This is a genomic window from Variovorax sp. E3, assembly GCF_016082275.1.
Taxonomy (GTDB): Bacteria; Pseudomonadota; Gammaproteobacteria; order Burkholderiales; family Burkholderiaceae_C; genus Variovorax.
The window spans coordinates 1-56,719 of record NZ_MOWM01000008.1 but is presented as its reverse complement, the minus strand read 5'-3'; the positions used below and the strand labels follow the sequence as shown (position 1 = coordinate 56,719).

General features: G+C 68.2%; 41 protein-coding genes and 10 pseudogenes (1 of these 51 cut by a window edge). 20 read left to right on the top strand and 31 right to left on the bottom strand.

From position 1 onward, the window contains the following. The 3 genes and pseudogenes from ccsB to BMG07_RS04945 form a co-directional block, all read right to left on the bottom strand. A pseudogene (gene ccsB / locus BMG07_RS04955) lies at positions 1-80 on the bottom strand (c-type cytochrome biogenesis protein CcsB); it reaches 1,236 nt to the left of the window's first position. Then, entirely contained in the window at positions 77-2,263 is a 2,187-nt protein-coding gene (locus tag BMG07_RS04950; protein ID WP_198083614.1) for a cytochrome c biogenesis protein ResB, read from the bottom strand. Before BMG07_RS04950 ends, ccsB begins: the two are co-directional and overlap by 4 nt. Before the next feature lie 131 nt (positions 2,264-2,394). Next, the gene (locus tag BMG07_RS04945) at positions 2,395-3,075 is read right to left on the bottom strand and encodes a cytochrome c (RefSeq protein WP_198083659.1); all 681 of its coding nucleotides are present in this window, start codon (positions 3,073-3,075) and stop codon (positions 2,395-2,397) included. Positions 3,076-3,231: 156 nt separating this feature from the next. Between BMG07_RS04945 and yihA the strand changes: the two genes are divergently transcribed. Continuing rightward, positions 3,232-3,888, top strand: a complete 657-nt coding sequence (yihA, locus tag BMG07_RS04940; protein WP_198083613.1) for a ribosome biogenesis GTP-binding protein YihA/YsxC — start codon at positions 3,232-3,234, stop codon at positions 3,886-3,888. An 88-nt stretch (positions 3,889-3,976) separates the two neighbouring features. Then, on the top strand, positions 3,977-4,891 hold the full coding sequence (locus tag BMG07_RS04935) for an alpha/beta fold hydrolase (protein ID WP_198083612.1): 915 nt from the start codon (positions 3,977-3,979) through the stop codon (positions 4,889-4,891). Here the strand turns inward: BMG07_RS04935 and BMG07_RS04930 are convergent. Together BMG07_RS04930 and BMG07_RS04925 are read right to left on the bottom strand one after the other, a co-directional pair. Next, on the bottom strand, positions 4,885-5,769 hold the full coding sequence (locus BMG07_RS04930) for a lipid A biosynthesis acyltransferase (protein WP_198083611.1): 885 nt from the start codon (positions 5,767-5,769) through the stop codon (positions 4,885-4,887). The two genes, BMG07_RS04935 and BMG07_RS04930, sit on opposite strands and share 7 nt — an antisense overlap. Next, positions 5,766-6,656, bottom strand: a complete 891-nt coding sequence (locus tag BMG07_RS04925) for a lysophospholipid acyltransferase family protein (RefSeq protein ID WP_198083610.1) — start codon at positions 6,654-6,656, stop codon at positions 5,766-5,768. Before BMG07_RS04925 ends, BMG07_RS04930 begins: the two co-directional genes overlap by 4 nt. Before the next feature lie 221 nt (positions 6,657-6,877). Between BMG07_RS04925 and metK the strand changes: the two genes are divergently transcribed. Further along, positions 6,878-8,059: a methionine adenosyltransferase gene (gene metK, locus BMG07_RS04920; RefSeq protein WP_198083609.1), complete on the top strand. Its 1,182-nt coding sequence runs from the start codon at positions 6,878-6,880 to the stop codon at positions 8,057-8,059. Here metK and BMG07_RS04915 read toward each other — a convergent pair. After that, positions 7,972-9,507, bottom strand: a complete 1,536-nt coding sequence (locus BMG07_RS04915; protein WP_198083608.1) for a sensor histidine kinase — start codon at positions 9,505-9,507, stop codon at positions 7,972-7,974. The two genes, metK and BMG07_RS04915, sit on opposite strands and share 88 nt — an antisense overlap. A 10-nt stretch (positions 9,508-9,517) precedes the next feature. After that, positions 9,518-10,192 (bottom strand): response regulator transcription factor, encoded by a 675-nt coding sequence (locus BMG07_RS04910; RefSeq protein ID WP_198083607.1) that lies wholly within the window; start codon positions 10,190-10,192, stop codon positions 9,518-9,520. A gap of 184 nt (positions 10,193-10,376) precedes the next feature. Between BMG07_RS04910 and BMG07_RS04905 the strand changes: the two genes are divergently transcribed. Genes BMG07_RS04905 through BMG07_RS04895 form a run of 3 tightly spaced genes read left to right on the top strand, consistent with a single transcriptional unit; the run spans position 10,377 to position 13,137 of the window. After that, the gene (locus BMG07_RS04905) at positions 10,377-11,396 is read left to right on the top strand and encodes an ABC transporter substrate-binding protein (RefSeq protein WP_198083606.1); all 1,020 of its coding nucleotides are present in this window, start codon (positions 10,377-10,379) and stop codon (positions 11,394-11,396) included. An 8-nt stretch (positions 11,397-11,404) separates the two neighbouring features. Next, a complete protein-coding gene (locus tag BMG07_RS04900) occupies positions 11,405-12,217 on the top strand; it encodes an ABC transporter ATP-binding protein (protein ID WP_198083658.1) in 813 nt (270 codons plus the stop codon). 44 nt (positions 12,218-12,261) lie between these two features. After that, on the top strand, positions 12,262-13,137 hold the full coding sequence (locus BMG07_RS04895) for an ABC transporter permease (protein WP_056509421.1): 876 nt from the start codon (positions 12,262-12,264) through the stop codon (positions 13,135-13,137). 105 nt (positions 13,138-13,242) lie between these two features. Here the strand turns inward: BMG07_RS04895 and BMG07_RS04890 are convergent, their stop codons facing one another. The 4 genes and pseudogenes from BMG07_RS04890 to BMG07_RS04875 form a co-directional block, all read right to left on the bottom strand. After that, a complete protein-coding gene (locus tag BMG07_RS04890; RefSeq protein ID WP_198083605.1) occupies positions 13,243-15,369 on the bottom strand; it encodes a TonB-dependent receptor in 2,127 nt (708 codons plus the stop codon). Between the two features lie 156 nt (positions 15,370-15,525). After that, complete coding sequence (locus BMG07_RS04885) at positions 15,526-15,714, bottom strand: hypothetical protein (RefSeq protein WP_198083604.1); 189 nt, start codon at positions 15,712-15,714, stop codon at positions 15,526-15,528. Continuing rightward, positions 15,711-16,858 (bottom strand): annotated as a pseudogene (locus BMG07_RS04880) (PepSY-associated TM helix domain-containing protein). Before BMG07_RS04880 ends, BMG07_RS04885 begins: the two are co-directional and overlap by 4 nt. A gap of 37 nt (positions 16,859-16,895) precedes the next feature. Continuing rightward, a complete protein-coding gene (locus BMG07_RS04875; protein WP_198083603.1) occupies positions 16,896-18,992 on the bottom strand; it encodes a TonB-dependent siderophore receptor in 2,097 nt (698 codons plus the stop codon). Positions 18,993-19,174: 182 nt separating this feature from the next. Here BMG07_RS04875 and BMG07_RS04870 point away from each other — a divergent pair, with 182 nt between their 5' ends. After that, on the top strand, positions 19,175-20,764 hold the full coding sequence (locus BMG07_RS04870; protein ID WP_198083602.1) for a phospholipase D family protein: 1,590 nt from the start codon (positions 19,175-19,177) through the stop codon (positions 20,762-20,764). 12 nt (positions 20,765-20,776) lie between these two features. On the opposite strand, the pseudogene BMG07_RS04865 reads toward BMG07_RS04870, so the two are convergent. Next, a pseudogene (locus tag BMG07_RS04865) lies at positions 20,777-22,032 on the bottom strand (Zn-dependent hydrolase). Between the two features lie 117 nt (positions 22,033-22,149). On the opposite strand from BMG07_RS04865, the gene BMG07_RS04860 reads away from it, so the two are divergent. Further along, entirely contained in the window at positions 22,150-22,527 is a 378-nt protein-coding gene (locus BMG07_RS04860; RefSeq protein WP_198083601.1) for a hypothetical protein, read from the top strand. Between the two features lie 52 nt (positions 22,528-22,579). On the opposite strand, the gene BMG07_RS04855 is transcribed toward BMG07_RS04860, so the two are convergent. Then, positions 22,580-22,996, bottom strand: coding sequence for a VOC family protein (locus tag BMG07_RS04855; protein ID WP_198083600.1), 417 nt, complete (start codon positions 22,994-22,996; stop codon positions 22,580-22,582). Continuing rightward, the gene (locus BMG07_RS04850; RefSeq protein WP_198083599.1) at positions 22,993-23,526 is read right to left on the bottom strand and encodes a helix-turn-helix domain-containing protein; all 534 of its coding nucleotides are present in this window, start codon (positions 23,524-23,526) and stop codon (positions 22,993-22,995) included. The genes BMG07_RS04855 and BMG07_RS04850 overlap by 4 nt, the downstream gene beginning before the upstream one ends. Before the next feature lie 122 nt (positions 23,527-23,648). Between BMG07_RS04850 and BMG07_RS04845 the strand changes: the two genes are divergently transcribed. Next, complete coding sequence (locus BMG07_RS04845) at positions 23,649-25,034, top strand: MDR family MFS transporter (protein WP_198083598.1); 1,386 nt, start codon at positions 23,649-23,651, stop codon at positions 25,032-25,034. Between the two features lie 19 nt (positions 25,035-25,053). Here BMG07_RS04845 and BMG07_RS04840 read toward each other — a convergent pair whose 3' ends face one another. Then, the gene (locus BMG07_RS04840; RefSeq protein ID WP_198083597.1) at positions 25,054-25,314 is read right to left on the bottom strand and encodes a helix-turn-helix transcriptional regulator; all 261 of its coding nucleotides are present in this window, start codon (positions 25,312-25,314) and stop codon (positions 25,054-25,056) included. Positions 25,315-25,388: 74 nt separating this feature from the next. Here BMG07_RS04840 and BMG07_RS04835 point away from each other — a divergent pair. Then, positions 25,389-26,410: pseudogene (locus BMG07_RS04835) on the top strand (RNA methyltransferase). 42 nt (positions 26,411-26,452) lie between these two features. On the opposite strand, the gene BMG07_RS04830 reads toward BMG07_RS04835, so the two are convergent. Beyond that, the gene (locus tag BMG07_RS04830) at positions 26,453-27,223 is read right to left on the bottom strand and encodes an alpha/beta fold hydrolase (protein ID WP_198083596.1); all 771 of its coding nucleotides are present in this window, start codon (positions 27,221-27,223) and stop codon (positions 26,453-26,455) included. A 209-nt stretch (positions 27,224-27,432) separates the two neighbouring features. On the opposite strand from BMG07_RS04830, the gene BMG07_RS04825 reads away from it, so the two are divergent. Together BMG07_RS04825 and BMG07_RS04820 are read left to right on the top strand one after the other, a co-directional pair. Beyond that, entirely contained in the window at positions 27,433-27,936 is a 504-nt protein-coding gene (locus tag BMG07_RS04825) for a hypothetical protein (RefSeq protein WP_198083595.1), read from the top strand. 15 nt (positions 27,937-27,951) lie between these two features. Beyond that, entirely contained in the window at positions 27,952-28,509 is a 558-nt protein-coding gene (locus tag BMG07_RS04820; RefSeq protein WP_198083594.1) for a hypothetical protein, read from the top strand. A 27-nt stretch (positions 28,510-28,536) separates the two neighbouring features. Here the strand turns inward: BMG07_RS04820 and BMG07_RS04815 are convergent, their stop codons facing one another. Continuing rightward, entirely contained in the window at positions 28,537-29,961 is a 1,425-nt protein-coding gene (locus tag BMG07_RS04815; protein ID WP_198083593.1) for a short-chain fatty acyl-CoA regulator family protein, read from the bottom strand. Positions 29,962-30,099: 138 nt separating this feature from the next. Here BMG07_RS04815 and BMG07_RS04810 point away from each other — a divergent pair, with 138 nt between their 5' ends. From BMG07_RS04810 to BMG07_RS04785, 6 genes and pseudogenes are all read left to right on the top strand, one after another. Beyond that, positions 30,100-30,501 (top strand): acyl-CoA thioesterase, encoded by a 402-nt coding sequence (locus BMG07_RS04810; RefSeq protein WP_198083592.1) that lies wholly within the window; start codon positions 30,100-30,102, stop codon positions 30,499-30,501. Further along, complete coding sequence (gene prpC / locus BMG07_RS04805) at positions 30,498-31,679, top strand: 2-methylcitrate synthase (protein ID WP_198083591.1); 1,182 nt, start codon at positions 30,498-30,500, stop codon at positions 31,677-31,679. The genes BMG07_RS04810 and prpC overlap by 4 nt, the downstream gene beginning before the upstream one ends. Before the next feature lie 70 nt (positions 31,680-31,749). Next, positions 31,750-34,341: pseudogene (gene acnD / locus BMG07_RS04800) on the top strand (Fe/S-dependent 2-methylisocitrate dehydratase AcnD). Between the two features lie 18 nt (positions 34,342-34,359). Next, complete coding sequence (gene prpF, locus BMG07_RS04795; RefSeq protein ID WP_198083590.1) at positions 34,360-35,550, top strand: 2-methylaconitate cis-trans isomerase PrpF; 1,191 nt, start codon at positions 34,360-34,362, stop codon at positions 35,548-35,550. Positions 35,551-35,590: 40 nt separating this feature from the next. After that, positions 35,591-36,453, top strand: a pseudogene (locus tag BMG07_RS04790) (oxaloacetate decarboxylase). A gap of 86 nt (positions 36,454-36,539) precedes the next feature. Then, complete coding sequence (locus BMG07_RS04785; protein WP_198083589.1) at positions 36,540-37,394, top strand: patatin-like phospholipase family protein; 855 nt, start codon at positions 36,540-36,542, stop codon at positions 37,392-37,394. A gap of 22 nt (positions 37,395-37,416) precedes the next feature. On the opposite strand, the gene BMG07_RS04780 is transcribed toward BMG07_RS04785, so the two are convergent. The 5 genes and pseudogenes from BMG07_RS04780 to BMG07_RS04765 all read right to left on the bottom strand — a co-directional run bounded on the left by BMG07_RS04780 (position 37,417) and on the right by BMG07_RS04765 (position 44,951). Then, positions 37,417-40,038, bottom strand: a complete 2,622-nt coding sequence (locus BMG07_RS04780; RefSeq protein ID WP_198083588.1) for a sulfite reductase flavoprotein subunit alpha — start codon at positions 40,036-40,038, stop codon at positions 37,417-37,419. Positions 40,039-40,812: 774 nt separating this feature from the next. Continuing rightward, positions 40,813-43,307 (bottom strand): annotated as a pseudogene (locus BMG07_RS04775) (TonB-dependent siderophore receptor); the annotation flags it as partial. Positions 43,308-43,408: 101 nt separating this feature from the next. Beyond that, the gene (locus BMG07_RS04770; RefSeq protein WP_269758658.1) at positions 43,409-44,236 is read right to left on the bottom strand and encodes a FecR domain-containing protein; all 828 of its coding nucleotides are present in this window, start codon (positions 44,234-44,236) and stop codon (positions 43,409-43,411) included. An 18-nt stretch (positions 44,237-44,254) separates the two neighbouring features. After that, a pseudogene (locus BMG07_RS41495) lies at positions 44,255-44,353 on the bottom strand (DUF4880 domain-containing protein); the annotation flags it as partial. 91 nt (positions 44,354-44,444) lie between these two features. After that, positions 44,445-44,951, bottom strand: coding sequence for a sigma-70 family RNA polymerase sigma factor (locus BMG07_RS04765; RefSeq protein WP_198083587.1), 507 nt, complete (start codon positions 44,949-44,951; stop codon positions 44,445-44,447). A gap of 257 nt (positions 44,952-45,208) precedes the next feature. Between BMG07_RS04765 and BMG07_RS04760 the strand changes: the two genes are divergently transcribed. Further along, positions 45,209-45,499: a co-chaperone GroES gene (locus BMG07_RS04760; protein ID WP_007835162.1), complete on the top strand. Its 291-nt coding sequence runs from the start codon at positions 45,209-45,211 to the stop codon at positions 45,497-45,499. 30 nt (positions 45,500-45,529) lie between these two features. Next, a complete protein-coding gene (groL, locus tag BMG07_RS04755) occupies positions 45,530-47,182 on the top strand; it encodes a chaperonin GroEL (protein WP_198083586.1) in 1,653 nt (550 codons plus the stop codon). A 163-nt stretch (positions 47,183-47,345) separates the two neighbouring features. Here the strand turns inward: groL and xylB are convergent, their stop codons facing one another. The 9 genes and pseudogenes from xylB to BMG07_RS04710 all read right to left on the bottom strand — a co-directional run bounded on the left by xylB (position 47,346) and on the right by BMG07_RS04710 (position 56,630). Then, positions 47,346-48,812 (bottom strand): xylulokinase, encoded by a 1,467-nt coding sequence (gene xylB / locus BMG07_RS04750; RefSeq protein WP_198083585.1) that lies wholly within the window; start codon positions 48,810-48,812, stop codon positions 47,346-47,348. Between the two features lie 22 nt (positions 48,813-48,834). Further along, positions 48,835-49,791, bottom strand: coding sequence for an AraC family transcriptional regulator (locus BMG07_RS04745; protein ID WP_198083584.1), 957 nt, complete (start codon positions 49,789-49,791; stop codon positions 48,835-48,837). Positions 49,792-49,802: 11 nt separating this feature from the next. Continuing rightward, positions 49,803-50,771: a carbohydrate kinase gene (locus BMG07_RS04740; protein ID WP_198083583.1), complete on the bottom strand. Its 969-nt coding sequence runs from the start codon at positions 50,769-50,771 to the stop codon at positions 49,803-49,805. A gap of 25 nt (positions 50,772-50,796) precedes the next feature. Next, positions 50,797-51,468 carry a transaldolase family protein gene (locus BMG07_RS04735; protein ID WP_198083582.1) on the bottom strand — a complete coding sequence of 224 codons (672 nt, stop codon included), beginning with the start codon at positions 51,466-51,468 and terminating at the stop codon, positions 50,797-50,799. A 137-nt stretch (positions 51,469-51,605) separates the two neighbouring features. Continuing rightward, a complete protein-coding gene (locus BMG07_RS04730; RefSeq protein ID WP_198083581.1) occupies positions 51,606-52,394 on the bottom strand; it encodes an L-iditol 2-dehydrogenase in 789 nt (262 codons plus the stop codon). Further along, positions 52,391-53,784: pseudogene (gene dalD / locus BMG07_RS04725) on the bottom strand (D-arabinitol 4-dehydrogenase). The gene BMG07_RS04730 and the pseudogene dalD overlap by 4 nt, the downstream one beginning before the upstream one ends. Before the next feature lie 79 nt (positions 53,785-53,863). Continuing rightward, entirely contained in the window at positions 53,864-54,904 is a 1,041-nt protein-coding gene (locus BMG07_RS04720; RefSeq protein ID WP_198083580.1) for an ABC transporter ATP-binding protein, read from the bottom strand. Positions 54,905-54,921: 17 nt separating this feature from the next. Next, positions 54,922-55,758, bottom strand: coding sequence for a carbohydrate ABC transporter permease (locus BMG07_RS04715; protein ID WP_198083579.1), 837 nt, complete (start codon positions 55,756-55,758; stop codon positions 54,922-54,924). Positions 55,759-55,773: 15 nt separating this feature from the next. After that, positions 55,774-56,630: pseudogene (locus BMG07_RS04710) on the bottom strand (carbohydrate ABC transporter permease). Positions 56,631-56,719 lie beyond the last annotated feature (89 nt).

Genomic DNA, 56,719 nt, shown 5'->3' with positions numbered 1-56,719 from the left:
ACCAGCGCCGCGAACACCCAGTCGAACAGGTTGCGGCGCGAGAACCAGCTTTCATTGAGCGTGAGGGTCGTGGTGTTCATGGTGTCTCGGGTTCCGTCTTGTTCATGGCGAGCAGCTTGTGCTTGAGATGCTCGAATTCGCGGTCGCTGTCGATGGTCTTGCGATTGACCGAGAACGCCATCGTGGCGGTCGTGGCGTTGTCGGTGGCATGGCCGGTTGCGTTGCCGTCGGGCGTGAGCCACACCCACAGGCGGCGCTCGCGCACGTACAGCATGGCAAAAATCCCGATGATCAGCAACAGGCAGCCCAGGTAGACAACGCTCTTGCCAGGGGCACGCGCCACCTGGAACACGCTGGCCTGCACCTGCGTGAAGTCGGTCATCATCATCGCGACCGGCGCGGGGTAGAAGTGCGCGTCGCTGATGGCCAGCACGGCCTGCGTGAGGTAGGCCTGCGACTTTTCGTCGTTCGGCAGCGCGGCCAGGCCGGCGCCTTCACGGCTCAGGTTGAGCACCTCGAACAGCACGTCGTTCAGGATGCGCACCAGCACGCCGCCGGCGCGCTCGCGCTCGGCCTCGGGCACGTTGACTTCCATGAACTCGGCAATCGCCTGCCAGCCGCCCACCGTGGTGGCGTCGGACTTGGCGCGCTCGCTGCCCGAGAACAGCGCCAGCGCGCGCGTGGCTGACACGCGCAGCTGCTCGGCCATTTCGGGGCGCTTGGGGTCGGTCGCCTTGGCGATGTAGCGCTCGATGGCGCGCGCGCGGGTGTCGGGGTCGCCGAGCGCGGTGCGCATGCGCACGAAGCCGTCCATGGAGCCTTGCTCGTCGGCCGGCACGCGCAGGTAGCGGAACGGGTCTTCGGGTTTCTCGCGCATGCCCAGCAGGAACACCGGCTGGCCGTCGCCGGTGTCGACCGGCACCATGTAGTTCTGGTACTCGCGCGCCTGGCCCGAGGCGTCGCGCAGCTTGTAGCCGATGCTCGGGCCGATGTTGCGCAGCACCTTCGGCTTGTTGACCTTGTTGGCCGCGCCCAGGCGCGATTCGATGTCGTGGCGCAGGTCGACCTTGCGCACGTCGGCGCCGCTGGTCATGGCGCCGGCATCGGCGAAGTTCTCGACGTTGATCACGCGCAGCGCGGCGTACTCGAGCGTGAGCTTGTCCTTGCCGTTGGTGATCTCGGTGCTCGGGCCGCCGATGATGCCTTCCACCTCGAAGGGCTTGGCCGCGGCCGCCATCGGCACCGCCTTGAGCTTCACCTTGGAGCCGCCGTCGTCGAAGCTCGACTGGTAGATCTCCACGCCCTTGTAGCTGGCCGGGTGGTTGACCTCGATGCGCGCGGGCACCTGCTCGCCGGTCTCGCGGTCGTGCAGCACCACTTCGCTGGCGAACAGCTTGGGCATGCCGGTCGAGTAGTAGTCGACGATGAACTTCTTCAGCTCGATGGAAAACGGCAGCTCCTGCAGCAGCACGCCGTCGGCCTGGTTCAGGATGGCCACGCTGCCCTGCCCGCCCTCGGGCACGAGGATGTTGCCGCGAAATGTCGGGTTGCTGGCCGACAGCCGGTGCTCGGGTGCCACGTCGGCGATCATGCCGCCGCCGGTGAACACGCTCTTGCCGTTGAACCAGGTCTGCGCGCGCACCACGAGGTCGCCGTCGAGCAGGCCGCCGATGCACACCAGCACGATGGCGCTGTGCGCCGCGATGTAGCCCAGCTTGTGCGCGCCGCCGGCACGCGCCGCGACCATCCAGCCCGCGCCGGTCGGGCGACTGCCGCCGGCCGTGGCCTCGCGCTGCTGCAGCTTGACCTTCCAGCCGCCGCTCACCAGCAATTGCCCGATGCGGTTGGCCGCGGCTTCGGGCGTTTCGCCCAGGCGCGTTTCGGCGCGCTGGCCGAAGGCCTTCAGGCTCTGCGCGCGGATGTCTTCCTTGAAGGTCTTGAGGTCGACCAGGATGCGCGGCGTGTTGCGCGCGACGCACAGCGAGGTGCTGACCACCAGGAACAGCAGGATCAACATGAACCACCAGGCGCTGTAGACCGCGTCGAGCCCGGCCGCGCGGAACAGCTCGGCCCAGAACGGCCCGAACTGGTTGATGTAGTTGTTGATCGGCTCGTGCTGCTTGAGCACGGTGCCGATGATCGACGCGATGCAGATGACGGTGAGCAGCGCGATCGCGAAGCGCATCGACGAAAACAGCTCCACCGCAGCGCGAAGCATCTGCGGGCCGCGATGAACGCGAAGGCCATGGGTGGAGACGGACATCGGGCGGAGGAAATGAAAGAGAGTGGGGGAAAAACAAAAGGGCGGGCCATCCTTCTGGATGGGCCCGCCCTTTGTTTGGGGTTGTTATCGGCGGTTAGTTCACGCTCGTCGCGCGTGATAGCCCGGGGTCGTCAGCGCAGACCGGCGATGTAGTCGGCCACGGCCTTGATTTCGCGGTCGTTCAGCTTGGCGGCGACACCGGTCATGGGTGCGCTGTTCAGGCGCACGTTGTCGCGGAAGGCCGTGAGCTGGGCCACGGTGTACTCCGAATTCTGGCCGCCCAGGCGCGGGTACTGGGCCGGAAGGCCGGCGCCGTTCGGGCTGTGGCAGCCGGCGCAGGCCGGGATCTGGCGGTCGCCGATGCCGCCGCGGTAGATCTTCTCGCCCAGCGCGACGGTGTCCTTGTCCTTGGAGAAGCCCGGCTTGACCTTCTTCGAACCGACGAACCAGGCGATGTTGCGCATGTCTTCCTCGGACAGCGCGGAAGCCAGCGGCTTCATGATCGCGCTCTTGCGCTTGCCGGACTTGAAGTCCTGCAGCTGCTTGAGGATGTATTCGGGATGCTGCTGCGCCAGCTTCGGATTCGCCGCAATGGCGGAGTTGCCGTCGGCGTTGTGGCACGACGCGCAGCTCTGGCTGTTGGCCGGCGTCGCGTTGAACACCGTATCGCCCTTGGCAGGGTCGGGCTTCGCGGGTTTGGCAGGCGCCGCGGACGCCTCTGCCTTGGCAGCCGCGTGTTCATCGGCTGCAAAACTCACGCTGGATGCGAGGCCCACGAGGGCTGCAAGCAGAATATTGGCAAACAACTTCATATCGGGGGCTTCGAATTTATTGGCGCAAAACCTCACGATTCTACAATGTGGGTCTAGTTTCGAAAGTCCGTAGATGCCCTCCCCGCGCGCCAAGCCCGCTGCCTATCCTCCCCGCGCGCGCCCGCCGCGGACCCCCAGGTCGCCGAACGCGAACGCGTGGCACTGGGCTGGTTGCACACCGCCCACTTCCTGACCAGCGCTCCGCAGCTGGAACACCTGCCCCCCGTCGACCTGCCCGAGATCGCCTTCGTCGGCCGCTCGAACGCAGGCAAATCGACCGCCATCAACACCCTGACGCAGCAGACGCGCCTGGCTTTCGCCTCCAAGACGCCGGGCCGCACGCAGCACATCAACCTGTTCGGCATCGGCAAGCAGAAGGTCGACGACGCAGTGCTGGCCGACCTGCCCGGCTACGGCTACGCCGCCGTGCCCAAGGAAGCCAAGCTGCGCTGGCAGCGCGTGATGGGCAACTACCTCATGACGCGCGAAAGCCTGCGCGGGGTGGTGCTGATGTGCGATCCGCGCCACGGCCTGACCGAGCTCGACGAGATCCTGCTCGACGTGATCCGCCCGCGCGTGGAGCAGGGCCTGAAATTCCTGGTGCTGCTGACCAAGTCCGACAAGCTCACGCGCACCGAAGCCGCCAAGGTGCTGTCGATTACGCGACTGAATGCCGGCGGCGGCGAGGTGAAACTGTTCTCCGCCCTGAAGAAGCAGGGCGTCGGCGAGGCGGCCGAGCTGCTGTGGCGCTGGGTGCATCCGGAAGGCGCCGCGGCTCCTGCCGACCCGACGGAGCCGCCCGAACAGGTCTGAGAGCCCTCCATCAGGCTGCAGAGGCTGTCCAGCGTGCGTAGTTCACTATCAAAACAATAGCGACAGTCAACCCAAGGAGACAACGAGCATGATCGAGACCTTCCAACGCAGCCTGCCCAACGGCACCACCCTGAGCTGCCGCGCCGCCGGCAAGCCGGGCCAGCCGCTGATGGTGTTCCTCCACGGCTTCCCCGAGGCCGCGTTCATCTGGGACGACCTGCTCGACTACTTCTCGGACCCCGCCCACGGCGGCTACCGCTGCGTGGCACCCAACCTGCGCGGCTTCGAGAAGTCGAGCGCGCCGACCGACGTGGCGGCCTACAAGCCGCACCTGCTGATCCAGGACATCCAGCAGCTCGTGGCCACCGAAAGCGCCGACGGCACCATGGCCGCGCTGGTCGCGCACGACTGGGGCGGCGCCTTCGGCTGGGGCTATGCCAACGCGTTCCCGGCGCAGGTCGGCAAGCTGGTCATCATCAATTCGCCGCACCCCGGCACCTTCACGCGCGAGCTGCGCAACAGCGCGGCGCAGCAGCAGGCCAGCGCGTACATGCATTTCCTTGCGCGGCCCGATGCCGAGGCCCTGCTCGCGGCCGACGACTTCAAGCGCATGTGGCCCTTCTTCACGCTGATGAAGGCCGGCCCGGACGGCTTCGGCTGGCTGACCGAAGAAGTGAAGCAGCAGTACCGCGACGTGTGGGGCGCGGGCCTCACCGGCGCCTGCAATCTTTACCGCGTGACGCCGATGAAGCCGCCGCTGCCCGGCCAGCCCATCGACAGCATTCCCGTGCTGCCGCGCGAGCGGCTCACGGTCGACGTGCCGACCTTCGTGTTCTGGGCGCTCGACGACGCGGCGCTGCTGCCCGGCCTGCTCGAAGGCCTCGAAGACTACGTGCCGAAGCTCGAGGTCAAGAAGGTGCCCAACGCAACCCACTGGATCGTTCACGAGCAGCCGCAGCTGGTCGCCCGCGAGATCGAGGGCTTCCTGCAGCGCGCTCAGTAAATGGGCGGCTCGCCTTCGGGGCGGGTCTTGAAGCGCCGGTGCACCCAGTAGTACTGGGACGGCATCGTGTCGATGTAGCCCTTCAGGCGCTCGTTCATGAGCGCCGTGTCGGCTTCGACGTCGTCGGTGGGAAAGTTCTGCCACTGCGGCAGCACCTGGATCTCGTAGCCGCCCGGCGTGAGCTTGGAGACCACCGGCACCACCTTGGCCTTGCCCAGCCGCGCGAAGCGCGAGAGCGAAGGCACGGTGGCCGCCTGCACGCCGTAGAACGGCACGAAGATGGTCTGGTCGCGGCCGAAGTCCATGTCGGGCAGCAGGTACAGCAGGCCGCCTTTGCGCAGGCCCTGCAGCACCGGCTTGATGCCGTCCACCCGGTTGAGCGCCGCCACGTCGCCGAAGCGCGTGCGGCCTTCGCGGATCCAGGCATCGACCATCGGGTCGCGCTGGGTCGTGTAGATGGTGGCCGAGGGGCGCGCCGTGTGCATGGTCAGCGCGGTGGCCGCGGCGTCCAGGCCGTAGAAGTGCGGCGCGAACAGGATCATCGGCGCGTCGCCCTCGGCGATCTCGCGGATTTCAGGCGCGGCGCCCACCACCTTGAGCCGGCTCGCCACCACTTTCTCGGGCGCGTGCCAGAGCCAGCCGCGGTCGAGCCACGACTGCGCGACGAAGACGAAGGTCTCGCGCGCGATGGCACGGCGCTCGGCCTCGGACTTCTCGGGAAAGCAGACGGCCAGGTTGGTGTCGACCACGCGCCGGCGCGGCACGGCGACGGTGTGCAGGATGCGGCCCAGGAACTTGCCGAAACCGCGCACCAGCGGCAGCGGCAGCGGCGCGATCGCGCGCATGAAGCCGATGCCGAGTCGGGAACCGAAGCTCATGCGGCCTCCCCAGCGGCGGCCACCACGCGCTCGGCGCGCGGTTCCTTGTAGCGGGCGTAGTCCCACACGTACTGGCCCGGCAGGCTGTGGATCAGCCGGCCGATGCCGTCGTTCATGGCGGCGGCGGCGTCCTCGATGGAAGCCGACGGGTCGGTCAGCGCGGTGCCGACGATGGGCTCGAAACGGATCACGTAGCCGGCGCCCTTGGGCAAGCGCTCGCAGACGCTCAGGAAGCAGGCCGCGCCGGTTTGTTGCGCGAGACGGGGAAGCAAGGTCATGGTGTAGGCGGGGCGGCCGAGGAAAGGCGCCCAGACGCCCTGCCCCAGCGGTGGCACCTGGTCGGGCAGGATGCCGGTGTAGCCGCCGCCGCGCAGCGTGCGGATCAGGCCGCGCACGCCGCTGTTGTTGGTCGGCAATGTCTGCAGGCCGGGCCGGTCGCGCGAACCCGCGGCGATCAGGTCGGCCATCCATTTCTTGCGGGCCGGGCGGAACAGCGCGGTGATCGGCCCGTAGGAGGCCAGGAAGCGCTCGCCGATGGCCTGGCCGCACATTTCCCAGCTGCCCAGGTGCGGCGCGACCAGGATCACGCCTTTTTTGGCCTGCATGGCGGCCTCGAAGGCCTCGACGCCTTCCCAGCGCACCACGCGGTCCAGCACGGTCTGGCCATGGGGGCGCAGCCACAGCCAGGGCAGCTCGGAGGCCATCTTGCCGGCGGCGGCAATGGCCGGGCGGTATTGATCGGGGGCGAAACCCGCGCTTTCGGCATTGGCCTTGAAGCGGCGGCGATAGCCCGGCGCGCTCCACCAGACCAGCCAGCCCAGCAACGCGCCGAGCCGATGCATCAACGGCATCGGCAAGCGGGCAAGCAGGCGAAACAGGGTGATCATTGAAGAAAACGGGAGGGGGTCAAAAAGCGGACGCGCGCGCATGGTATTGCGCGGCTCGAATAGAATGCAAATTGTCGCCGAGTTACGGAACAACTTGCAGGGCGACAAACACAAGCGCGAAAGCGATTGTGCCCCGCCGATTCATCGGCATCTGCTAAAGCGTTCGCCAGGGCTCCGCAGAGTTGGCAACGCGCCAAGTCACATCAAGGAGTTTTGTACAAATGGCGAACGATTTCCTCTTCACTTCCGAATCCGTCTCCGAAGGCCACCCCGACAAGGTCGCCGACCAGATCTCCGACGCGATCCTGGACGCGATCTTCGAGCAGGACCCGCGCAGCCGCGTGGCCGCCGAGACGCTGACCAACACCGGCCTCGTGGTGCTCGCCGGTGAAATCACCACCAACGCGCACGTCGACTACATCCAGGTCGCGCGCGACACCATCAAGCGCATCGGCTACGACAACACCGACTACGGCATCGACTACAAGGGTTGCGCCGTGATGGTCTGCTACGACAAGCAGTCCAACGACATCGCCCAGGGCGTGGACCACGCCTCCGACGACCACCTGAACACCGGCGCCGGCGACCAGGGCCTGATGTTCGGCTACGCCTGCGACGAGACGCCCGAGCTGATGCCCGCGCCCATCTACTACGCGCACCGCCTCGTCGAGCGCCAGGCCCAGCTGCGCAAGGACGGCCGCCTGCCCTTCCTGCGTCCCGACGCCAAGAGCCAGGTCACGATGCGCTACGTGGACGGCAAGCCGCACAGCATCGACACCGTGGTGCTCTCGACCCAGCACAGCCCCGACCAGAGCGAAACCTCGACCAAGATGAAGGCCTCGTTCAACGAAGCCATCATCGAGGAGATCATCAAGCCCGTGCTGCCGAAGGAATGGCTCAAGGACACGCGCTACCTGATCAACCCGACCGGCCGCTTCGTCATCGGCGGCCCGCAGGGCGACTGCGGCCTGACCGGCCGCAAGATCATCGTCGACACCTACGGCGGCGCCTGCCCGCACGGCGGCGGCGCGTTCTCGGGCAAGGACCCCTCGAAGGTCGACCGCTCGGCCGCCTACGCCGCGCGCTACGTGGCCAAGAACATCGTGGCCGCCGGCATCGCGCGCCAGTGCCAGATCCAGGTCGCCTACGCGATCGGCGTGGCCGAGCCGATGAACATCACGGTCTACACCGAAGGCACCGGCGTGATCTCCGACGAGAAGATCGCCGCCCTGGTGCGCGAGCACTTCGACCTGCGTCCGAAGGGCATCATCCAGATGCTCGACCTGCTGCGCCCGATCTACCAGAAGACCGCCGCCTACGGCCACTTCGGCCGCGAAGAGCCCGAGTTCACCTGGGAAGCGACCAACCAGGCCGCCGCCCTGCGCGCAGCCGCCGGCCTGTAAGGCCTACCCCGCGTTGTCCGCCGGCCCCGGCCCGGCCACCGGCGGAAAACGCACCGTGACCAGCAGCCCGCTCGCCTCGCGCGGGTTGGCTGCCAGGTCCACGTTCGCATCGAGGCCCGCGCGATCTCGCGCACGATGGCCAGACCCAGGCCCGTTCCCTCGGTGTCCTGGGCCACGCGATAGAAGCGCTCGAAGACACGCTCGCGCGCCTCGGCCGCAATGCCGGGGCCGTTGTCTTCCACGGTCAGCACGACCGCCCCTTGCGCCTTGCGCACCCCCACCGTCACGCGACCGCCTTCCTGCGTGTAGCGCAGCGCGTTGTCCAGCAGGTTCGTCGCGAGCGCGTCGAGCAGCGCGGGCTGTGCGCGCACCATGGCGCCCTCGGGCCCTGCTTCCGACTCCAGCCCCAGGTCGATGCCGCGCCGGTCCGCCAGCGCCGCGAGTTGCTCGACGCAACGCAGCGCCACCCCGGCCAGGTCGACCGGCTCCTGCCCCGTGTGCGCATCGCCATGCTCGGCCTGCGCCAGCAGCAGCAGCTTGTTCGTCACGTCGACCAGGCGCCGGTTGCTGGTCTGCATCGCCTGCCACATGGCGTCCATGTCGGCGCGGCGCGTGTCCCATTCGCCGCGGTGTTGCCGCGTGTAGCGCGCGAACTCGATCTGCGAAGCCTGCATGGCCAGCGGCGTGCGCAGCTGGTGCGCCGCGTCGGCAATGAAGCGGCGCTGCGCCTCGGAGTGCGCCTTCAGTTGCCCCACGAAGCGGTTGATGGTGTCGGCCACCGGCCGCAGCTCGGTATGCAGCGCGCCCGGGTCCACCACCAGGTCCAGGTGCAGCGGGTCGCGTTGCGCCAGCTGCTGGCTCAGCCGCACGATGGGCCGCAGCTCCAGCGTCAGCGCCGCCACGGCCAGCGCAATGGCCAGCACCAGCGCGATCAGCAGGTATTGCATCGACGGCCACCACAGCGTGCGCAGCATGTGGTCGCGGCTGCCTTCGGTCTTGCCCACGGCGATGGTGATGTCGCGCGCGCCACCGACTTCATACATCGAGCGCGTGGTGACGACGGCCCGCAGCGGCACGCCGGCAAAGTGCGTGTCGTACCACTGCGCGCGGTCCACGCCTTCGGGCTTGCGCACGGCTGGCAGCGGAAAGTCCGCCGAGCCGGCCAACACCTCGCCGTTGGAGCCCGTCACGCTGAGGAACACGCGGTCGCGCTCGGGCGACACGAACAGGCTCAGCGCGGAAGGCGGCACGCTGGCCTGCACGTCGTCGCCTTCCCAGATCAAGCGGTCGGACAACACCTTGGCGGACGACAGCAGGTCGTGGTCCTGAACGTAGTCGGCCACTTCGGCCGCGTTGCGCCAGTTGAGGTAGCCGCAGATCGCCACGAACACCGACAGCGGCAACAGCAGCCACAGCGCGAGGCGCAGGCGGAGGCTGGCGCGCTTCATCGCCCGCGACCTAGTCTTCCTGGCGCGTGCGCAGCAGGTAGCCCACGCCGCGCAGCGTGATGATCGTCGCCTGGCTCGCCTCGAGCTTCTTGCGCAGGCGGTGGATGTAGATGTCGACCGCGTCCGCGCTGGGCTCGTCGTCCAGTCCAAAGATCGCGTCGATCAACGCCTGCTTGGACACCGTGCTGCCCGCCTTCAGCATCAACGTCTCCAGCAACGTGCGCTCGCGCGGCGGCAACGCCAGCTCTTCACCGGCCAGCGTGAACTGCCGCGTGCGCAGGTCGTAGCGCAAGTCGCCGCAGGCAATGTCGTTGGCCTTGCCCGGCATCTGCCGGCGCACCAGCACCTTGATGCGCGCCACCAGCTCGCGGATCTCGAAGGGCTTCACCAGGTAGTCGTCCGCGCCGATCTCCAGGCACAGCACCTTCTGGTCGAGCGACGCCGTGGCCGTGAGGATGATCACCGGCACCGTGTCGCCGCGCTCGCGCAGCCGGCGCAGCACCGCCTTGCCCGACAGCTGCGGAATGTTCAGGTCCAGCAGCACCACGTCGTAGGCCGTCTGCGTCAGCAGGCGGTCGGCCGCGTCGCCGTTGTCCACGTGGTCGACCACGAAGTCCTGCTCGCGCAGCAGGCTGGAGAGCCAGTGCGCGAGTTGCGGGTTGTCTTCGATGAGCAGCAGCTTCATGGGGTCGGGGGTGGTGGCCGTGGATTCTAGGAAGCATCGACCGCCCCTAGGGATAACCATGACAAATCATGCGGGCCGCCGAAAGCTGGCCGAAAGACGCCGCTTCCTAGACTGGCCCCGTCCCGCGGCAGATCGGCAGATATGCGCGGACTTCCAATTCAATTCCAACACGGAGAGACACACCATGTCCGCTACCCGCCGCACCCTGCTGGCCGCCGCCCTGTGCACCGCCTTCGCCGCCGCCGCGCCGCTCGCGCAGGCCGCCGATGCGCCCATCACCATCATGGTGGGCGGCATCAACAAGATCATCTACCTGCCGGCCAAGCTCACCGAGGCGCTGGGCTACTTCAAGGACGAAGGCCTGAACGTCGAGCTGCAATCGCAACCGGCCGGCGTGGACGCCGAGAACCAGCTGATCGCCGGCGCCGTGCAAGGCGTGGTGGGCTTCTACGACCACACCATCGACCTGCAGAGCAAGGGCAAGGAGATCCAGGCCATCGCCGTGTTCTGCAAGGTGCCGGGCGAGGTGGAACTGGTGTCGACCAAGGCCGCGGCCGCCGGCTTCAAGAGCATGGCCGACGCCAAGGGCGGCAAGACGCTGGGCGTGACGGGCCTGGGCTCGTCCACCGACTTCCTCACGCGCTACCTGGCCGACCGCGCCGGCGTGGCCTCCAAGGACTACTCGCTGCTGCCCGTGGGCGCCGGCAACACCTTCATCGCGGCCATGAAGCAGGACCGCATCCAGGCCGGCATGACCACCGAGCCCACCGTGTCGCAGATGCTCAAGACCGGCGACGCCAAGGTGCTGGTCGACCTGCGCACCGAGCCCGACACCATCAAGGCGCTGGGCGGCCTGTACCCCGCGGCCAGCCTGTACGTGCAGAACACCTGGGCCGAGTCGCACAAGGCCGAGGCCACCAAGCTGGCCCACGCCTTCGCGCGCACCATGGAATACATCCACACCCACAGCGCCGAGGAAATCGCCGAGAAGGTGCCGCGCGACTACTACGGCAGCGACAAGGCGCTGTACGTCGAGGCGCTGAAGGCGTCGCTGCCGATGTTCACCACCGACGCGAAGATGCCCGCCGGCGGCCCCGAGACCGTGCTGAAGGTGCTGGCCACCTACAAGCCGCTGGTGAAGAGCAAGAACATCGACCTGTCCAAGACCTACACCAACGCCTACCTGGCAGCGGCGGCGAAGTGACCACCACCATGCGCAACGGAACACCCCCCGGCAGCGGCAGCGCCGTGACCTCGGCCATCGACTTCAACGACGTCTCGCTGCGCTTCATCTCGCAGGACGGCAACGCCACCGTGGCGCTGCGCAACTTCAGCATGTCGGTGGCGCGCGGCGAGTTCGTCGCCATCGTCGGTCCCACGGGCTGCGGCAAGTCGACCACGCTGAACATGATCACCGGCTTGCTCAAGCCCACCGTGGGCGACGTGAAGGTCATGGGCCAGCCCGTGAACGGCGTCGACCCGCGCATCGGCTTCGTGTTCCAGGCCGACGCGGTGTTTCCGTGGCGCAGCGTGGAAGACAACGTGGCCGCCGGCCCGGTGTTCCGCGGCAAGCCGAAGAAAGAGGCGATGGAGCTCGCGCAGGAGTGGATCCACCGCGTGGGCCTGTCGAAGTTCGGCAAGCACTACCCGCACCAGCTCTCGGGCGGCATGCGCAAGCGCGTGGCGCTGGCGCAGACCTTCATCAACAACCCCGAGATCCTGCTGATGGACGAGCCCTTCTCGGCGCTGGACATGCAGACGCGCACGCTGATGCAGGACGAGCTGCTGCAGCTGTGGTCGGGCAACGGCGGCAGCGTGGTGTTCGTCACGCACGACCTGGAAGAAGCGATTGCGCTGGCCGACCGCGTGTTCGTGCTGTCGGCGCGCCCCGCCACGCTCAAGCGCGTGTACGAGATCGACCTGCCGCGCCCGCGCGTGATGTCCGAGGTGCGCTACGACAAGCAGTTCATCGAACTGTCGAAGCACATCTGGGACGACCTGCGCGAAGAAGTGGTGATCCAGTGATGAGCAGCACCGCAACGACGACAACGAACACGGCCACGAGAACCATGACGCCCTCCACCACCACCCCCACGGCAGCCGTGCTGCCCTCGTCGCTCAGCGACGCCGCGCTCGCGCGCGAATCCGAGGTCGCGCAGGCGGCCATTCGCGGCCGCCGCCGCATGATCATCGCGCTGCGGCTGATCGTGCTGGTGGTCGCGCTCGGCGGCTGGGAAATCGCGGCGCGCCTGAAGTGGATCGACCCGTTCTTCTATTCGATGCCCTCGATGATCTACGACCAGCTGGTGGAGTGGATGCGCGACGGCACCTCGCAGGGCTCGCTGTGGATGCAGGTCGCGGTGACGCTGGAGGAAACGGTGATCGGCTTCCTGATCGGCTCGATCGCCGGCGTGCTGTGCGGCATCATCCTGGGCCGCAACAAGCTGCTGTCGGATGTGTTCAGCCTGTACATCCAGATCGCCAACTCGATCCCGCGCGTGGTGCTGGGCTCGATCTTCGTGATCGCGCTGGGCCTGGGCATGGCCTCGAAGGTGGCGCTGGCGGTGGTCATGGTGTTCTTCGTGGTCTTCGGCAACGCGTTCCAGGGCGTGCGGGAGGCCGACAAGTACATGATCGCGAACGCACAGATCCTGGGCGCTTCGCCGCGGCAGGTGACGATGTCGGTGGTGATTCCGTCGGCAATGTCGTGGATCCTGGCCAGCCTGCACGTGAGCTTCGGCTTCGCGCTGGTCGGTGCGGTGGTGGGCGAGTTCCTCGGCGCCAAGGAAGGCATCGGCCTGCTGATCTCGACGGCCCAAGGCGCCTTCAACGCCAGCGGCGTGTTCGCGGCAATGATCGTCCTGGCTGTCGTGGCGCTGGCTGCCGACTTCCTGTTGAGCTCGCTGGAGAAGCGGTTGCTGAAGTGGCGGCCTGCCGCGTTCTGACATCGACTCTGCGCAATACAAGACGGCGGGCATTTTGCTCGCCGTTTTGCTTTTGGGGAGTGCGTTCGGGGCGCATGCACAGGACAGCGTCGGCGTGGGCGCACCTCAGAACCGGTAAGCCCCACTCACCCCCGCAGTCCAGTTCCGCCCCGGCGCCGGCTCGTAGTAACGGCCATTGCCTTCGTTGACGATGACCGACCCCACATAGCGCCGGTCGAACAGGTTGTCGATGCGCGCGAAAGCGTTGAACTCCCAACGCTCCCACTTCTTCAGATAGCCGGCATAGATCGCCGCGACCGCATAGCCCGAGGCCGTCGCCGTGTTGACGTCGTTGGCCTGGATGCGGCCCAGCGCGCGCATCTCGACACCGGTGCGCCAGCCTTCGGGCGGCACCCAACCCAGCGACGCGAACAGCGACTGCCGTGCTATGCCCGGAATGCGGTTGCCCGCGGCCACGGTGTTCGCGGCTGCGCAGGGCGACGGGGAACAGAAGGCGTCGCGGTAGGTCGCGTCCAGCCATGTGTAGGCCACTTGCGTGCGCCAATGGTTGGCCGTCTCGTGCTGCCAGCCCAGCTCGAAGCCGTTGCGCTTCGTTCGGCCGGCGTTCTGGAAGGTGGCGCGGCCGCCCACGTTGGTGTCGGTCACGATCTCGTCGCGCGTGCGGGTCTGGAACAGCGCCGCCGTCAGCAGGCCGCCCGCGAGCCGTGCCTTGGCGCCGACTTCGACGCTGTCGTTCACCGACGGCCGCAACGCGAAGTTCAGGCCGCTGGCGCCGTTCGCGCGGTACGACAGCTCGTTGAGGGTCGGCGTCTCGAAACCGCGGCCGACGGAGCCGTACAGCGCGAGGTCCGGCGTGGCCTGGTAGCGCAGGGAAGCCACGGGCAAAGTCCTGCTGTAGCGCGCGCTGCCGCTGTCATCGCGGTTGGCGCCGATGATGTAGCGGTCCTGCGAATCGAAGTGAACGCTGCTGCGGCGCACGCCGGCTTCGAGGGTCCATCGGTCGGCGAAGCGCCAGCTGGCCTGCGCGTAGGGGTCGAGGTTCCAGACCGTGTTGAGTTCGTTGCGGCGCAGGCGACCCTGCACGCCGAGGATCGGGTTGGCGACCGGCCCCAGATAGTTCTCGTAGCCGCGCCGCTTTTCGCGCAGGTTGTCGTAGCCCAGGCCCGCGACCACGTCGAGCGGGCGGTCGGCCAGTTGCAGCGCGGCGGTCCAGCGCAGGTCGAGGCCGCTGTACTGCCGCTTCAGGTCGATCACGCCGCCGGCATGCAGCGGGTTGAGCTGCGCCGAGGGCGGAATCGACTGGTACTGCGTGGTCGTGCGCTCGCCGCCGTAGATCATGAGCCGCAGGCCCTGCGTGGCGTCGATGCGCCGCTCGTAGATCAGGCCCGCCTGTGTCTGCGCGACGGTCTTGCGCGTGTCGTACTGGGTGGCGAGCGGCGCGTTGCGCGGAGCCAGCCTGTACTGGTCGGCGGTGAGGCCGAGCGGGTCTTGTGCATCGATGCGCACACTGTTCATGATGAGCGTGAGCTTGTCGCCGTTGTCCAGCGCAATGCCCAGCTTGCCGTTGGCGATGTCGCGCTGCGCGGCGCTGTGCTCGCGCCAGCCGTCGGTGTGGAAGCGGCTGGCGTCCAGCAAATAGTCGACCGCGCCCTGCGCGCCGCTCAGTTGCAGCGACTGCCGCCACGTGCCGAAGCTGCCGCCCGCGAGCGAATACGACAGCTTTGGCGCCCCCTCGCCCGAGGCGGTGAAGGCCTGCACCACGCCGCCCGAGGAATTGCCGTAGAGCGCGGAGAACGGGCCGCGCAAGACCTCGACGCGGTCGAGCGAACCGATGTCGATGTTCGAGGTCTGGCCCTGCCCGTCGGGCAAGGTCGCGGGAATGCCGTCGACGTACAGCCGCACGCCGCGCACGCCGAAGGTGGAGCGCGCGCCGAAGCCGCGAATGGAAAGCTGCAGGTCCTGCGCGTAGTTGAGCCGGTTCTGCACCTGCAGCCCCGGCACGGCGCCCAGGCCTTCGGAGAGATTGACCTGCAGGCGGCTGTCGCGCATTTCGTTGCCGTCGACCCGGTCGACCGAGCCGGGCACGTTGAACGGCGCAACCTCGCCGCGCGGCGTGGAGACCGTGATCTCGCGCAGCGCGCCGGGCGCGTCCGCAGCCTGCGCCTGGGCAGGCAGCGGGGCATGAAGCAGCAGGCAGGCGATGGCGGCGGCAGCAACGGGCGAGAGTTTCATCCCGCCCATTCTGCGGTGCGCCGTGCGCCCGCGGCCTCAGGCTTTCACCGGGGGCAGCGCCAGCGAACCGCCTCGGTTGTCCACCGGGGTGTCGGCCTGGATGTACGAGCCGTTGTTCTGTCCGCCCGCCCGCCGGTGGTCAGCGGGCCGGGCGTCCTAGCGGGCGGGAGACCGTCGCCAGCCGAACCAGACACATACGACAACCGGGATGCCCAGCGCGATCCACGCGACGATGTCGCCGAAGCCGCCGTCGCTGAAGAGCGCGGAGATCAGGCCCAGGGTGGTGAGCAGGCCGAGCGCGATCGGCCAGCTCCACATGCGCCAGAAGCCGTGCGGATGTTTCATGCCTGAGCTTTCATGGCCGCCGCCTGGGCGGCGGCCGGTGCGGCGGGCACCGTCTTGCCGCGCTTGAGCCACAGGTACAGCCCGCTGCCCAGCACGATGATGGTTGCGATGTCGAGCAGCGCCCACAGGATCTGCATCGGCATGCCGCCGTAGTCGCCGAAGTGCAGCGGCTGCGACAGCAGCAGCGCCGTGAGGTACCAGGGCAGCCTGGGCGACGCCGTGACTTCGGCGGTCTTGGCGTCGACCAGCACCGGCTGGAACAGCTTGGAGCTGAAGGGCTCGTTGCCGCGCATGAAGAAGGTGTTGTGGTGCGGGCTGGAGAACGAGGTGCCCGGGAACGCGATGAACGACAGCTTCATGCCGGGCGCATGCTGCAACGCCGCGTCCATCGAGCGCTGCACCGAGCCCCGCTGCGACACCGCCACCACGGGCTCGTTCTTGTAGGGCGCGAGCAGCGCGCTGAGCTGGTCGTACTGCCAGTACTTGATGAGCAGGTCGGCCCACGTGTTGATCATGCCGGTGGAGCCCACCACGAACAGCCACACCAGCGTGACCACGCCCAGCAGGTTGTGCAGGTCGAGCCACTTCAGGCGCGGGCGCTTGTCGCGCCGCACCGTGCCGAAGTCGAGCTTGCGCATGAACGGCGAATACAGCACCACGCCCGAGACGATGGCCACCAGCAGCAGCAGCCCCATGAAGCCGAGGAACAGCTTGCCCGGCAGGCCCGCGAACAGGTCGACGTGCAGCTTGAACATGACGTACATGAAGCCCTCGTCGAACCTGGCTGCGCCAGCACCTCGCCCGTGCGCGCGTCGACCGCGACCGACTTGAAGTCGTCCGTGGGCGCCGGCGTGGGCGTGAGCGTGACGAACCACAGGCCGTCGTCGTCCTCGGGCTGCGAGGCGAACTGCACCACGCGGTCGGGATGCTTGGCCTTGGCGATGTCGAGCACGCGGTCCAGGCTGATGCGCGGCGTGTGGGCCGGCATCTTGGGCGCCTCGACCTCGGTGCCCAGCAGGTGGCCGATCTCGTGGTGGAAGATCAGCGGCAGCCCCGTGATGCACAGCAGCAGCATGAACACCGTGCACACCAGGCTGCTCCACTTGTGCACCCAGGCCCAGGTCTTGATCTTTCGGCTGTTCATGTCGTGGGGGCTGTCATTGAAGGGTGGGTTCCAGAAATCAGAAGCGGTAGGTCGCGCTGGCCACGATGTTGCGGCGCGAACCGTACCAGCAGTCCCCGCGCGACAGGCAGGTCGAGAAATACACCTTGTCCGTCACGTTGTTGATGTTGAGCGCATAGCGCCACTGCGCGGTCTCGTAGGCGAACACCAGGTCGGCCAGGGCCACGCCCGGAATGCGCGGACCCACGCCCGACTGCATGTCGCGGAACGAGCTCATCATGCGCAGGCCGGCGCCGGCCGAGAAGCCGTTCACGCCGCCCACCGAGAACCGGTACTTGGCCCACACGCTGGCCTGGTGCTTGGGCAGACCTTCGATCAGCGCATCGGCGTCGGTGTAGTTGTAGTGGGCGATGACGTCCAGGTTGGGGCCGATGGAGCCCTTGGCCTCCAGCTCCACGCCGCGGGTCTTGGTCTGGCCGAGCTGCGTGAACACCTTGGGCTGCGGCTCGACGATCTGGTTCTTCTCGCGCAGGTCGTACACGGCGGCGCTGAAGGCCACGGCGCGGTCCTTGGGCTCGTACTTCACGCCCGCTTCCCACTGCTCGCCGCGCAGCGGCGTGAAGATGCGGCCTTCGCGCGCGGACTGCGGCGTGAACGACTCGCTGTAGCTGATGTAGGGCGACCAGCCCGAGGGCGACGCGTACATCAGGCCGAAGCGCTTGGTGGTGGCGCTGCTCTTCTGGTCGTCGCTGCCTTCGGCGCTGGCCACGGCCTTGTCGTGGCGCAGGCCGGCCACGAAGATCCAGTTGTCCAGCTTGACCTGGTCCTGCAGGTACAGGCCGTCCTGGCGCTGGCGGGTGCGCGGACGCGCGGTGCGCTCGGGCGCGTCGAGGTGGCCGTAGACGGGCGCGTACACGTCGATGGTGTCGAAGGTGGTGCCGCCCCACACGCTCTCGCGCTGGCGCGAGAAATCGGCGCCCACCAGCAGCGTGTGCTTCAGCGCGCCGGTCTGGAAGTGGCCCTCGACGTGGTTGTCGACCGTCTGCGTGCGGTTGCGGGTCAGCGTGCTGTCGTAGTAGCGGGCGAGCACGCGCTTGAAGATCGGATCTGTGGACCAGCTGTCGAACCCCGAGAACGCGCCGCCGTAGTGGTAGCGGTTGTCGTTTTCGTTGCGCGCGTAGCGGAAGTTCTGCCGGAAGGTCCAGTTGTCGTCGAACTTGTGTTCGAACTGCCAGCCGAAGGTCTTGCGCTCGCTGTCGTAGAAGTCGCCCGGCTCGCCGATGAAGCGGCTGCTCGGCAGGCGCCCGTTGGGGTTGGGCAGCAAGGTGCCTTCCCACGGCAGGAACTGCGAGCTGCTGCCGCTCTTGTCCTTCTGCCACAGGCCTTGCAGCGTGAGCGAGGTCATGGCGTTGGGCCGCCAGCTGAGCGAGGGCGCGATCACGCTGCGGTCGTCGGGCACGTGGTCGACCTGCGTGTCCGACTTGCGCTGCAGCGCGATCAGCCGGTACGACAGCGTGCCCTCGGCGTTGAGCGGGCCGGTCAGGTCGGCCTGGATCTGCTTGCGGCCGAAGCTGCCGAACTGCACGCCCACCTCGCGCTGCGCTTCCTGCAGCGGCCGCTTGCTGACCATGTTGACCACGCCGGCGGCCGTGCCCGCGCCGAACAGCATGCCCGAAGGGCCGCGCAGCACTTCGAGCCGCTCCAGCGTGTAGGGCTCGGTGCGCGTGGTGCTGGTGTAGTAGCCGTAGGACTGGCGCAGGCCGTCCAGGTACACGTCGGGGCTGGCGCCGCGCACGCGCACGGAGTCGGTCCGCGAGTCGAGGCCGTAGGCGTCGGAGCGCACGCCGGCGGCGTAGTTGAGCGCGTCCTGCAGGTTGGTGGCACCCTGGTCGACGATCTGGTCGCGCGTGACCACGGTCACGGACTGGGGCGTTTCGGACAACGGGGTGTCGGTCTTGGTGGCGGTGACCGCATTCTTCGCGCGATAGCCGATGACCGGCGTCTTCGCTGTCTCGGCTTCGGCATTGGCGTCCACCCGCACTTCCGGCAGGGAACCTGCATTCACCGACTGGGCCAGCACCTGCTGCTGCATGTAGATCGCCAGGCACCCCACCAGCACCGATGCGGCCTTGCGCCGCGCCACCGAACTCACCATTGCTGCTCCACTCCAAAAGATAATTAAGAATGATTCGCATTTTACAGTTCACAAAGTCGCGATTCGGCCAATTTCCGAGGGGTGCGCAGGGCGTTGCGTTGTGAAATTGCGTCTACGAAAAAGGGGCTGAAAGGCTACGATCCCGCCCGCACGCATTTCCTCCTCTCGCGTCGGTCGACCCCATGCCCAAGCTCATTGCCTTTCTGTTTTCCGCGCTGCGCGGCCCGGCGCTGTGGCTGGTGGCCCTGGCATTGACCGGTTGCGCCGGCCTGCCTCCCCGCGCACCGGAAGCGCCGGTAACGGCCATCGCCGCCTCGCAGGCCACCGAACTCGGCCGCGCCGCCACGAGCCTGAACACCCCGCCCGACGGCCTGACCAGCATGCGCCCGCTGATCGAGGCTTCGTATGCGCTCGACGCCCGCCTGGAGCTGATGCGGCGCGCCCAGTCCTCGCTCGACGTGCAGACCTACCAGCTGGGCAACGACAAGACCGGCCGCCTGCTGCTGCGCGAATTGCGCAATGCCGCGCGGCGCGGCGTGCGCGTGCGGCTGTTGCTCGACGACTTCTACACCGCCGGCATGGACCGCCTGCTGCTGGGCCTTGCCGCCGAGCCCAACGCCGAGGTGCGGCTGTTCAACCCCTTCGTCAACATGCGCGACCATTCGTCGGGCCGCTGGCTGGAGTTCTTCACCGACTTCCGCCGGCTCAACCATCGCATGCACAACAAGCTGTTCGTGGCCGACGGCGCCATGGCCATCGCGGGCGGACGCAACCTGGCCGACGAGTACTTCCTGCGCAGCGAGAGCGCGAACTTCATCGACTTCGAGCTGCTGCTGGCCGGCCCGGTCGTGCCCGAGGCCGCGGCCATCTTCGACACCTACTGGAACAGCGACGTGGTCTACCCGCTGCGGCGGGTGGCCAGCACCAGCCGCACGCCGGAAGCGCTGAAGGCCGATTTCGAAACCGCCACCTCCCCCACGTTCGCGCCGCCGCCCGACCCGTTGCCCATCACCGACCTGCTGGGCGACCTGCCGCTGGCCGCCCAGCTCGCCAACATCGACGAAGCCAAGTGGATGCGCGCCGAGGCCCACGCCTCCGCCGACAGCCCCAACAAGGCGCTGGGCGTCATGGCGCAGCCCACCGAGCCGCTGGCGCAGCGCTTCCACGAAATGCTGGCCACCGCGCAGTCGAACGTGGTGGTGATCTCGCCCTACTTCATTCCGGGCGACGAGGGCATGGAGCGCATCCGCATGGGCCGCGCGCACGGCGTGAACATCACCGTCATCACCAACTCGCTGGCCGACAGCGACGAGCCGCTGGTCAACATCAACTACAACCGCTACCGTGTCGACATGCTCAAGCTGGGCGTGAACCTGTACGAGGTGAGCACGCAGCAGCTGCGGCGCAGCGGCCAGTTCCGCGACCTGCTGAAAAAGGCGCGCGGCCGGCTGCACGCCAAGCTGGCGCTGGTCGACCGGCAATGGGTGCTGCTCGGCTCCATGAACCTCGATCCGCGCTCGGCGCGCCTGAACACCGAATTCGGCGTGCGCGTGCGCAGCTTCGACCTGACGCAGGCGCTGCTGTTCGCCTACCAGCTCGACGACATCGAGGGCGTGTACCGCGTCACGCTCAAGCCCGACGGCCAGAACGTGCAGTGGGTCGGCACCGGCGACGTCAACAACGAAGTGCTCGACAGCGAACCCGACTCCAGCATGCTCACGCGGCTGCAGCTGCTGCTGTTCTCGTGGTTCGTGCCGACCGACCAGCTGTAGGCCGGGCCCTGCTCAGCGCAGGTCCAGCGCCCTGAGCGTCTCGGCCAGCACCAGGGTGCCGGCCGCCACCTGCGCTTGACTCGCCCACTCTTCCTGGCAGTGGCTGCGCCCGTCCAGGCAGGGAATGAAGATCATGCCCATCGGCCCCGCCGCCGCCACGTGCATGGCGTCGTGGCCCGCGCCGCTGGGCAACGGCCTGTGCGACAGGCCCAGGCGATCAGCCGCCCCCGCCACGGCCTGCATGACCACCTCGGAGCAGGCCGTGGGCGGCGTGCGGGTCAGCGGCTCCATCGAGCAGGCGAGGCGCAGCTTCTGCAGCTCGTCGCGGCACAGGGCCAGCAGCCGCTCCGGAAAATCGTCCAGCACCGACTGCGCGTTGCTGCGCACCTCCAGCACCATGTCGACGCGGCCCGGCACGGCATTGGGCACATTGGGGCTCATCGAGATGCGCCCGATCGTCGCCACCACGTAGTGCGGGCGCCCGTCCATGGCGCTGGCTTCGCGGTGCGCCATTTCGATCAGCCGGGCGGCGCCCACCAGCGCGTCGCGGCGGATGTTCATCGGCGTGGTGCCCGCGTGGTCGGGCTGGCCCGTGACCGTGAGCGCCACGCGGCGGATGCCGACGATGTCGGTCACCACGCCGATGGGCAAGCCCTCGCGCTCCAGCACCGGGCCCTGCTCGATGTGCAACTCCACGAACGCGGCGATGCCGCCAGGGCCCCGGGCCGCGCCGGCCAGCGCGTCGGCATCGGGCCGCGCGCCGATGCGCCGCATGGCCTGCGCCAGGCTCTCGCCGGCGTCGTTGCACGAGGCCAGCATGGCGTCGTCCAGCGTGCCCGCGAAGGCCCGGCTGCCCACGCACGAAATGCCGTAGTCGCTGGGCTCCTCGGACAGGAAGTCGATCACCTCCAGCGGGTGGCGCAGCGCAACGCCGCGCTCGTGCAGCGACTGCGCCACCTCGAGCCCCGCGAGCACGCCCAGGATGCCGTCGAAGCGGCCACCGCCCACCACGGTGTCGCAATGCGAGCCGGTGACCAGCGGCGCCAGCCCGGGCTGCGTGCCCTCGCGGCGGCCGGTGAGGTTGCCGGCCGCGTCGGTGTGGACCGCGAGGCCGGCCTGCGCGAACTCGCCGCGCAGCCAATCCCGGGCCTGTCGAATTCGGGCGAGAAGGCGCGGCGGGTCCAGGGAACGTCGGGGCGGGTGAAGGAAGCGAGGATTTCGAGGCGGCGCCAGAGGCGATCGGCGTCAATGGAGAGAGATGAAGACATCCCCCGATGTTCGCTCGGCTGGCGCGCTTCCTGAAGAAAGGACCCGCGATACGACGCAAGAATTTTGCGTGGGCTACATTGCCGGACGATCTTCAAGAATCCCGGAGGAACGTTCACATGAGCCACATCTGCATGGTATTTTTTCGCGCCGGCACCTGCGACCTGGAGGCCGCGGCCTCTTCGCTGCGTGACCAGGGCCTGGAGGTTTCGCAAGCGCCCGACCTGCTGGTGGCGAGCAGCAACGGCTCGCCGGAATTCCGCATCCGCCTTTCGAACGCACCGCACGTCCTGGCGGAAGCCATCGAGATCGGCGCCGGCACACCCGACGAAGCGGCCATGCGGGAGCTGGACGCGCGGTTCGAGGTCGCCATCGACGACCTGGACGAAGCGCTCGACGAGATCAACACGCTCATCGAAGTGCAGGCCGCGCTGCAGGAGGTGTCGAACGGCTACCTGTTCCTGTCGTGGAACGGGCACCTGTCCGGGCCCGGCTGAGCGGCGCCCTCCTGATTCATGCCCGCGGGCGCCGCGGCCCGCGTGCCGCCGTTCATGCAGCGCGCCCTCGCGCCTGGATCATCTTCCAGCCGTTGCCCGCCGGGTCGCGAAAGCCCGCGTCCACGCTGCCGAAGCGCTCGACGGGCTCCTGCGTGAACTCCACGCCGAGGTCGCGCATCCGCAGGTAGGCCGCGCGGCAATCGGTCACGTTCAGCACCAGCGGCGGCATCGCGCCCTTGGCCACCATGCCGCGCAGCGTCTGCGCCGTCGCCTCGTCGTGCATCGGCGGCCCGGGCATGAACAGCCCGAGCTCGAACGAGGGCTGCTCCGGGTGCTGCACCGTCAGCCAGCGATAGGCCCCGTTGCGAACGTCCGCGCACACACGGAACCCGAGCTTCTCGACATAGAACGCCAGCGCTTCGTCCTGATCGTTCACATACAGACCCACCATCCCAATACCTTGGCTCATCGCGTCTCCTTGGTTGAAACCCGGTTTGTACCGGTCGCCACGCGGCGGCGCTTCTCCGAAACTGCTTCGGTGAGATCGGGCCGTTGCGCGGCCTGCAGAACGCAGGCGGGCACACGCTCGATCTGCTGCGCCGCGGCCCGCAGGTGTGGGCGAAGCGCGCTGGGGCTCTCGCCCGTGACGTCGCGAAACGTGCGCCCGAAAGTGCCCAGGCTCTCCCAGCCCGTGGCAAAGGCGATATCGGTGATGGACAGTTCCGTATCGCGCAGCAGGGCCGTCGCCCGCTCGATGCGCCGCGTCAGCAGATAGCGGTGCGGCGGCATGCCGAACGCCTGCTTGAACGAGCGCGCGAAGTGGGCTTCGGAAATGCCGCTCACCGTGGCCAGCCGCAGCACCGGCCAGGCCTCGTGCGACGCGGCGTCCATGCGGTCCTTGGCGCGCAGCAGGCGGCGCAGCAGTTGCGGGTCTTGCGCCGCGCCGCCGTCGTCGTCCGGTGCGGGAGAAAGGGCTCGAGAGTCTTTGCGAACGTGCATGGGCGCCAGGGGGTGGACGGCCGGGGTGGACGGCCGGGGTGGGTGGTGCCCGCGCAGCTTAGCGGGAACGCGTGCCGGCACGCCTCGAATCTCGCCTAATTCCGCTCCCGGACAATGCGCCCATGCCGCCCCGCCACCGCATCGTTCCGCTCATCGTCGCCTCTCCCCTCTTCCTGCAGAACCTCGACACCTCGGTGATGGCCACGGCCCTCCCGACCATCGCGAACGCGCTCGACGTCAGCGTGCTGCACCTGAACCTTGCGATCACCTCGTACCTGCTGAGCCTGGCCGTGTTCCTGCCCGTGAGCGGCTGGCTCGCCGAGCGCTTCGGGCCCAAGCGCGTGTTCTGCGTGGCGGTGGCCTTCTTCTCGCTGGGCTCGACCCTGTGCGGCGCCGCGCAGACGCTGCCGCAGCTGGTGGCGTTCCGGGTGCTGCAGGGGCTGGGCGGCGCGATGATGCTGCCGGTGGGCCGGCTCATCCTGCTGCGCAGCGTGCCGCCCGCGCAGATGGTGTCGGCCATGGTGTGGTTCACCGTGCCGCCCGCGTTCGGCCGGCTGGCCGGGCCGCTGTTCGGCGGCGCCATCGTCACGCTGGCGTCGTGGCGGTGGATCTTTCTCATCAACATCCCCTTCGGCCTGATTGCGATTGCCGGGGCGCTGCGCTTCATCGACGACATGCCCGAAGACCACGCGCCCGCGCCCTTCGACATCGAAGGCTTCGTGCTGCTGGCCTTGGGGCTCACGGCCCTGCTCGGCAGCCTGGAGATGGTGGGCAAGTCGCTGCTGCCGGTGCCGGCCATCTGGGCGATGGCGGGCTTCGGTGCGCTGGCCGCGCTGGCGTATCACCTGCGAAGCCGCCACAAGGCCGCCCCGCTGATCGACCTGGGCATCTTGCGGTACGCCACCTACCGCGCATCGATCATCGGCGGCACCCCGCTGCGCATCGCCATCGGCGCCTCGCCCTTCCTGTTGCCGCTGATGCTGCAACTGGGCTTCGGCCTTTCGCCGCTGGCTTCCGGCAGCCTGACGATGGCCACGGCGCTGGGTTCGCTGGCCACGCGCACGGTCATGGCCAAGGCGATCCGCACGGTCGGGTTCCGCTCGCTGCTGGTGGGCGCCACCTGCCTGACGAGCCTTTGCTACGTGAGCTACGGCCAGTTTCACCCGAGCACGCCGCACGTGCAGATCTTCATCACGCTGCTGTTCGGCGGACTGGTGAATTCGATGGCCATGGTGTCGCTGCAGACGCTGGGCTTCTCGCAGATTCCCAAGCCCCGCATGAGCCACGCGGCCACGCTGAACAGCATGGCGCAGCAACTGTCGCTGAGCCTGGGCGTGACGCTCGGCGCCACGCTGGTCACGCTGGCGGCGTGGTGGAACGGCAGCGGCGCCGGCCAGCTGACGGCGGCGGATTTTTCGCCGGCCTTCGGGGTGGTGGGGGCGATGACGCTGCTGTCGCTGCTGTCGTTCACCAAGCTGTCGAAGGATGAGGGGGCGGGGTTGCGTTGATGCAGCCTCGCGCTGCGTCTTACTCGCCCGCCCCGGGCTTTTGCAGCTGCACCGAGATCCCGTACAGCGCCAGCAGCCCCACCATGTGCCCGACCGAAACGCCCGGCTCGCCCGATTCGATGCGCGCAATGGTCTGCACATGAACGCCCAAGCGGGCCGCGGCGGCGGCCTGGCCTTCGCCGGCGCTTGTGCGCGCTAGCTTGGCCGCGGCGCCCAGCGCCTTGATCGACTGGAGGGCGTCGTCCCCGATATCCACAGAAATTCGTTTGCCTTGCGCCATGCCGGCATTGTCTGCCAGCGGACCGGCGCGCGGCGGCCGCCGGGCACAATCTGGGGCCCAGAGCCCCTCATTGCATGCGAATCCACGAACTGAAACGACGACTGCGAGACGCCGGCGCAGGCCCGAGCCACGAGCAACGGATCTTGCGGCTGTGGTCGCACGCCCTGCCGCGCGACAGCGGCCGGCGCCTGCCCGCGAGCTTCTTTCCGTCGTCGCTGATGGAGGCCCTGCCGGCCATCGAGGCCGAGCTCGCGGGGCTGGCGCGCATCCACTCGGTCCATCCGGGCGCCGACGGGTCCGAGCGGCTGCTGGTCGCCCTGGCGGACGGCCAGACCGTCGAAAGCGTGCTGCTGCCCCGTGACGGCCTGTGCGTGTCGTCGCAAGTCGGGTGCGCCGTCGGGTGCCAGTTCTGCATGACCGGGCGCGACGGCCTGCTGCGCCAGGTGGGGAGCGCCGAGATCATTGCCCAGGTCGCGCTGGCGCGCACGCGCGGCCGGTGCGCAAGGTGGTGTTCATGGGCATGGGCGAGCCCGCGCACAACCTGGACAACGTGCTGGAGGCGATCGAACTGCTCGGCACCATCGGCAACGTCGGCCACAAGAACCTGGTGTTCTCCACGGTGGGCGACGCGCGCGTGTTCGAGCGGCTGCTGCAGGAGCGCGTGAAGCCCGCGCTGGCGCTGTCGCTGCACACAACCGACGCCGCGCTGCGCAGGAAGCTGCTGCCGCGCGCGCCGGACATGACGCCCGAGGAGGTGGTGGCCCAAGGCGAGCGCTATGCGCGTGCCACCGGCTACCCGATCCAGTACCAGTGGACGCTGCTCGAAGGCGTGAACGACGGGCCGGCGGACATCGAGGGCATCGTCCGGTTGCTCTCGGGCAAGTACGGCGTGCTGAACATGATCCCGTTCAACGCGGTCGACGGCGTGGCGTTCAGCCGGCCGTCGTGGGAGCGGTGCGAGCAGATGGCCCGCGCGCTGCACGAGCGCGGCATCCTGACCAAGTTGCGCAACTCGGCGGGGCAGGACATCGACGGCGGCTGCGGCCAACTGCGCGCGCGTGCGGCGCAAGTGCGGATCACGCTTCACAGGGACTGAAGCCGGCCGCCCGGCCGCATCCCCGCCTGCGTGGCTTCTTCTTCAGGCGAACGCGGCGATCCAGTCCCACACCTGTCCCGGCGCCTCGACCATCACGTTGTGGCCGTGCGGGCCGAGTTCGCGGGCGTCGGGGTCGAGGGCGCGGGTCTGCGCCATCGTCACCAGCGCGTCGTCGCGTCCGCGTCCGAGGTGGACGGGGCAACGCGCCAGGGCCATCAGCTCGCTCAGCGGCGGCTTGCCCACGGCGTTGGCGCGCGGGTCCATGGCGAGGCGCCAGCCGCCGTCGCCATCGCCATCGCCGTCCTCCCGCGCGATGCCGCGTGCGACGACGCCGGACTCGGCACTGGCAATGCCGGCCAGGCCGGCGACCTTCACGTAGCGGTCCCATGCTTCTTCCGGCGTCGCGAATTTTCTGGCGGGCTGCGCGGCGAGCGTTTCCATGCGCTGCAGTTCTTCGTCCGTCCACGCGATCTTGATGCCGGCCGCGAAGACCCGGTGCGGCACGACGCCGAACCACCCCGTGGCCAGCGCAAGCCCCACCACGCCGCCCAGCGAATGGCCGAGCACCACGAACCGACCTCCGGCCTCCAGGTGCGGCAGCACCGCGCGCGCGACGCTCGCCGCGTGCTGGCCGATGGCATACGAGGCTTGCCGGGCGGATTGCCCGTGGCCGGGCAGGTCGAGCGCGAGCCAGCGGCCGCGCCACCGCGCGGGTGCCTCGTCGCGCAAAGGCGACCACACCGCGCCCGTCGCGCCCATGCCGTGCAGCATCAGGAGCAGGTCAGGGCCTTCGCCGCCGTGTTCCGTGTACATGTCCGGTGTCTCCAATCGCGGTTCTTGAAGGGGGCAAGAATACCCTTGGCGTGTCCGGCGACTGATCCGTGCAACGGCTGCCGGCCCGTTGATCCGCGTGAACGTGAGCGCGGTATCACCGGGCGCCGAATCGTGAATGACGGCCGGCTATCGAAGAGAAGCCGTCCGCATGCCCATTCATAATGAATCCAAATATCCAGGAGTGCCCGATGGCAGATCTCAAAGATTTCGTGCAGCAGGAAATGAAAAGACAGCAGCGCGCTCAAACAGTCGATTGGAGCAAGCGAAAGGCGCGATGGCTGGAAGAATTGGAGAAGATTTTCGGATCGATCCGTGAGTTCCTCGTCGCGGCTGGGCTGCCCCGGGAGCAGATCGAGCAAACGACGGCGTCCATTACGGAAGACACGCTCGGCACCTATTCCGCTCCGGCGCTCAGGTTGCGACTTCCCGCGGGAGGTCAGGTTGATTTCAAACCCGTTGCATCCGTAATTGTTGGCGGGTTCGGGCGCATCGATGTCACGGGACCCACGGGACGAAGAGTGAAGCTCATCGCAGAAGACGCAGTCGAAGATCGGGATGCGGACGATCAATTGCCTTCGTACGAGCGCGACTGGATATGGAATGTCTATCCGGGCACGGGGATCAGGGACACCTACAAGTTCGATGAGCAGGGGTTGGCGGCCCTGCTGTTGCTCGTCTCCGCGCGTTCATAAGAAAACTCGGTTGCCATGTACATCTCGCTGGCTGAGGTTGAAACTTGGTATGTCACCACTCTGGATGGCTTGTACTACCTGGAAAAGGCGCTTCACAGCGATGTGAAGAAGCTCGTAAAACTGAGCGACGCGACCATCGAGCAGATCCGGGGAATGCCTGAAGCGGTATGGAAAAAATTCCTCGAGGGACGTGAGTCGGAGCACGAGATGTTCGGCTCGCTGGCAGCGCTGGCAGCCTTCGAAGGCACGATCCGGCGCGACGCAGCGTGGCGCGGAGCCAAGAGGCAACACGCAGCAAAATACTTCAATACCTTCAGCGCGATCACCGGAGAAAAGCATCCCAAGATCGTCGAAATCATTGCCCTTTGGGAAAAGGAATTCCAGGGGCAACCACTGAAAAGGGAATTGAGCGTTCTGCGCAGCCTTTTCTCTGATCGGAACAAGATTGCGCATGGCAGGGCATACCGTGGACAGTTCGCCTTTGAACCCATCTTCAGGAAACTCGACAAAGCCTGGGGTGTGTGGCGCTCGGCCGTCCCGGATTTCGGCGAGTACGAAGCGGATGAAAGTTGACTGTGCTTCGCGGCATGCCCGCACGCATCAGGCATCCGCCACCGCATACGGCGTGAACCGGCTTTCGTTCTCGTTCACGTCCAGCGCCCGCCCGATGAACGGAAACGCCCGCTGCGGGCAGGCCACGCGCTCGCACACCTTGCATCCCATGCCGATGGGCGTGGGCACCTCCTGGTCGGTCAGGTCCAGGCCTTTGGCATAGATCAGCCGCGAGGCATGGCGGATGTCGCAGCCCAGGCCGATCGAGAAGGTCTTGCTCGCTGAAGCAAAGCCGCGCTGCCCGTGCGACACGGTGCGCGCCACCCACAGGTAGGTGCGCCCGTCGGGCATGCGCGCCAGCTGCCGCAAGACGCGCCCGGGCTGCGCGAACGCCTCGTACACGTTCCACAGCGGGCAGGTGCCGCCGGTCTTGGAAAAGTGAAAGTGCGTGGCCGACTGCCGCTTGGAGATATTGCCCGCGCGGTCCACCCGGATGAAGAAGAAAGGCACGCCCGGCGCGCCGGGCCGCTGCATGGAGCTCAGGCGGTGGCACACGGTCTCGAAGCCCACGCCGAAGCGGCGCGCCAGCAGGTCGATGTCGTAGCGCAGCGTTTCCGCGGCCTTCAGGAAGATGCCGTAGGGCAGCAGCATGGCGCTGGCAAAGTAGTTGGCCAGGCCGATGCGGGCCAGTGCGTGCGTTGGCCCGTCGCCGAAGTTGGCGCTCTCCACCAGCGACTCGATGGCCTGCGTCTGCTCCAGCAGCGCCAGTTGCGTCGCCAGCTGGAACGCCTGCTGCCCCGGCTCCAGGCTGCCCGATAGGTGCAGCACGCGGCTCGTGGGGTCGTAGCGGCGCTGGCTGTCGACCGCGTCGTCCTCGGTGGGCACCACGCGCACGCCGTGCTGCTTCATGAGCCGCAGCAGCAGCCATTCGGACAGCGGCCCGCCGTGGCCGCGCGCCTCGCCCGCCAGCTTCTCGGCGGCCAGGTCCAATTGCTCGAAGTGGTTCTTGTTGGCGAAGAAGAAGTCGCGCACGGCCTCGAAGGGCATGGGGCGTGTGTGCGTGAGCTCGCCGCCGCGCCCGTCACCCAGCTCGGCGGCCATGATCTCCAGCCGCTCCATGGCCTCCTGGTGGCGGCGGTGCAGCGCGAGCAAGGCCCGCGCCACGGCGGGCATCTGCGAAGCCACCTCGCGCAGCTCGGGCAGGGCTACCGTTTCCCCGCCGGGGTTGTCGGCCAGCGCGTCGCGCATGCTCGATACCAGGCGAGCCTCTTCGTCCTCCGAGAACTGCTGCACGTCGACACCGAGCGTGCGGCTGATCTTGAGCAGCACGGCCACGGTCAGCGGCCGCTGGTTCTGCTCCAGCTGGTTGAGGTAGCTGGGCGACAGGCCCAGCGCGTGGGCCAGCGCCACCTGCGTCATGCCGCGCTCGGCGCGCAGCTTGCGCAGGCGTACGCCCATGAAAGTCTTGCTCATCGTGTGGCTCCTCGAAAAACACGCGGCCTTTGCGAGGCAAGCGTATTCGCAATATTTGCAAAACCCGTGTTTCTCATTCGCAATGATTGGCTAATTCAGTCCTTCATTATGGGCACGCATTTGCGTAAATTGCGAAGCATGACAAACCAGAACACGGCGCTCGAACTCACGGAAATCGTGTTCCCCGAGCATGCCAACCACTACGGCACGCTGTTCGGCGGCAACGCACTGATGCTGATGTCCAAGGCGGCCTTCCTGGCCGCGCGGGCGTTCGCGGCGTGCGACGTGGTGATGGCCGGTTGCAGCGACGCGCAGTTCCTGGCGCCCGTGCCGGTGGGCAGCGTGTTGCGGTTGCGCGCCTGGATCAGCCGCGTGGGCCGCACCTCGCTCACGGTCTGCGTCACCGGCACCGCAGAGCAACTGGGGCAGTCGCCGCGCACGGCGCTCAAGTCGCTGTTCGAGATGGTTGCCGTCGACAAGAACGGACGGCCCGCGCGCATCCCCGGCGCCTACCTGCACAAAGAAAAGGAAGCAGCATGAACGACATCGCCACCCCCACCCCCACCACCACCGCGGCCGCTCCCGGCTTCAAGCCCAAGAAATCCGTGGCCCTGTCCGGCGTGACCGCCGGCAACACCGCGCTGTGCACGGTGGGCCGCACCGGCAACGACCTGCACTATCGCGGCTACGACATCCTGGACATCGCGCAGGTCTGCGAGTTCGAGGAAATCGCCCACCTGCTGGTGCACGGCAAGCTGCCCACGGCCGCCGAACTGCGCGCCTACAAGGCCAGGCTCAAGTCGATGCGCGGCCTGCCCGCCAGCCTGAAGGAAGCGCTGGAGCAACTGCCCGCCAGCGCCCACCCGATGGACGTGATGCGCACCGGCGTGTCGTCGCTGGGCTGCATGCTGCCCGAGAAGGAAGACCACAACGTGCCGGGCGCGCGCGACATCGCCGACCGCCTGATGGCCTCGCTGGGCTCGATGCTGCTGTACTGGTACCACTGGTCGACGCAGGGTAAGCGCATCGACGTGGAAACCGACGACGACTCCATCGGCGCGCACTTTTTGCACCTGCTGCACGGCCGCAAGCCGGGCGCCGCGTGGGAACGCGCCATGCACACCTCGCTCAACCTCTACGCCGAGCACGAGTTCAACGCCTCGACCTTCACCGCGCGCGTGGTGGCCGGCACCGGCTCCGACATGTACTCGGCCATCACCGGCGCCATCGGCGCGCTGCGCGGGCCCAAGCACGGCGGCGCGAACGAAGTGGCCTTCGAGATCCAGAAGCGCTACGACTCGCCCGACGAGGCCGAGGCCGACATCCGCCGCCGCGTCGAGGCCAAGGAAGTGGTCATCGGCTTCGGCCACCCGGTCTACACCGTGAGCGACCCGCGCAACGTGGTCATCAAGGGCGTGGCGCGGTCGCTCTCCGAAGAGGCCGGCGCGACCAAGATGTTCGACATTGCCGAGCGCCTGGAAAGCGTGATGTGGGAAGTCAAGAAGATGTTCCCCAACCTCGACTGGTTCAGCGCCGTGAGCTACCACATGATGGGCGTGCCCACGGCCATGTTCACGCCGCTGTTCGTCATTGCGCGCACCTCGGGCTGGGCCGCGCACATCATCGAGCAGCGCATCGACAACAAGATCATCCGCCCCAGCGCCAACTACACCGGGCCCGAAGACCTGAAGTTCGCGCCGATCCAGGATCGGAAGTAAAAAGAGAGTCTTGACGGGCGGCGCCGGGGGCGTGGCCCGTCATCCGGTTCCCACGCCGCCGACAAGATCAATGAACACCCAATTCCGCAAGAACCTTCCCGGCACCACGCTGGACTATTTCGACGCGCGCGAAGCCGTCGAGGCCATCCGCCCGGGCGCTGGGCCACCCTGCCCTACACCTCGCGCGTGCACGCCGAGAACCTCGTGCGCCGCTGCGACCCGGCCATCCTCCGGCAAAGCCTGACGCAGATCGTCGAGGGCAGGCGCGAGCATGACTTTCCGTGGTTTCCGGCGCGCGTGGTGTGCCACGACATCCTGGGCCAGACCGCGCTGGTCGACCTGGCCGGCCTGCGCGACGCCATTGCCGAACAGGGCGGCGACCCGGCGCAGGTGAACCCGGTGGTGCCGGTGCAACTCATCGTCGACCATTCGCTGGCGGTGGAGTGCGGCGCTTCGACCCCGAAGCCTTCGCCAAGAACCGCGCCATCGAGGACCGGCGCAACGAAGACCGCTTCCACTTCATCGAATGGACGAAGCGGGCCTTCAAGAACATGGAAGTGATTCCGCCGGGGAACGGGATCATGCATCAGATCAACCTGGAGCGGATGTCGCCCGTGGTGCATGCGCAGGACGGCGTGGCCTTTCCCGACACGCTGGTGGGCACCGACAGCCACACGCCGCATGTCGATGCGCTGGGCGTGATCGCCATCGGCGTGGGCGGCCTGGAGGCCGAGAACGTGATGCTGGGTCGCGCCTCGTGGATGCGCCTGCCCGTCATCGTCGGCGTCACGCTCACGGGCCGGCCACAGCCGGGCATTACCGCCACCGACGTGGTGCTGGCGCTGACCGAGTTCCTGCGCCAGTCGAAGGTGGTGGGCGCGTACCTGGAGTTCCACGGCGAGGGCGCGGCCAGCCTCACGCTCGGCGACCGCGCGACCATCTCGAACATGGCGCCCGAGTACGGCGCCACGGCCGCAATGTTCGCCATCGACCCGCAGACCATCGACTACCTGCGCCTGACCGGCCGCGCCGACGAACAGGTGCGCCTGGTCGAGCTCTATGCCAAGCACACCGGCCTGTGGGCCGACGCGCTGAAAGACGCACGCTACGAACGCGTGCTGCAGTTCGACCTGTCGAGCGTCGTGCGCAACATGGCCGGCCCGTCGAACCCGCATGCGCGCGTGGCCACCACCGACCTCGCGGCGCGCGGCATTGCCGCGCCGTGGCAGGACGAGCCGGGCCGCATGCCCGACGGCGCCGTCATCATCGCGGCCATCACCAGCTGCACCAACACCAGCAACCCGCGCAACGTGATCGCTGCCGGCCTGCTGGCGCGCAACGCCAACCGCGTGGGCCTGGCACGCAAGCCGTGGGTCAAGTCGTCGCTCGCGCCGGGCTCGAAGGCCGTGACGCTGTACCTGGAAGAGGCCGGCCTGATGCGCGAGCTCGAAAAGCTCGGCTTCGGCGTGGTGGCCTATGCCTGCACCTCGTGCAACGGCATGTCGGGCGCGCTCGACCCGGTGATCCAGCAGGAGATCGTCGAGCGTGACCTGTACGCCACCGCCGTGCTCTCGGGCAACCGCAACTTCGACGGGCGCATCCACCCGTATGCGAAGCAGGCCTTCCTGGCCTCGCCGCCGCTGGTGGTGGCCTACGCCATCGCGGGCACGGTGCGCTTCGACATCGAGAAAGACGTGCTCACGGTGGTCAACGGCAAGGAGATCCGCCTGAAGGACATCTGGCCGAGCGACGAGGAGATCGACGCCATCGTGAAGTCGAGCGTCAAGCCCGCGCACTTTCGCCAGGTGTACGAGCCGATGTTCGCGATCCAGCCCGACACGGGCGAGAAGGTAACGCCGCTGTACGACTGGCGCGCCGCCTCGACCTACATCCGCCGCCCGCCCTACTGGGAAGGCGCGCTGGCCGGCGAACGCACGCTGCGGGGCATGCGCCCGCTGGCGATCCTGCCGGACAACATCACCACCGACCACCTGTCGCCGTCGAACGCGATCATGAGGGACAGCGCGGCCGGCGAGTACCTCCACAAGATGGGCCTGCCCGAGGAAGACTTCAACTCGTACGCCACCCACCGCGGCGACCACCTCACGGCGCAGCGCGCCACCTTCGCCAACCCCACGCTCAGGAACGAGATGGTGCGCAAGGAAGACGGCACCGTGAAGGCGGGCTCGCTGGCGCGCGTGGAGCCCGAAGGCCGGGTCATGCGCATGTGGGAGGCCATCGAGACCTACATGCTGCGCAAGCAGCCGCTGATCATCGTGGCCGGCGCCGACTACGGGCAGGGCTCGTCGCGCGACTGGGCCGCCAAGGGCGTGCGGCTGGCCGGCGTGGAGGCCATCGCGGCCGAGGGCTTCGAGCGCATCCACCGCACCAACCTGATCGGCATGGGCGTGCTGCCGCTGGAGTTCAAGCCCGGCACCAACCGCCTGACGCTGGGCCTGGACGGCACCGAAACCTACGACGTGACCGGCGAGCGGCGCGCGCGCGCGACCTGACGCTGGTCATTCACCGGCGCAACGGCGAGCGGCTCGACGTGCCCATGACCTGCAGGCTCGACACCGCCGAGGAGGTGTCGATCTACGAAGCGGGCGGCGTGCTGCAGCGCTTCGCGCAGGACTTCCTTGCCTCGACCACGGTCGCCTGAACCGACAATCGCACCACCATGGCCTTCGCACCCCAAGTCAAGATTCCCGCCACCTACATGCGCGGCGGCACCAGCAAGGGCGTGTTCTGCCGCCTGCAGGACCTGCCCGAAGCCGCGCAAGCGCCGGGCGCGGCGCGCGACGCGCTGCTGCTGCGCGTCATCGGCAGCCCCGACCCCTACGGCAAGCAGATCGACGGCATGGGCGCCGCGACCTCGAGCACGAGCAAGGCCGTCATTCTTTCGAAGAGCACCCGGCCCGGTCACGACGTGGACTACCTGTTCGGCCAGGTGTCGATCGACCAGCCCTTCGTCGACTGGAGCGGCAACTGCGGCAACCTCTCGGCCGCCGTCGGGCCCTTTGCCATCAGCAACGGCTTGATCGACGCGGGCCGCGTGCCGCATGACGGCGTGGCCGTGGTGCGCATCTGGCAGGCCAACATCGGCAAGACCATCGTCGCGCACGTACCCATGACGGGCGGCGCGGTGCAGGAAACCGGCGCCTTCGAACTCGACGGCGTGACCTTCCCCGCCGCCGAAGTGCAGCTCGAATTCATGGACCCCGCCGCCGAGGAAGAAGGCGGCGGCGGCGCAATGTTCCCGACCGGCAACGTCGTCGATGCGCTCGAAGTGCCGGGCATCGGCACGCTCCAGGCGACGATGATCAACGCCGGCATTCCGACCATCTTCGTGAACGCCGAAGCCATCGGCTACACAGGCACGGAGTTGCAGGACGCGATCAACAGCGACCCCGCCGCGCTCGCGAAGTTCGAGGCCATCCGCGCGCACGGCGCGGTGCGCATGGGCCTCATCCGGCACATCGACGAAGCGGCCGGCCGCCAGCACACGCCCAAGGTGGCGTTCGTGGCCGGGCCCGCCGGCTACACGGCTTCCAGCGGCAAGCCGGTGGCGGCAAGCGATGTCGACCTGCTGGTGCGCGCGCTCTCCATGGGCAAGCTGCACCACGCCATGATGGGCACGGCGGCCGTGGCCATCGGCACCGCCGCCGCCATTGCGGGCACGCTGGTGAACCTGGCCGCCGGCGGCGGCGAGCGCGAGGCCGTGCGCTTCGGCCACCCCTCGGGCACGCTGCGCGTCGGTGCGCAGGCCAGCCGGGTCGACGGCGAATGGCGCGTGAACAAGGCCGTCATGAGCCGCAGCGCCCGCGTGCTGATGGAAGGCTGGGTCCGCGTGCCCGGCGACGCTTTCTGATTTCCTACTTTCACCTCCCGACTCACTACAGGAACAACCGATGTCGACTCGCAAGACCCTCCGATCCCTGGCCGAGGCGCGCCGCGGCGTGCTGGTGCCCGGCGCCTTCAACGCACTGTCGGCGCGCGTGATCGAAGACCTGGCTTCGACGCCATCTACGTCACCGGCGCGGGCGTCACCAACATGTGGTTCGGCCTGCCCGACCAGGGCTTCATGGGCCTGCATGAAATCGCGGACCACACGGCGCGCATCCGCGACGCGGTGGGCCTGCCGCTGATCGTCGATGCCGACACCGGCTTCGGCAACGCGCTCAACGTGCGCCACACGGTGCGCGTGCTGGAGCGCGCGGGCGCCGACTGCATCCAGTTCGAGGACCAGGTCGCGCCCAAGCGCTGCGGCCACTTCTCGGGCAAGGACGTGATCTCGACCGAAGAGGCCGTGAACAAGATCAAGGCCGCCGTCGATGCGCGCACCGACCCCGACCTGCTCATCATGGCCCGCACCGACGCGGCCGCCACGCTGGGCTTCGAGGCCGCCATCGAACGCGCGCAGAAGTTCAGCGAGGCCGGCGCCGACATCCTGTTCGTCGAAGCCGTGACCACGGCCGACGAGATTCGCGCGCTGCCGCAGCGGCTTGCGAAGCCCCAGCTCATGAACATGGTGATCGGCGGCAAGACCCCGATCTTCGGCGCCGAAGAGCTCGCGGGCCTGGGCTACGGCATCGTGCTGTACGCCAACGCGGCGCTGCAGGGTGCGGTCGCGGGCATGCAGAAGGCGCTGACCGTGCTGCGCGACACGAAGCGCGTGGACGAAGACCCGGCGCTGGTCGTGCCCTTCGCGGAGCGCCAGCGGCTGGTGCGCAAGCCCGAGCTGGACGCACTCGAGAAGCGCTACGCGAGCTGAGCGCGCGGCACCGCGGCCAGGCGCCTGGCCAACAGCGCCTCTGCGCAAATCGGTAACCGGAAGCCCCGGTCATCCGAACTCCGTTCATGACCACGCGTATCGCCTTCGTCTTTGCCGGTGGCGGAAGCCTGGGCGCGGTGGAGGTCGGCATGTTGCGCGAACTGGTCCAGGCCCGCGTGATGCCTGACCTCGTGGTCGGCGCGTCGGCCGGCGCCATCAACGCGGCCTTCTTTGCCGGGGCACCCGACGCGCGGGGCGTGGCCGCCCTGCAGGCGCTGTGGTGCAACATCCGGCGCCGCGACGTGATGCCCGTGTCGATCGCCTCGCTGCTTCGCGTCCTCGTGCTGCACCAGGAGCACCTGGTGCACAACGGGGCGCTGCGCCGGCTGCTCGAGCAGGCCCTGCCCTACCGCAGGATCGAAGACGCCCAGCTGGCGCTTCATGTGGTGGCCAGCGAACGCGTGACCGGCGGCGAGGTCGTGCTGTCCGGCGGGCCGGTGGTCGATGCGGTGCTGGCCAGCACCGCGATTCCGGGCGTGTTCCCGCCGGTTGCGATCGGCGGCCGCGAGCTGGTCGACGGCGGGGTCTGCAGCAACACGCCCATCGCGGCGGCGGTGCGGCTGGGGGCGACCGACATCATCGTTCTGCCGGCGGGCTTTGCCTGTGCGCTGCGCAGCCCGCCGCGCGGCCTGGTCGGCCAGACGCTGCACGCGCTCAGCCTCGTGGTGGCGCGGCAGCTGGTGCAGGACATCGAGCGCTTTGCCTCGCAGGTGCGGATCCGCGTCGTGCCCGCGCTCTGCCCGCTCGAGGTTTCGTCGTATGACTACCGCCATTGCGCGGCGCTGATCGAGCGCGCGGCCGGCACGACGCGTTCATGGCTGAAGGACGGCGGCCTGCAGGCCGCGCCGACGCCTGGGCCGCTGGTCTTTCATACGCACTGAAAGCCTCGCCGCCGCACGTGCCCTAGTACACGTCCCTGCAGTAGCGGCCTTCGGCGATGAGGTCGTCGAGCGCGGAACGCCCCAGCACCTCTTCGAGCACCGCGTCCACGCCAGCCGCCATGCCGTGCAGGCTGCCGCACACGAAGACGGCGGCGCCATCGCCGATCCAGCGATGCAGCTCGGCCGAGGCCTCGCGCAAGCGGTCCTGCACGTAGATGCGTTCGGCCTGGTCGCGCGAGAAGGCCAGGTCGACGCGCGCGAGCAGCCCCTGCGCGCGCCACTGCGCGACTTCGCCCATGAAGAAGGCGTCGCGCGTGCTCTGGCGTTCGCCGAACACCAGCCAGTTGCGCTGGAGCCCGCGCGCCATGCGCTCGCGCAGATGGCCCCGCAGCCCCGCATAGCCCGAGCCGTTGCCGATGAAGATGCATGGGCGGTCGTCCGCCAGCGGCGCGAAGCCGGGGTTGGCCAGAAGACGCACTTCGATTTCGGAGGCCAGCGGCGCATGCGCGGTGAGCCAGCCCGACGCGAGGCCCAGCCCCGACTCATGCCGCGCCTGTCGCACCAGCAGCCGGATGCCGCCCTCGGCGGGCACCGAGGCGACGGAGTAGCGCCGTGGCGCCAGGGGCACGAGCGCGTCGGCAAGCGCCTGGGTGGTGCGCGTGTGCGCCAGCAACTCCGGCGCGGGCATCGCGCTGCGTGCCAAGGCTTCGCGCAATGACATGGCCTGGCCCTCGAACTGCACGACGGCATCGGCATTCAGCGCGGTCGTGCGCAGGCAAGCGGCCACCGCGTCCGGCGCATGGCGCGGGCGCAGTTCGGCCAGCGCGCCCGGTCGCCACGATGGCAACGCGCCCCGCGCCGGCACGAGCTCGATCTCGCAGAGCGGATGGCCCAGGCTGTGCGGATTGAGCAGGCGGCGTGACGACAGCGTCCACGCGCCGAACGGTTCGGCCACGATGCTCACGGCCGTCGCATCGACCAGCGGTTCGGCCTGCGCGCCAGGCATGGCCCCCAGTTGACGCCGCCAGACGGCGAGCGCGCCGGCATCGCCGTTGTCCACCTCGACCATCGGAAACAGCGACTGCGCGCCGGCCGCGACCAGCGCATGGTCGAGCGTGTGGCCGAAGCCGCAGAAGCGCGCGTAATGCCGGTCGCCCAGCGCCAGCAGGCCGTAGCGCAGGTGCGACAGCGCTTCGCCACCGACCTGCGCGAGCCTCTGTGCGAAGCGCCGCGCCGTATCGGGCGGCCCGCCTTCGCCGAAGCTGCTGGCAACGATCAACAGGTGCTGGTGGTGCCGCAACTGCTCGGGGTCGAGGCGCGCGAGCGACGCGACCGTCACGGGCAGCCCGGCGGCTTCGAGCGTGGCGGCGCTTCGCATCGCGATGCCCTCGGCCGTGCCCGACTGGCTCGCGAACGCCACCAGCACGCGCGCCGACGCACCGGCGGGTGCCGCCCCGCCGACCGGCCGTGCCACCGCCTGCAGCGCCGCACGCTCCGCCCGCACCGCGCGCTTCTTGCGGCGCCGGTCGAGGTACAGCAGCCAGCCGGTGACCGAGAACACGGGCAGCATCAGCGCCGCCAGCATCATCACGATGCGCCCCGGCAGCCCGAAATAAGTGCCCATGTGCAGCGGATAGATCGCCGCCAGGAACAGCCCGCCCGCAGACTTGTCGGCATGGCGTTCGTCCTGCGTGACCTCGCCGCCCGGCAACCGCACCGTCATGCGGTTGCGCGCGCGTTCGTGCGGGGGCGCCACGTCGAGCCAGGTGAACAGCACCGACGGCGCGGCGCCCGACGGCACACGCAGGATGACCTCGCTCCAGCCGCCGGTCTCGCGGGCCTGGCGTTCGAAGGCGGCCCAGGCGGGCCCGACGTCCACCGCGCCGGCATCGTCGCGCGCCATGTTGCGCACGCGCGGCGCCGTGCGCGCCTGCTGCGCCGTAGCCGCCACGCGCGGATAGCCCGCCATGGCGTCGACACGGTCGCGCAGCGCGTCGAAGGCCCAGTAGAGCCCGCTGGCGGTGAACACGATGTACATCAGCAGCGCGCAGGTGCCCGCCACCGAATGCAGCCCCCAGAGGAACGAACGGCCTTTGAGCGCCGGATCGAAGGTGAGCCAGGCGCGCCAGTCGAGCGCACGGCGCGGCCACCGCAGGTACAGCCCCGACAGCGACAGCAGCAACAGCCCGATCGCGAGCACGCCGGTCGCCACCCGCCCCGGTTCGCGCGGCAGCAGCAGCCAGCGGTGCAGCGACTCGACCCATTCGAAGAACCCCGCGCCCACCAGCGGCGGCAGCGCGGTGCCCGCGTACGGATCGAGGTAGACGGCCTCGCCGCGCCGCTCGCCCTTGGGCGGCGCGAAGATCACGCGCGCCGCCGCGCCGGGTTCGGCGAACAGCGCGAGCGTGCCGACCTGCCGCTCGGGCCACGCCTGCCGCACCGCCGCGAGCAACTGCGGCGGCGTGAGCACGGGCACGGCCTGCACCGGCACGTGGCGCCCGTGCGGATTGAGCGCATCGATGATTTCCTCGCGGAACGACAGCACCGCGCCGCTCAGGCCGATGACGATCAGCACCGTGCCGGCCGTGATGCCGACGAACCAGTGCAACTGAAACCAGAGCTGACGCAGCGAGGGGAATTTCATCGAGGGTTTGTTTTTTCTTCAGCGGATGCCGGCGGTCCAGTCGACCGCCGCATCGAACAACATGCGGCCCGCGGGCGAAAGGTTGGTGAAGGTCTCGTTGCCGAGGAAGAACATCACGCGGCGCGCGGGCGCGAGCGACTCGTAGTCCATGGTGGCGCCCTTCTCGTAGCCGAAGATCGCCGCCTTCTCGGGCTGGCCGTACAGGGTGGCGATGGTCGTGGCACCGAGGCCCGGCTTGCCCCAGCTCACGCCGGCCTGCTTGACGTAGACGTTGGCAACGCCGGCCGGCAGGCCCGCGGCCATGGGGTGCGGCGCGTTGACGAGCCACACGTAGCGCTCCTTGGCGGCTTCGCCGAAGTCGGTGTCGTGCCGCTTGCCGGTCATGGCGAGGTCGTCGAGCAGGTCGTTCTCCCAGGTGAGCAGCGGCACGGGCAGTTGGCGCCACGCGGGGCTCACGTCCTTGGCGGCGACGGTGGAAGAGATGACGACGAGGTCCGAGCCCGCCGCCACCGAGGGCACGGCCGACTGGTCCTGCAACGTCACCACGAAACCACGCGATTCGAGGTGCTGTTTGACCTTCTCGTCGACCGGCAGGTTGGGGCCGTCGCGCTGCACCAGCAGTACGACCTTGCGGCCCTGCCCCGGTGCTTCGGCGGCGGCCTGCGCGCCCACGGCGATGCCGCAGGCCATCAGCAGTACCGCGACGCGGCGAGTGATGGAAGTGAAGGAGGTGATGGCCATGAGGGGAGAGCGCAGCTTCATCCTAGAACTCGAGGTCGTGAGGAACGACACCTGCCGCGCGTCGCCCATCGCGATGAAGTAGGTGTTGGCGGCCGACGGGTAGTAGGTCTTGTCGAACAGGTTCTTCACGTTCAGCTGGAACTTGACCTTCTTGCCGTACAGGCGCGTGTCGTAGCTGGCAAAGGCGTCGACCGTCGTGTAGCCCGGCAACACGAAGCTGTTGGCCGAGTCCCCCGCGCGCTTGCCGACGTAGTGCGCGCCGGCGCCCATGCGCAGCCGGCCCTCGCCGCCGAACACCTGGCCGAAGTCGTACACCGCCGAGAGCGACGCGGTCTGCCGTGCCACGTTCCACAGCGGGTTGCCCGCGTACAGCGGGTCTTCCGTCGTCTTCGCGTCGATGTAGGCGTAGCTTGCGATCGCGCTCCAGTTCTTGCCCAGCTGGCCCGCCACGTCCACCTCGAGGCCGCGCGAACGGGCCGCGCCCGAGGTGCGCCAGTCGGTCAGCTTGGTCACGTCGTTGAACTGCGAGACCAGCACGTTGCGCTTGTGGATGTCGAACAGCGCCACGGTGCCGGTCAGGCCCCCCGGCATGTCGATCTTGGCGCCGATCTCCCACGACTTGGCTTCTTCAGGTTTCACCGACGCATCGAGCACGTAGCCGCTGGACAGCGGCGCGATGGTCGAGGCGGGCTTGAGCGACTGCGTGTAGCTGCCGTAGAACGACACGGTGTCGGTCCACTTGTAGATCAAGCCCAGGCGCGGCAGCAGCTTGGAGCCGTCGGTGTCGGTGTTGACCTTGAACGGGCGCCCGCGCCCCGCGAGCTGCGACCACGCCTGATAGCGCAACGCGGCCACCGCGATCCAGCGGTCGTTCAGGTGAATCGAGTCCTGGAAGAACAGCGACTGGTTGTGCAGCCTGTCGGTCTGGTCGCTGTCGCTGGCCGACACGGTGCTCGACGGCACTTCGCGGCCGTACACCGGGAACAGGTAGCTGAAGGTGCTCCTGGTGGCCTGGCGCAGCAGGTCGGCGCGGTAGATCTTGCGGTACTCGGCGTCCCAGCCGAACTGCAGGTCGTGGCGCATGCCGCCCAGCTCGACGGTGCCGTCGACGTAGGCGGTGGCGTAGCTGTCGGTGCTGAGCGCGCCATGCGTGGCGTCGTTGCTGCGCGTGAGCGTGCCCTTGGCGACGTTGATGCCGTTCACGCGCAACTGGTTGGCGTCGTAGGTTTCCTGGTTGTAGCTGAGGTTCAGGTGGCCGGCCCAGCCGCCGCCGAACTGGTGGTCGACCGAGAGCTGGCCCAGGTGCGTTTCGCCGCGCATCTCGTTGAAGGGTTCGTCCAGGCGCTGCGTCTTGGGCAGCGCCAGCGGGCGCTGGGTGCGCGGGTCGAGCGCGGTGCCGCGATCGAACGGCGTGACGTACTTGCGGTACTCATACCAGAGCACGGCCTGCGTGTCGTCGCCGTACCAGGCCAGCGAGGGCGCGACCAGCGTCTCGCGGTGCTTGCCGAAGTTGCGCCAGTAGTCTTCGTCCACATGGTCGACGATCAGCCGGTAGGCCAGGCCGTTCTCGCCGATGGGGCCGGTGGTGTCGAGCGTGACGCCGCTGCCGTCACGGCCGTTCGCATAGCCCGAGCCCAGCAGCGACAGGCTGGTGCGCTGGCGCAGCTGCGGCTTCTTGCTCACGACGTTGATCACGCCGCCCGGGTCCATGAGGCCGTAGAGCAGCGACGACGGGCCCTTGAGCACTTCGACGCTCTCGGCCGCCGCGTTCATGCCGCGGCCCTGCACCAGCGGCATGCCGTTGTGCATGATCGAGCCGTCGCGGTTGCCGCCGAAGCCGCGCTTCATGATGGTGTCCTGCGTGCTGGCCAGGGTGTTGCCCTGGTTGATGCCGCTGACGTTGGCCAGTGCGTCGTCGATGTTGCGCGGGCGCTGGTCGCGAATGACCTGCGCCGGCACCACGTTCACCACCTGCGGAATCTCGAGCACCGGCGCGTGGTGCGCAGGGTCGAGGCATCGGGGGTGGGCTGGTAGCGGTCGTCGGCATCGGCGGGCGCGGGCGCCGCACGCGCCACCACGCGCACCGCCGGCAGCGTGCCGTCGGCGTCTTCGCCCGACGATGCAGAGGCGGCCGACGCGGCGCTCTTGCGCAGCGTGAACTCGCCCGCCCCGCCCTCCACGGCTTCGAGCCCGGTGCCCGCCAGCAGCACGGCGAAGCCCGCGCGCACGGTGTAGTTGCCCTGCAGGCCGCCGGAGTTCAGCGTCCGCGTGCTTGCGGGATCGAAGGACAGCGCCACGCCCGATGCCGCGGCAAAGCGCCCGAGCACCGACGCAAGCGGGCCGGCTTCGATGCGGTAGCTGCGCGCGGCCTGGTTCTGGACGCGGGCGCCTTCGGCGGGCTCGGCGGCCCGGGCGGCGATCGGCAGCGCCATGGTCGCGGCGAACAGGCACAGCAGCGCCTTGCGCACGGCGCCGGGCTGGAGGTTGGGGGATGACGGGTGCGCGTGCATTCGGAATTCCTTCGGCATTGATTGCGGATTCATGGCTCTCAATGGGTAGGCCGAACGAAATCGAAAAAGATGAAAGGCGGCGGATAAAAAATGCGCCGAAGCGCACGCCCGCGGCGAAATCAGGCGGGCACGAGCGACACCCAATAGCGCGTGAGCCCGGTCACGCGCACCGGAAACGCCCGCACGATGACCGCCAGCGCCTTGTCGGTGTCCATGACCGGGAAGGCGCCCGACACGCGGATGTCCGCGACGGCGGGGTCGCAGGCCAGCCGGCCACGGTGGTAGCGCGCCAGTTCGGCGACCACGTCGCCCAGCCGCCAGTCGTTGACCACGAGGCTGCCGTGCTCCCACTCCGTGAGCGCGGGGTCGGCCTGCTGCGGTGCCTCGATGCGATCGCCGGTGAAGGCCACCTGCTGGCCGGCCGCCAGCCGCACGACATGGCCGGGTGCGCGCGAGGCGCGAACCTCGACCGCGTCTTCGAGCACGCTCACCAGCGTGCGCGCGCCGTCGCTGCGCACCGTGAAGCGCGTGCCCAGCGCCAGGATGCGGCCGTGCGGCGTGGCCACCATGAAGGGGCGGCTGTCGGTGCGCGCCGAACCCGGCACGCCCCGGTGTCGCGCGGTCTCGGCCAGGATCTCGCCTTCGCGCAGTGAAATGAGCCGGCGCGAGGTGTCGATGGACACGTCCACCGAAGTGCGGGTGTTCAGCATCAGCAGCGATCCGTCGGCCAGCGTGACCGAGCGCTGCTCGCCGGTGCCCGTGCGGTAGTCGGCCACCCAGGCGCGCCAGCCGCCGTCGGTGCCGGCCACCTGCCACGACAGGTACGCCAGCGACCCGCCGCCCGCCAGCACGGCGATGCCGCGCAGCACCCGGCGCCGGTCGGCATGCGCGGCGCGCAGGGTCGATGCGGCCACATGGCCCGGCACGCGCTGCAGCGTCGCCTGCATCGCGTCGAAGCGCTGCCACGCGCGCTGGTGCTCGGGGTGGGCGCGGTGCCAGCGGCGCCAGTTTTCTCGGTCGGCCTCGGTGGCGTCGCCGGAACACAGCAGGGCATACCAGGCGATCGCTCCTTGCGGATGTCGGCTTCGCTGCGCGAGGACGCGCTGGCGGCGTCGGCGCCACCGCCTGGCGTCAGTTCGAACCCGGGCTTCATCATCACGGCGCGAGCAGGTAGCAATGCTCGAGCGCCTTGAGCATGTAGTTGTTGACGGTGCGCACCGACACGCCCAGGCGGGTGGCGATTTCCACGTAGGTCAGGCCGTCGAGCTGCGAAAGCATGAAGGCCTGGCGCACCGCCGGCTTCATGCCGTCGAGCATGGCGTCGATGGCGACCAGTGCTTCGAGCACGATGGCCCGCGCTTCGAGCGACGGCAGTTGGGGTTCGGGCAGCGCGGCCAGCGTGTCGAGGTAGGCGCGCTCGAGCGCGCGGCGGCGGTGGAAATCGACCACCAGCCCGTGCGCGATGGTGGCCAGGTAGGCGCGCGGTTCGGCCGCGGCCACGGGTTCGGTCTTGCTCAGCACGCGCACGAAGGTGTCGTGCGCCAGGTCGGCCGCGTTGTGCGTGCAGCCCAGCTTCTTGCGCAGCCAGGCATGCAGCCATCCGTGATGGTTGCTGTAGAGCGTTTGCACCTCGTGCTGCAACACGAATTCGCCGGCCGGCATGGATGGCATCTCCAGGCAGCCGGGTGAGACTGCGCTCGGTTATTAATACGAATGGTTCTCAATTATATGGGATTGCGGGATAACCCTCCAACCCTGCCCGCGCCGGGCGTGCCCTTGAAACGTCATCGATTGCCCTTATGATTAGCACTCGCTGCTGATGAGTGCTAACAGCCCTCGCATCCAGTCGATGGGCTGCCGGCCTCCGGTCCGGCACCCGACCACAAACCCGTTTCTTATCCATACATCCAGGAGATGCAATGAAACTTCGTCCTTTGGCCGATCGCGTGATCGTCAAGCGTGTTGACAGCGAAACCAAGACTGCCTCCGGCATCGTCATCCCCGACGCAGCCGCCGAGAAGCCCGATCAGGGCGAAGTCCTGGCCGTGGGCCCGGGCAAGCGCAACGACAAGGGCGAACTGGCCGCACTGACCGTCAAGGTCGGCGACCGCGTCCTGTTCGGCAAGTACAGCGGCCAGACCGTCAAGGTCGGCGGCGACGAACTGCTGGTCATGAAGGAAGACGACCTGTTCGCGGTCGTCGAGAAGTAATCAAACCATCCCTATTCGGAGTACATACACATGGCAGCAAAAGACGTCGTCTTCGGCGGTGAAGCCCGCGCACGCATGGTCGAGGGTGTGAACATCCTGGCCAACGCGGTCAAGGTCACCCTGGGCCCCAAGGGTCGCAACGTGGTGCTCGAACGCTCGTTCGGCGCCCCCACCGTCACCAAGGACGGTGTGTCGGTGGCCAAGGAAATCGAACTCAAGGACAAGCTGCAGAACATGGGCGCCCAGCTCGTGAAGGAAGTGGCCTCCAAGACCAGCGACAACGCTGGTGACGGCACCACGACCGCGACGGTCCTGGCACAAGCCATCGTTCGCGAAGGCTTCAAGTACGTGGCCGCCGGCATCAACCCGATGGACCTGAAGCGCGGCATCGACAAGGCTGTCACGGCCCTGGTCGAAGAGCTGAAGAAGGCTTCCAAGCCCACCACCACGTCGAAGGAAATCGCACAAGTCGGCTCGATCTCGGCCAACAGCGACGAAACCATCGGCAAGCTCATCGCTGACGCGATGGACAAGGTCGGCAAGGAAGGCGTCATCACCGTCGAAGACGGCAAGTCGCTCGAAAGCGAACTGGACGTCGTCGAAGGCATGCAATTCGACCGCGGCTACCTGTCGCCCTACTTCATCAACAACCCCGAGAAGCAATCGGCGCTGCTCGACAACCCCTTCGTGCTGCTGTTCGACAAGAAGATCAGCAACATCCGTGACCTGCTCCCCACGCTGGAACAAGTCGCCAAGGCTGGCCGTCCGCTGCTGATCATTGCCGAAGAAGTCGAGGGCGAAGCCCTGGCTACGCTGGTCGTGAACACGATCCGCGGCATCTTGAAGGTCGTGGCCGTCAAGGCTCCTGGCTTCGGCGACCGCCGCAAGGCCATGCTGGAAGACATCGCCATCCTGACGGGCGGCAAGGTCATCGCTGAAGAAGTGGGCCTGACGCTCGAAAAGGTGACGCTGGCCGACCTGGGCCAAGCCAAGCGCATCGAAGTGGGCAAGGAAAACACGATCATCATCGACGGCGCCGGCGCCGCTGGCGACATCGAAGCCCGCGTGAAGCAAGTGCGCGTGCAGATCGAAGAAGCCACGAGCGACTACGACCGTGAAAAGCTGCAAGAGCGCGTGGCCAAGCTGGCCGGCGGTGTTGCCGTGATCAAGGTCGGCGCCGCCACCGAAGTCGAAATGAAGGAAAAGAAGGCTCGCGTCGAAGACGCCCTGCACGCTACCCGCGCTGCAGTGGAAGAAGGCGTCGTGGCTGGCGGCGGCGTGGCTCTGCTGCGTGCCAAGCAAGCCGTGGGCGACCGCGTCAAGGGCGACAACGCCGACCAGGACGCCGGCATCAAGCTGGTGCTGAAGGCCATCGAAGCGCCCCTGCGCGAAATCGTGAACAACGCCGGCGGCGAAGCCTCGGTGGTCGTGAACGCGGTTCTGGCCGGCAAGGGCAACTACGGCTTCAACGCTGCCAACGACACGTACGGCGACATGCTCGAGCTGGGCATCCTGGACCCGACGAAGGTCACCCGCACCGCACTGCAGAACGCCGCTTCGGTGTCCTCGCTGCTGCTGACGACCGAAGCCATGGTTGCTGACGCTCCCAAGGACGAAGCAGCCGCCGGCGGCGGCATGCCCGACATGGGTGGCATGGGCGGCATGGGCGGCATGGGCATGTAATTTCGCTCGCCCCCAGGCTGCGCGGCACTTCGTGTCCGCTGCGCCACCCCCCTACCGGGGGCAACACCTGCGGACCGGCAGAGCCGGATCCGCGGTGTTTTGCGAAACAAAAAAACCCGTCTTGCGACGGGTTTTTTTATGGGCGCTCGATTGACAGAGCCGCTTATTGGAATTGGTCCCGCAGCGCCGTATAGAGCACCTGGAACCGCGTGTGCCGCGCCTGATGCGAGGCCGCGCCCTCGGTCGAAGGCGCCAACTGCTGCCGCACCGGCGGCAGCGTACACACCTTCGCGACCTCGCCCCCATCGGCCAGCCACGCCAGCCGTGCCGCGCCCAGCGCCCCGCCCGTCTCGCTGCCCGCATAGAGCGTGAGCGGCACCTGGAAGATGTCGGCCAGCAACTGCCCCCACCACACGCTGCGCGCACCGCCGCCCACCAGCGCCACTTCGCGCAGCGGCATGTCGGCCGGCAGGCGCAGGGTGTCGAAGCCGTCGCGCAGGCCGAAGCTCACACCCTCGACCACGGCATAGGCGATGTCCGCCGGGCCGTGCGCATGCGTGAGGCCGACCAGCGCGCCCTGTGCATTGGGGTTGTTGTGCGGCGAACGCTCGCCCGACAGGTACGGCAAGAACAGCGGGCAGCGCTCGCGCTGCGCCAGCGACACCGAGGCCGCCGCTTCGAGCAGCGCGGCCTCATCGGCGAACCTGAAAGTCTTGGCGGCCCAGCTCACCGCGCTCGCGGCCGAGAGCATCACCGACATCTGGTGCCAGCGCCGGGGCAGCGCGTGGCAGAAGGCATGCATGGCCTGCGCGGGGTTCGGCAGGAAGCGGTCGGTCGACACGAACACCACGCCCGACGTGCCGAGCGACACAAAGCCCTGCCCCGGCTCGACCAGCCCCATGCCCACCGCGCTGGCGGCGTTGTCGCCCGCGCCACCGGCGATCAGCACGTCGCTGCCCAGGCCCCAGCGCGCGGCCAGCTCGGGCTTCAGCTGCGCGGAGACCTCGCTGCCTTCGACCAGCCGCGGCATGTGCGCGCGCGTGAGCCCTGTGGCCGCGAGCAGTTCGTCGGACCAGTCGCGCGCGCCCACGTCGAGCCACAGCGTGCCCGCCGCGTCCGACATCTCGCTGACCGCTTCGCCGCTGAGCATGAAGCGCAGCCAGTCTTTCGGCAGCAGCACGCGCGCCACGCGCTTGAAGATTTCAGGCTCGTGCTCGCGCACCCACAGCAGCTTGGGCGCTGTGAAGCCCGGCATCGCGAGGTTGCCCGCGATCTCGCCGAGGCGCGGCACGGCGCGCGTGAGCGCCTCGCACTGGGCGCCGCTGCGGCCGTCGTTCCACAGGATCGCGGGGCGCAGCACTTCGCCCTGCGCGTCGAGCAGCGTGGCGCCGTGCATCTGCCCCGACAGGCCGATGGCGCGCACCGCCGCCAGTTCTTCGGGGTGCGACTTGCCCAGCGCGCGCATCACCTCTTCGAGCGCTTGCCACCACTGCTGCGGCGCCTGCTCCGACCACAGCGGCTGCGGCCGTTCGACCGTGAGCGGCGCGCGCGCCACGCCGACGATGCGGTGATCGTCCGCGAGCAGCAGCGCCTTGAGCTCGGACGTGCCGAGGTCGAGTCCAAGATACAAGGTAACCCCCTGATTTTTTGGCTTAGGAAGAGATGCCGCCGCCGAAGCGCGTGTCGGCCTGGCGCCGGAATTCGCTGGGCGTCATGCCCTTGATTTCCAGGAAGCGCCGGTTGAAGTTCGCCACGTTGTTGAAGCCCACCTGGTAGCAGATGTCGGTCACGTAGTGGTCGGTCTGCATCAGCAGGTGGCAGGCGCTATTGATGCGCACGCGGTTGACGAAATCGGTGAAGCTGTTGCCGGTCGAGCGGCGGAAGAAGCGGCTGAAGCGGCTCTCGCTCATGCCCAGCTCGGCGGCCACGTCCGACATCGAGATCGGGTCGGCCATGTTGTTGGTGATGCGGTTGACGATGCCGTTGATCTGGTCGACCTGCGCGTCGCCGTCCGCGCCTTGCGCGCCCTGCATCTGCACGCTCGACAGCAGCCGGTAGTCGGTGCATTGCGCCAGGTCGGCCATGAAGTCGAGGAACAGCCCCAGGCGACGCACGCCGCGCGCGGCCTTGATGTTGTCCCAGTGCGTTTGCGCCTTCTGCGAGATGCCGAAGAACTCGATGCCGTGGCGCGCGCGCTCCAGCAACTGCATCACCTCGCGCAGCTCGGGAATGCCGGCGGCCGCGCTCTCGATGGGCTCGTGGCGGAACTGGATCACCCGGTCGCGCCCCGCCGCGCCGCCTTCGGGCACGTCGAGCGAGATCCAGTTGTGCGGCAGGCGCGGCCCGCACAGCACCAGGTGCCCCGGCTGGAACGGCCCGATCCAGTCGCCGATGAAGGCCTTGCCCGAGGTCTCGGTGATCAGGTGCAGCTCGTAGTCTTCATGGAAGTGCCATCGCACCAGCGGGCTGGGAAAGCCGTGCGCCAGGCAGCGCACGAGGCCGGTTTCTTCGGGCGCCTCGTAGCCCAGCGAGGGGGAGCGCGCAAAGTCGCGCTCCAGCTCGGGTTGGCGCTGGCGGGGGACCGAGCGTTTGCGTGTGGACGTCGTCATGGCAGCACGGTTCAGGACCGGGAAGCTACAGCCGCATTGTCTTCTTGCGCCAGCGCGGCGTGAACCGCGGCCAGCGTGGGTGGATCCGCGCCCTCGCGGGTGCAGTTCAGCGCGGCGGCCGTGGCGGCGAATGCCATCACTTCGCGCCACGCCTCGTCGCTCAGCGCGCCGAGCTGGGCCGGCTGCTCCACGCCGTGCGCGAGCAGCGACACCGACAGGCCCGCCGTGAAGGTGTCGCCCGCGCCGATGGTGTCGACCACGGTGATGCGCGGCGCGGCCACGGTGAGCGGTGCGTGGCCGGTGCGCCAGAGCGTGGCGCCGTCGCCGCCGCGCGTGACGATCACGGCGCGCGCGCCGGCTTTCAGGCAATCGGCGGCCAGTGCGTCGACAGGCTGCCCGGGTGCGAGCAGTTCCGCGTCTTCGTCGCTGAGCTTGACCAGGTCGGCCATGGCGAACCAGCTTGTGACGCGCGAGCGATAGGCCGCCATGTCGGCGATCAGGCTGGGCCGCACATTGGGGTCGAACACGATCACGCAGCGCACCCTGTTCGCGGCGACCAGGTCGGCGATGCGCGTGGCGGCCGGGTCCTGCAGCAGCGAGATCGAGCCGAAATGCAGGAAGCGGCAGTCCGCCGGCAACTGCGGCAGCGGCTCGGGCGCCCAGGTGGCGTCGGCGCTGCCGCGTGTGTAGAAGGCGTAGCGGTTGGTCTGCGGCGTGCGCTCGACAAAGGCCAGTGTCGACGGCGCGTTGCTGCGCAGGATGAGGCTGGTGTCGACGCCGTTGCGTTCGAGAAAGCCCATCAGCCGCTCGCCGAACAGGTCGCTCGACAGCTGCGTGAGAAAGCCGGTGGGCTGCCCGAGCCGTGCGCAGGCCACGGCGGTGTTCAGCGGCGAGCCGCCCTCATGGCCCAGGAAGGCCAGGGTGCCCGCCTCGCTGGCGGTGAAATCGATCAGGGCTTCGCCCGTGAGTGCAATGCGCATGGTGTCTGGATTCTGGCGGTATCGATCAGGTCAAGGCGCGGGCATCGTCCAGGAAGCCGCGCTCGGCGGCCAGCGTGGCGGGATGGTCGAGCAGTTCGGCAAAGAGCCGCGGCGGGATGGTGATGGCGCCCACGCCGAGCCCCAGCAGGGAAAGGTAGGCCTCGCGCGAACGGATGCTGGCCACCAGCAGGCGCGTGCCGGCCGCCGGGCGCCGCGCGACCAGCGATTGCATCTGCGCGATCAGCGCCAGGCCGTTGACGCCCGAGTCGTCGAGCCGCCCGAGGTACGGCGCCGCATAGGCCGCGCCCAGTTGCGCCGCGAAGTGCGCTTGCTCCGGCGCGTACACGGCCGTCCAGGTGACGGGCACGCCCTGCACGATGAGCCGCGCGCCGGCGTCGAGGCCCTGGCGGGTGGCGGGAATCTTGATGACGAGCTGGCCGGGATCGAAGTGCGGCAACAAGACCTGTGCGTCTTCGAGCATGCCGTCGACTTCGCTCGAACCGACCTGCGCCTGCACCTGGCGCGCGCCCAGTTCGATGCAGCGCTTCAGCAGGCCGGGCACGTCGGCCCGGGCGACACCCGCGCGTTTCAGCAAAGTGGGGTTGGTGGTTACGCCATGCACCACCGGGTGCGGCAGGCAGGTCCGCAACTCGGCCAGGTCGGCGCTGTCCAGGTAGAGGTGGAAGTCTTCGTTCATGGGTTGTGGCGTTCGCATTCGAAGCGCGTGCGTTCAGGGTGGGCAGGCGGCCGGTGCTCGGCGATCAACGACCGCCCTGAAGAACAGCGCACCTCAAATGCAACGAACGAAGAAGAAAAGCAATGGTTCATCTCACATCAGCTCATGACGTTGCCGCCATCGACGTTGAGCGTCTGCGCGGTGATGTAGCGCGCCTCGTCGCTGGCAAGAAACACGGCAGCACCCGCAATGTCGCTCGGCAGCCCCATGCGACCGAGCGGCACCGCCAGCCCGACCTGCCGCTTCTTTTCTCCCGGCGGCAGGCCCTCGGCCTTGGCGAACAGACTGTCGACATGGTCCCACATCGGCGTGTCGACCACACCGGGGGAAATGCCATTCACCCGAATGCCGTGCGGCGCCATGGCCAGCGCGGCGCTTTGCGTGTAGCTGATGACGGCCGCCTTAGTCGCGCAGTAGTGCGCCACCAGCGCCTCGCCGCGACGCCCCGCCTGCGACGCCATGTTGATGACCGATGCGCCCTGCGTGCCGGCCTCGACCATGTGGCGCAACACCGCCTGCATCACGAAGAACATGCCCTTCACGTTGACCGCGAACAGCCGGTCGAACGAGGCCTCGTCGCTGTCCAGAAGCGGCGCGAGGTCGAACACCGCGGCGTTGTTGAACAGCGTGTGGACCGGCCCGAAGGCCACCTGCGCCTCGGCCAGCATGTGCGCGATGGCGGCGGTGTCGGTGACGTCGGCCGCGATGTAGGCGAGCTTGTCGGGGTGGCTGTGTTGCAGCGCGCGCACCGCGTCGGGCGCGGCGGTGGCGCGATCGATCACCGTGCAGCGCGCGCCCTCTGCAATGCAGGCCTGCGCGACTGCAAGACCGATGCCGCCGCCCGCGCCGGTCAGCAGCACATGCCGGTCTTGCAGGCGGGCGCTCATGGCTGGGGCTGGCCTTGGGCCGCGACGAAGCCCGCGACGCGCTCGCTGGCGCGGCGCACGGCGTCGATCAAACGGGCGTCACCGGTGATGTTGCCCCACAGCCCCGCGTCCGAACACAGCGCGACGACCGGGTCGGCCGCGTCGCAGATCGCATGCGCCACCGCTTCGTCCATGCCCTGGTCCTGATAAACGTAGGGCAGCGCGCCGCGATGCCAGCGCTGCAGGAACGCAAGGAACAGCGCGGGCAGCATCGCCACGCTGTCGATGCTCTGGCCCGCAGCCAGCCGCTCGCGCACGGTCGGCGCGATGAAGCCGGGAATCTTCGAGAAGCCGTCGGCCGCCACGCGCTGGTTGGTGTCGCGGATGGCGGGGTTGCCGAAGCGGTCGAGCACCACGTCGCGGTACGCCGCAAGGTCGATCGGGCTCGGGCTCAGGCAGGGAATGACGTCGTCGGTCACGTAGTCGAACGCCATCTTGCGAATCGCCGCGTCGTGGGTGCCTTCGTGGATGAAGTTCAGGCCCACCAGCGTGCCCGCCCACGCGATGCAACTGTGCGTGGCGTTGAGGATGCGGATCTTGGCTTCTTCGTACGGCTGCACCGACTCGACCAGCTCCACGCCCACGCGGCCCCAGTCGGGGCGCCCGGCCGCGAAGTTGTCTTCGATGACCCACTGGATGAAGCTCTCGCCGGTGATGGCGGCAGCGTCGTCGCGGCCGGTGGCCACCTTGACGCGCGCGCGCAGCTCGGGCGGCGGGCGCGGCGTGATGCGGTCGACCATCGCGTTCGGGCAGCGCGTGTGGGCGTTCACCCAGGCCAGCAGGTCGGCGTCGCCCGCGCGCTCGATGAACTCCAGCAGCCCGGCGCGGAAGCGGTCGCCGTTGTGGCGCAGGTTGTCGCAGTTCAGCAGCGTCACGGCACCCGCGTTTGCGGCTTTGCGCGCGCGCAGGATGGCGCAGACCGCGCCGTAGATGGTCACGTTGTCGCCGCCCGCCTCGCCGCGCCGCGCGCGTCGATGTCGGCCGCGAGGTCGGCGAACGACAGGTCGAGCTTGCCCTTGTCGTCCAGGTAGTAGCCGGCCTCGGTCACGGTGAACGACACGATGCGCGTCGAAGGCGCCGCGCCGCGCGCGATCACGTGGGCCAACGAGCGCTCCCATGGCAGCACTTCGCGGATGGCGCCGATTTCTTCGTAGCGGTATTCGCCCGCCGGGGACACGGTCTCCAGCGTGTAGCGGCCGCCTTGGGCCTGCAGCGCCGCGACCACGTCGGCCATGTCCGGCCGGATGTTGGCGCCCGACAGCGACCAGCGGGTGTCGCCCGCGTCGATCAGCCGCTGCAGGTACAGCGCCTGGTGGGCGCGGTGGAACGAGCCCAGGCCGAGATGAAGCACCGTGAACTCCGTGGGAGCCGGTGGAATTTGCGCGATGGTCACGGGAATGTCCGTTGAAAAGACGTTGGAAGAATCAGGGTCACGCGGTGACCGAACGGCCATCGCGGTTGAACAGGTGCAGCACCGAGGGGTCGAGCTCCACGGCCACGTCGTCGCCCGCCTGCAGCGGCGTGCGGTCGTTCTGCCGTGCGATCAGCGGCACGCCGCCCACGTCGACGTGAATCAGCGTGTCGGCGCCCAGCGCCTCGATCAGCTCGACGCGGCCCTGCACGTCGGACACCGGCGCGCCCTGCTTCGGATGCACGCGCAGGCCTTCTGGACGCACACCCAGGAAGCCGTCGCTCGGCAGCCGGCCGCCAGTGGCGGCGGAGAAACTCGGAATGGCCGCGGCCGCCACCATGTTCATCGACGGCATGCCGATGAACTGCGCGACGAACTGGTTGGCCGGGTGGTCGTACAGCTCCAGCGGCGTGCCGACCTGCTCGATCAGCCCGTCCTTCAGCACCACCACGCGGTCGGCCAGCGTCATGGCCTCGACCTGGTCGTGCGTGACGTAGATGGTGGTCGCGCCCAGCGCGCGGTGCAGCTTGTGGATCTCGACGCGCGTGTTGCCGCGCAGCGCCGCGTCGAGGTTCGACAAGGGCTCGTCGAACAGGAACACCTTGGGCGCGCGCACGATGGCGCGGCCGATGGCCACGCGCTGGCGCTGGCCGCCCGACAGGTCCTTGGGCGTGCGGTCCAGGTACTGCGTGAGGTTGAGCGTCTTGGCCGCGTATTCGACCTTGGTCTTGATCTCGTCCTTGGACACGCCCGCCAGCTTGAGCGCGAACGACATGTTGTCGTACACGCTCATGTGCGGATAGAGCGCGTAGCTCTGGAACACCATCGCCAGGTCGCGCTTGCCCGAAGGCGCCCAGGTGATGTCCTTGCCGTCGAGCAGCAGGTTGCCGCTGGTGATGGGCTCGAGCCCGGCAATCAGCCGCAGCAGCGTCGACTTGCCGCAGCCCGAAGGCCCGACGAAGACGATGAACTCGCCCTTCTGGATCTGGAGGTCGACACCCTTGATGATGTTGACGTCGCCAAAGCTCTTCTTGATGTTCTTGAGTTCGAGGTAGGCCATGAGATGTCTCCCTTTAATTACTTGACGGCACCGAAGGTCAGGCCTTGCACCAGTTGCTTCTGGCTGAACCAGCCGAACACGACGATGGGCGCGATGGCCATCAGCGAAGCCGCCGACAACTTGGCCCAGAACAGGCCCTCGGGGCTGGAGTACGACGCGATGAGCGTGGCCAGCGTGCCGGCCTTGGCGGAGGTGAGGTTCAGTGCCCAGAAGGCCTCGTTCCAGCTCAGCACCAGGCACAGCAAGCCGGTCGATGCGAGCCCGCCCACCGACAGCGGCAGCACCACGTGGCGGAACTCGGTCCACAGGCTGGCGCCGTCCATGCGCGCCGCCTCGAGGATCTCGTTCGGAATGTCCTTGTAGGCGCTGTAGAGCATCCACACCATGATCGGCAGGTTCGACAGCGTGAACACGATGGTCAGCGCGCTCAGCGAGTCGAGCATGCCCGCGGTCTGCGCCAGCACGTAGATGGGCACCAGCGCGCCGACGGCGGGCATCATCTTGGTGGAGAGCATCCACATCAGGATGTCGCGCGTTTTCTTCGTGCGGAAGAAGGCCATCGAGTACGCGGCGGGCGCCGCGATCAGCAGGCCGAGAACGGTCGAGCCCAGGCTGGTGATGAGCGAGTTGCGCGCGTACAGCAGGTAGTCGCTGCGGCGCTGCACTTCGCCGAAGTTGTCGAGCGTGGGCTCGAAGATGAACAGCGGCGGCACATGAATGGCCTGCAGCTCCGTCTTGAAGGCCGTGAGAAACAGCCAGCCGAGCGGAAAGAACAGCAGCAGCGTGACGGCCCACGCGCTCACGGTGCGCAGCGCCTGGGGCAGGAAGTTGCTGGGGGGGCTTTGTTGTTGCATGGCGTGCTCCGTGCCTCAGTCGAGGTTCTTGCCGATGATGCGGATCAGGAACACGGCCACGATGTTGGCCAGCACCACCGCGAACAACGCGCCGGCCGAGGCCACGCCCACGTCGAAGTTCATGAGCGACTGCTTGAAGATCATGTAGGTCATGTTGGTGCTCGCGTTGCCCGGGCCGCCGTTGGTGGTGATGGCGATCTCGGCGAACACGCTGAGCAGAAAGATCATCTCGATCATGATCACCACCGCCATCGGACGGCCCAGGTGCGGAATGGTGAGATAGAAGAAGCGCTGGAACGAACTCGCGCCGTCCATGCGTGCGGCCTCCATCTGCTCGCGGTCCAGCGACTGCAGCGACGTGATGAAGATCAGGCAGGCGAAGGGCAGCCACTGCCAGGCCACCATGATGATCACGGAGAGCAGCGGAAAGTCGGTGAGCCAGTCCACCGGCTGCGCGCCGAAGAAGCGCCACAGGTCGGCGAGCACGCCGTAGATGGGGTTCATCATCATGTGCTTCCACAGCAGCGCATTGACCGCGGGCATGACGAAGAACGGCGAGATCAGCAGCACGCGCACGATGCCGCGGCCGGGGAAGGGCTCGTTCACCAGCAGCGCGAGCAGCGTGCCCATCACCACCGTGATGACGATCACGCTGCCGATCAGGAGCAGCGTGTTCCACGTGGCCGGCCAGAAGTCGGGGTCGGTGACGAAGTAGTGAAAATTCTCGATGCCCGCGAACGTGTGCTCACCGGGCTGCATGAGGTTGTAGTTCACGAACGAGAAGTACAACGTCATCAGCAGCGGCACGATCATCCACAGGAAGAGCGTGAGCACCGCGGGCGCATGAGGGCGCGAGGCAGGAGTCGTTTCATGAGGAAGTTCCTTCTCTTGTTGTGTCTGGCTCCTTCCCCCTTTGGGGGAAGGCGGGGATGGGGGCTCCCTGATCGACCACCGCGGCGAT

Bases quoted from the DNA above. Each gene is read 5' to 3' on its own strand.
- BMG07_RS04830 (WP_198083596.1), bottom strand. From the start codon at position 27,223: ATGTACACGGAACACGGCGGCGAAGGCCCTGACCTGCTCCTGATGCTG.
- BMG07_RS04915 (WP_198083608.1), bottom strand. From the start codon at position 9,507: ATGAAGCGCGCCAGCCTCCGCCTGCGCCTCGCGCTGTGGCTGCTGTTG.
- BMG07_RS04810 (WP_198083592.1), top strand. From the start codon at position 30,100: ATGACAAACCAGAACACGGCGCTCGAACTCACGGAAATCGTGTTCCCC.
- BMG07_RS04840 (WP_198083597.1), bottom strand. From the start codon at position 25,314: ATGGCGCAAGGCAAACGAATTTCTGTGGATATCGGGGACGACGCCCTC.
- BMG07_RS04895 (WP_056509421.1), top strand. From the start codon at position 12,262: ATGACGCCCTCCACCACCACCCCCACGGCAGCCGTGCTGCCCTCGTCG.
- BMG07_RS04945 (WP_198083659.1), bottom strand. From the start codon at position 3,075: ATGAAGTTGTTTGCCAATATTCTGCTTGCAGCCCTCGTGGGCCTCGCA.
- BMG07_RS04820 (WP_198083594.1), top strand. From the start codon at position 27,952: ATGTACATCTCGCTGGCTGAGGTTGAAACTTGGTATGTCACCACTCTG.
- groL (WP_198083586.1), top strand. From the start codon at position 45,530: ATGGCAGCAAAAGACGTCGTCTTCGGCGGTGAAGCCCGCGCACGCATG.
- BMG07_RS04900 (WP_198083658.1), top strand. From the start codon at position 11,405: ATGCGCAACGGAACACCCCCCGGCAGCGGCAGCGCCGTGACCTCGGCC.
- prpF (WP_198083590.1), top strand. From the start codon at position 34,360: ATGGCCTTCGCACCCCAAGTCAAGATTCCCGCCACCTACATGCGCGGC.
- BMG07_RS04715 (WP_198083579.1), bottom strand. From the start codon at position 55,758: ATGCAACAACAAAGCCCCCCCAGCAACTTCCTGCCCCAGGCGCTGCGC.
- BMG07_RS04885 (WP_198083604.1), bottom strand. From the start codon at position 15,714: ATGAAACATCCGCACGGCTTCTGGCGCATGTGGAGCTGGCCGATCGCG.
- BMG07_RS04730 (WP_198083581.1), bottom strand. From the start codon at position 52,394: ATGAGCGCCCGCCTGCAAGACCGGCATGTGCTGCTGACCGGCGCGGGC.
- BMG07_RS04845 (WP_198083598.1), top strand. From the start codon at position 23,649: ATGCCGCCCCGCCACCGCATCGTTCCGCTCATCGTCGCCTCTCCCCTC.
- BMG07_RS04815 (WP_198083593.1), bottom strand. From the start codon at position 29,961: ATGAGCAAGACTTTCATGGGCGTACGCCTGCGCAAGCTGCGCGCCGAG.
- BMG07_RS04780 (WP_198083588.1), bottom strand. From the start codon at position 40,038: ATGAAATTCCCCTCGCTGCGTCAGCTCTGGTTTCAGTTGCACTGGTTC.
- BMG07_RS04850 (WP_198083599.1), bottom strand. From the start codon at position 23,526: ATGCACGTTCGCAAAGACTCTCGAGCCCTTTCTCCCGCACCGGACGAC.
- BMG07_RS04950 (WP_198083614.1), bottom strand. From the start codon at position 2,263: ATGTCCGTCTCCACCCATGGCCTTCGCGTTCATCGCGGCCCGCAGATG.
- BMG07_RS04745 (WP_198083584.1), bottom strand. From the start codon at position 49,791: ATGACGACGTCCACACGCAAACGCTCGGTCCCCCGCCAGCGCCAACCC.
- BMG07_RS04735 (WP_198083582.1), bottom strand. From the start codon at position 51,468: ATGAACGAAGACTTCCACCTCTACCTGGACAGCGCCGACCTGGCCGAG.
- BMG07_RS04910 (WP_198083607.1), bottom strand. From the start codon at position 10,192: ATGAAGCTGCTGCTCATCGAAGACAACCCGCAACTCGCGCACTGGCTC.
- BMG07_RS04870 (WP_198083602.1), top strand. From the start codon at position 19,175: ATGCCCAAGCTCATTGCCTTTCTGTTTTCCGCGCTGCGCGGCCCGGCG.
- metK (WP_198083609.1), top strand. From the start codon at position 6,878: ATGGCGAACGATTTCCTCTTCACTTCCGAATCCGTCTCCGAAGGCCAC.
- prpC (WP_198083591.1), top strand. From the start codon at position 30,498: ATGAACGACATCGCCACCCCCACCCCCACCACCACCGCGGCCGCTCCC.
- BMG07_RS04860 (WP_198083601.1), top strand. From the start codon at position 22,150: ATGAGCCACATCTGCATGGTATTTTTTCGCGCCGGCACCTGCGACCTG.
- BMG07_RS04785 (WP_198083589.1), top strand. From the start codon at position 36,540: ATGACCACGCGTATCGCCTTCGTCTTTGCCGGTGGCGGAAGCCTGGGC.
- BMG07_RS04825 (WP_198083595.1), top strand. From the start codon at position 27,433: ATGGCAGATCTCAAAGATTTCGTGCAGCAGGAAATGAAAAGACAGCAG.
- BMG07_RS04930 (WP_198083611.1), bottom strand. From the start codon at position 5,769: ATGAGCTTCGGTTCCCGACTCGGCATCGGCTTCATGCGCGCGATCGCG.
- BMG07_RS04890 (WP_198083605.1), bottom strand. From the start codon at position 15,369: ATGAAACTCTCGCCCGTTGCTGCCGCCGCCATCGCCTGCCTGCTGCTT.
- BMG07_RS04765 (WP_198083587.1), bottom strand. From the start codon at position 44,951: ATGCCGGCCGGCGAATTCGTGTTGCAGCACGAGGTGCAAACGCTCTAC.
- BMG07_RS04740 (WP_198083583.1), bottom strand. From the start codon at position 50,771: ATGCGCATTGCACTCACGGGCGAAGCCCTGATCGATTTCACCGCCAGC.
- BMG07_RS04770 (WP_269758658.1), bottom strand. From the start codon at position 44,236: ATGCAGGCGACGCTGCAGCGCGTGCCGGGCCATGTGGCCGCATCGACC.
- BMG07_RS04855 (WP_198083600.1), bottom strand. From the start codon at position 22,996: ATGAGCCAAGGTATTGGGATGGTGGGTCTGTATGTGAACGATCAGGAC.
- BMG07_RS04925 (WP_198083610.1), bottom strand. From the start codon at position 6,656: ATGATCACCCTGTTTCGCCTGCTTGCCCGCTTGCCGATGCCGTTGATG.
- BMG07_RS04935 (WP_198083612.1), top strand. From the start codon at position 3,977: ATGATCGAGACCTTCCAACGCAGCCTGCCCAACGGCACCACCCTGAGC.
- BMG07_RS04875 (WP_198083603.1), bottom strand. From the start codon at position 18,992: ATGGTGAGTTCGGTGGCGCGGCGCAAGGCCGCATCGGTGCTGGTGGGG.
- BMG07_RS04720 (WP_198083580.1), bottom strand. From the start codon at position 54,904: ATGGCCTACCTCGAACTCAAGAACATCAAGAAGAGCTTTGGCGACGTC.
- BMG07_RS04905 (WP_198083606.1), top strand. From the start codon at position 10,377: ATGTCCGCTACCCGCCGCACCCTGCTGGCCGCCGCCCTGTGCACCGCC.
- BMG07_RS04760 (WP_007835162.1), top strand. From the start codon at position 45,209: ATGAAACTTCGTCCTTTGGCCGATCGCGTGATCGTCAAGCGTGTTGAC.